34 protein-coding genes and 1 tRNA gene are annotated in these 41112 nt (G+C 70.2%); 13 read left to right on the top strand and 22 right to left on the bottom strand.

Features of this window, described 5'->3' with window-relative positions:
* Positions 1-56: 56 nt before the first annotated feature.
* On the bottom strand, positions 57-1556 hold the full coding sequence (rpsA, locus tag ABZ805_RS22305; protein ID WP_358443470.1) for a 30S ribosomal protein S1: 1500 nt from the start codon (positions 1554-1556) through the stop codon (positions 57-59).
* Positions 1557-2203: 647 nt separating this feature from the next.
* On the opposite strand from rpsA, the gene ABZ805_RS22300 reads away from it, so the two are divergent.
* From ABZ805_RS22300 to ABZ805_RS22285, 4 genes are all read left to right on the top strand, one after another.
* Positions 2204-2986 (top strand): class I SAM-dependent methyltransferase, encoded by a 783-nt coding sequence (locus tag ABZ805_RS22300; protein ID WP_358443467.1) that lies wholly within the window; start codon positions 2204-2206, stop codon positions 2984-2986.
* A 94-nt stretch (positions 2987-3080) separates the two neighbouring features.
* Complete coding sequence (locus tag ABZ805_RS22295; RefSeq protein WP_358443464.1) at positions 3081-4031, top strand: GNAT family N-acetyltransferase; 951 nt, start codon at positions 3081-3083, stop codon at positions 4029-4031.
* A 32-nt stretch (positions 4032-4063) separates the two neighbouring features.
* Positions 4064-4702, top strand: a complete 639-nt coding sequence (locus ABZ805_RS22290) for an ATP-binding cassette domain-containing protein (RefSeq protein WP_358443462.1) — start codon at positions 4064-4066, stop codon at positions 4700-4702.
* Positions 4699-6765 carry a YhgE/Pip domain-containing protein gene (locus tag ABZ805_RS22285; RefSeq protein ID WP_358443460.1) on the top strand — a complete coding sequence of 689 codons (2067 nt, stop codon included), beginning with the start codon at positions 4699-4701 and terminating at the stop codon, positions 6763-6765. Before ABZ805_RS22290 ends, ABZ805_RS22285 begins: the two co-directional genes overlap by 4 nt.
* Positions 6766-6828: 63 nt before the next feature.
* On the opposite strand, the gene ABZ805_RS22280 is transcribed toward ABZ805_RS22285, so the two are convergent.
* Together ABZ805_RS22280 and polA are read right to left on the bottom strand one after the other, a co-directional pair.
* Positions 6829-7242 carry a VOC family protein gene (locus tag ABZ805_RS22280; RefSeq protein WP_358443458.1) on the bottom strand — a complete coding sequence of 138 codons (414 nt, stop codon included), beginning with the start codon at positions 7240-7242 and terminating at the stop codon, positions 6829-6831.
* A 293-nt stretch (positions 7243-7535) separates the two neighbouring features.
* Complete coding sequence (polA, locus tag ABZ805_RS22275) at positions 7536-10226, bottom strand: DNA polymerase I (protein WP_358443478.1); 2691 nt, start codon at positions 10224-10226, stop codon at positions 7536-7538.
* 105 nt (positions 10227-10331) lie between these two features.
* Between polA and ABZ805_RS22270 the strand changes: the two genes are divergently transcribed.
* Complete coding sequence (locus tag ABZ805_RS22270) at positions 10332-10730, top strand: hotdog fold thioesterase (RefSeq protein ID WP_358443475.1); 399 nt, start codon at positions 10332-10334, stop codon at positions 10728-10730.
* 1 nt (position 10731) lies between these two features.
* On the opposite strand, the gene ABZ805_RS22265 is transcribed toward ABZ805_RS22270, so the two are convergent.
* Both ABZ805_RS22265 and ABZ805_RS22260 read right to left on the bottom strand, forming a co-directional pair.
* Entirely contained in the window at positions 10732-11343 is a 612-nt protein-coding gene (locus tag ABZ805_RS22265) for a response regulator (RefSeq protein ID WP_224962936.1), read from the bottom strand.
* A 199-nt stretch (positions 11344-11542) separates the two neighbouring features.
* On the bottom strand, positions 11543-12013 hold the full coding sequence (locus tag ABZ805_RS22260; RefSeq protein WP_358443456.1) for an SRPBCC family protein: 471 nt from the start codon (positions 12011-12013) through the stop codon (positions 11543-11545).
* Between the two features lie 125 nt (positions 12014-12138).
* Here ABZ805_RS22260 and ABZ805_RS22255 point away from each other — a divergent pair.
* The 3 genes from ABZ805_RS22255 to ABZ805_RS22245 all read left to right on the top strand — a co-directional run bounded on the left by ABZ805_RS22255 (position 12139) and on the right by ABZ805_RS22245 (position 13757).
* A tRNA-Leu gene (locus ABZ805_RS22255) sits at positions 12139-12212 on the top strand.
* A 153-nt stretch (positions 12213-12365) separates the two neighbouring features.
* A complete protein-coding gene (locus tag ABZ805_RS22250) occupies positions 12366-12875 on the top strand; it encodes an N-terminal phage integrase SAM-like domain-containing protein (RefSeq protein WP_358443454.1) in 510 nt (169 codons plus the stop codon).
* 228 nt (positions 12876-13103) lie between these two features.
* Complete coding sequence (locus ABZ805_RS22245; RefSeq protein ID WP_358443452.1) at positions 13104-13757, top strand: DedA family protein; 654 nt, start codon at positions 13104-13106, stop codon at positions 13755-13757.
* 2 nt (positions 13758-13759) lie between these two features.
* Here ABZ805_RS22245 and ABZ805_RS22240 read toward each other — a convergent pair whose 3' ends face one another.
* Positions 13760-14407: a response regulator transcription factor gene (locus ABZ805_RS22240; RefSeq protein WP_224955878.1), complete on the bottom strand. Its 648-nt coding sequence runs from the start codon at positions 14405-14407 to the stop codon at positions 13760-13762.
* A gap of 176 nt (positions 14408-14583) precedes the next feature.
* On the opposite strand from ABZ805_RS22240, the gene ABZ805_RS22235 reads away from it, so the two are divergent.
* Both ABZ805_RS22235 and ABZ805_RS22230 read left to right on the top strand, forming a co-directional pair.
* Positions 14584-15522 carry an ATP-binding cassette domain-containing protein gene (locus ABZ805_RS22235; RefSeq protein ID WP_358443449.1) on the top strand — a complete coding sequence of 313 codons (939 nt, stop codon included), beginning with the start codon at positions 14584-14586 and terminating at the stop codon, positions 15520-15522.
* A gap of 2 nt (positions 15523-15524) precedes the next feature.
* Entirely contained in the window at positions 15525-16331 is an 807-nt protein-coding gene (locus tag ABZ805_RS22230) for an ABC transporter permease (protein ID WP_358443447.1), read from the top strand.
* Here the strand turns inward: ABZ805_RS22230 and ABZ805_RS22225 are convergent.
* From ABZ805_RS22225 to ABZ805_RS22200, 6 genes are read right to left on the bottom strand one after another with little or no spacing between them, the layout of a single operon-like run.
* A complete protein-coding gene (locus ABZ805_RS22225; RefSeq protein WP_358443444.1) occupies positions 16301-17716 on the bottom strand; it encodes a nucleotide pyrophosphatase/phosphodiesterase family protein in 1416 nt (471 codons plus the stop codon). The two genes, ABZ805_RS22230 and ABZ805_RS22225, sit on opposite strands and share 31 nt — an antisense overlap.
* On the bottom strand, positions 17713-18861 hold the full coding sequence (gene eboE, locus ABZ805_RS22220; protein WP_358443441.1) for a metabolite traffic protein EboE: 1149 nt from the start codon (positions 18859-18861) through the stop codon (positions 17713-17715). Before eboE ends, ABZ805_RS22225 begins: the two co-directional genes overlap by 4 nt.
* Entirely contained in the window at positions 18858-19748 is an 891-nt protein-coding gene (locus ABZ805_RS22215; protein ID WP_358443438.1) for a TatD family hydrolase, read from the bottom strand. Before ABZ805_RS22215 ends, eboE begins: the two co-directional genes overlap by 4 nt.
* 55 nt (positions 19749-19803) lie before the next feature.
* Positions 19804-21255, bottom strand: a complete 1452-nt coding sequence (locus ABZ805_RS22210; RefSeq protein ID WP_358443435.1) for an EboA domain-containing protein — start codon at positions 21253-21255, stop codon at positions 19804-19806.
* A complete protein-coding gene (locus ABZ805_RS22205) occupies positions 21252-22106 on the bottom strand; it encodes an SCO3242 family prenyltransferase (protein WP_358443432.1) in 855 nt (284 codons plus the stop codon). The genes ABZ805_RS22210 and ABZ805_RS22205 overlap by 4 nt, the downstream gene beginning before the upstream one ends.
* On the bottom strand, positions 22103-23248 hold the full coding sequence (locus ABZ805_RS22200) for an inositol-3-phosphate synthase (RefSeq protein WP_358443472.1): 1146 nt from the start codon (positions 23246-23248) through the stop codon (positions 22103-22105). Before ABZ805_RS22200 ends, ABZ805_RS22205 begins: the two co-directional genes overlap by 4 nt.
* A 1280-nt stretch (positions 23249-24528) precedes the next feature.
* Between ABZ805_RS22200 and ABZ805_RS22195 the strand changes: the two genes are divergently transcribed.
* The 3 genes from ABZ805_RS22195 to ABZ805_RS22185 all read left to right on the top strand — a co-directional run bounded on the left by ABZ805_RS22195 (position 24529) and on the right by ABZ805_RS22185 (position 26994).
* Positions 24529-25164 carry a winged helix-turn-helix domain-containing protein gene (locus tag ABZ805_RS22195; RefSeq protein WP_358443429.1) on the top strand — a complete coding sequence of 212 codons (636 nt, stop codon included), beginning with the start codon at positions 24529-24531 and terminating at the stop codon, positions 25162-25164.
* 61 nt (positions 25165-25225) lie between these two features.
* On the top strand, positions 25226-26188 hold the full coding sequence (locus ABZ805_RS22190; protein ID WP_358443426.1) for an ATP-binding cassette domain-containing protein: 963 nt from the start codon (positions 25226-25228) through the stop codon (positions 26186-26188).
* Positions 26185-26994, top strand: coding sequence for an ABC transporter permease (locus ABZ805_RS22185; protein WP_358443423.1), 810 nt, complete (start codon positions 26185-26187; stop codon positions 26992-26994). Before ABZ805_RS22190 ends, ABZ805_RS22185 begins: the two co-directional genes overlap by 4 nt.
* Here ABZ805_RS22185 and ABZ805_RS22180 read toward each other — a convergent pair.
* The 10 genes from ABZ805_RS22180 to ABZ805_RS22135 form a co-directional block, all read right to left on the bottom strand.
* Positions 26989-29781, bottom strand: a complete 2793-nt coding sequence (locus tag ABZ805_RS22180) for a non-ribosomal peptide synthetase (protein WP_358443420.1) — start codon at positions 29779-29781, stop codon at positions 26989-26991. The two genes, ABZ805_RS22185 and ABZ805_RS22180, sit on opposite strands and share 6 nt — an antisense overlap.
* Positions 29782-29833: 52 nt before the next feature.
* Positions 29834-30652, bottom strand: coding sequence for an SDR family oxidoreductase (locus ABZ805_RS22175; protein WP_358443418.1), 819 nt, complete (start codon positions 30650-30652; stop codon positions 29834-29836).
* Between the two features lie 31 nt (positions 30653-30683).
* Positions 30684-31421: an alpha/beta fold hydrolase gene (locus tag ABZ805_RS22170; RefSeq protein ID WP_358443415.1), complete on the bottom strand. Its 738-nt coding sequence runs from the start codon at positions 31419-31421 to the stop codon at positions 30684-30686.
* A gap of 34 nt (positions 31422-31455) precedes the next feature.
* Positions 31456-33387 (bottom strand): hypothetical protein, encoded by a 1932-nt coding sequence (locus ABZ805_RS22165; RefSeq protein WP_358443413.1) that lies wholly within the window; start codon positions 33385-33387, stop codon positions 31456-31458.
* Positions 33387-34616, bottom strand: a complete 1230-nt coding sequence (locus ABZ805_RS22160) for a nucleotide disphospho-sugar-binding domain-containing protein (RefSeq protein ID WP_358443410.1) — start codon at positions 34614-34616, stop codon at positions 33387-33389. Before ABZ805_RS22160 ends, ABZ805_RS22165 begins: the two co-directional genes overlap by 1 nt.
* Positions 34613-35722 carry a nucleotide disphospho-sugar-binding domain-containing protein gene (locus tag ABZ805_RS22155; protein WP_358443407.1) on the bottom strand — a complete coding sequence of 370 codons (1110 nt, stop codon included), beginning with the start codon at positions 35720-35722 and terminating at the stop codon, positions 34613-34615. The genes ABZ805_RS22160 and ABZ805_RS22155 overlap by 4 nt, the downstream gene beginning before the upstream one ends.
* A gap of 56 nt (positions 35723-35778) precedes the next feature.
* The gene (locus tag ABZ805_RS22150) at positions 35779-36642 is read right to left on the bottom strand and encodes a hypothetical protein (RefSeq protein WP_358443404.1); all 864 of its coding nucleotides are present in this window, start codon (positions 36640-36642) and stop codon (positions 35779-35781) included.
* Between the two features lie 54 nt (positions 36643-36696).
* A complete protein-coding gene (locus ABZ805_RS22145) occupies positions 36697-37524 on the bottom strand; it encodes an aspartyl/asparaginyl beta-hydroxylase domain-containing protein (RefSeq protein WP_358443401.1) in 828 nt (275 codons plus the stop codon).
* A 221-nt stretch (positions 37525-37745) separates the two neighbouring features.
* Positions 37746-38552 (bottom strand): alpha/beta fold hydrolase, encoded by an 807-nt coding sequence (locus tag ABZ805_RS22140; RefSeq protein WP_358443399.1) that lies wholly within the window; start codon positions 38550-38552, stop codon positions 37746-37748.
* Positions 38553-38588: 36 nt separating this feature from the next.
* On the bottom strand, positions 38589-40889 hold the full coding sequence (locus ABZ805_RS22135) for a penicillin acylase family protein (RefSeq protein ID WP_358443396.1): 2301 nt from the start codon (positions 40887-40889) through the stop codon (positions 38589-38591).
* Positions 40890-41112 lie beyond the last annotated feature (223 nt).

Genomic DNA, 41112 nt, shown 5'->3' with positions numbered 1-41112 from the left:
GAACAAGTGCGGGGCCGTCGTGCCTATCCGTTCCGGATCAGACGGAGACCGTCAGATCACGCACCGCCGGAGAGCTTCTCCCGCAGCGCGGCCAGCTGGGCGTCGCTGGCCAGGGAGCCCGCGTCCTCCTGCTGCTCGGACGAGCCGGAGGACGAGTAGTTCCCGCCGCCCTGCTCGGAACCCGCACCGGAAGCACCCGCGGCAGCGGCCTCGGCGTCGGCCTCGGCGGCCTTCGCGACCTGCTTCATGTGCTGCTCGTAGCGGGACAGCGCGTCGGCGTACTGGCGCTCCCACTCCTCGCGCTGGGTGTCGTAGCCTTCCTGCCACTCCTGGGTCTCCGGGTCGAAGCCCTCGGGGTAGATGTAGTCGCCGTTGTTGTCGTACTCGGCGGCCATACCGTACTGAGTGGGGTCGAACTCGGAGTCCGGCGTGAAGCCCTCGTTCGCCTGCTTCAGCGACAGCGAGATCCGGCGGCGCTCCAGGTCGATGTCGATGACCTTGATCATCACGTCGTCGCCGACCTGGACGACCTGCTCCGGGATCTCCACGTGGCGCTCGGCCAGCTCGGAGATGTGCACCAGGCCCTCGATGCCCTCGTCGACGCGGACGAACGCACCGAACGGAACCAGCTTGGTGACCTTGCCCGGCACGATCTGACCGATCGCGTGGGTGCGGGCGAACTGGCGCCACGGGTCTTCCTGCGTCGCCTTCAGCGACAGCGAGACGCGCTCGCGGTCCATCTCGACGTTGAGGACCTCGACCGTGACCTCCTGGCCGACCTCGACGACCTCGCTCGGGTGGTCGATGTGCTTCCAGGACAGCTCGGAGACGTGCACCAGACCGTCGACGCCACCCAGGTCCACGAACGCACCGAAGTTGACGATCGAGGAGACGACACCCTTGCGGACCTGGCCGTTCTGCAGCTGGTTGAGGAACTCGCTGCGGACCTCGGACTGGGTCTGCTCCAGCCAGGCGCGACGGGACAGGACCACGTTGTTGCGGTTCTTGTCCAGCTCGATGATCTTGGCTTCGAGCTCGCGGCCGACGTAGGGCTGCAGGTCGCGCACGCGGCGCATCTCGACCAGCGACGCGGGCAGGAAGCCGCGCAGGCCGATGTCGAGGATGAGGCCGCCCTTGACGACCTCGATGACGGTGCCCTTGACGGGCTCGTCCTTGTCCTTGAGCTCCTCGATGGTGCCCCAGGCGCGCTCGTACTGGGCGCGCTTCTTGGACAGGATCAGCCGGCCTTCCTTGTCCTCCTTCTGGAGGACGAGGGCCTCGACGAAGTCGCCGACGGTGACGACCTCGGCCGGGTCGACATCGTGCTTGATGGACAGCTCCCGGGACGGGATGACGCCCTCGGTCTTGTAACCGATGTCAAGCAGCACCTCGTCGCGGTCGACCTTGACGATGGTGCCCTCAACGATGTCGCCGTCGTTGAAGTACTTGATGGTTAGGTCGACGGCGGCGAGGAAGTCCTCCTCCGTCCCGACGTCGTTGACCGCGACCTGCGGCTTGGTGGCGGTGGTCGGAACGGTGGTGGTGTCGGTGGACATCAGGTGGGTTGCTCCGGTACGGATAGTTTGTCGGTTGCCTGCGGTTGTCCCCCGCATCGGCCGGCGCGGGACCCGGGCTGGCAGACCTACCAGCACGCATCCGCGCTACGACCCGCTGGGGGTTGCACCTTGGATCTTAGCCTCCGGGACCGACACCTCTGCGGGCGGAACCGGCGGAACTGGTCCGTTCGCGCTCGGCCCGGTGGTGTTCGACTCCCGGATCCGGTTCGAGCGGTCACCCGCTGCTTCCCCGGCCTGCGCGGCCTGCCACGTCCTCGGACCCGGCGGAACCGCACCACAGTCGAACGCCGGGCCTCCCGTCGTTAATCCCGATCGGGGTGCGCAACCTGCCGGGAAGCTCGGCTCCGGCGACGGCGGTCGGCGGAGCCGACCGGCGGAGCCGGTCCCGGGCGTCTTTCCCCAGCCTGCATGCACGGACACGTTAAGACCCACGGCGCGGGCGGTATCGTACGCGTTCGCGCGATCGCGGAGCAAACCACTTGTCGGCGAAACACCGAACCACAGGACTTCTCATGCCGCACGACGATTCGGCCGCCCCCGAAATTTCACCTGACCCAGCGACAGAAGACCAGCCGGACGGCGGTTTCGCGCACGCCTCCGCCGAGCTGGCGCTGGGCACTCTGGGTGTGAGCAAGCGCACTGCCGACGCCGCAGAGTCCCGCCGGGCGAGCCGGCTGTGGTGGGACGCCGACGCCGACGACTACGCGGCCGAGCACGGCGAGTTTCTCGGCACCAGCGACTTCGTCTGGTGCCCCGAGCGGGTGCGGGAGGCCGACGCCCGGCTGCTCGGCGACGTCACCGGCAAGCGGGTGCTGGAGGTCGGGGCGGGTTCCGCGCCCTGCTCGCGCTGGCTGGCCGCGCAGGGCGCGCACCCGGTGGCGCTGGACATCTCCGCCGGGATGCTGCGGCACGCGCGGCGCGGCGCCGCCGACAGCGGCATCGAGGTGCCACTGGTGCAGGCGAGCGCCGACGCGCTGCCGTTCGCCGCGGACAGCTTCGACCTGGCGTGCTCCGCGTTCGGCGGCGTGCCGTTCGTGGCCGACGTCGGCGCGGTCTTCCGCGAGGTCGTGCGCGTGGTGCGCCCCGGTGGGCGCTGGGTGTTCTCGGTGACGCACCCGATGCGCTGGATCTTCCCGGACGACCCCGGCCCGGGCGGGCTCACCGTCGCGCAGTCCTACTTCGACCGGACGCCGTACGTGGAGATCGACGGGGACGGGCGCGCCACCTACGTGGAGCACCACCGGACGCTCGGCGACTACGTGCGAGAGCTGAACGCGGCGGGCCTGCGGCTGCTGGACGTCATCGAGCCGGAGTGGCCCGCGGGCGCCACGCACACCTGGGGGCAGTGGAGCGGCCTGCGCGGCAAGCTCTTCCCCGGCACCTCGATCTTCTGCTGCGAACTGGCCTGAACCCCGCAGGCGGTGCGCCGTTCGGGCGCGGTGATCGTCGCGAGCTGCCAGAATCCTGATCACCCGGCGGCTAGGCGAAGGGGTGACGGCGCACATGGGTGACGCGCAGGACCTGCTCGACCGGCAGTGCGCGCGGTTCGCCGCGCTGGACCACCGGCTGCCGGAGCGGTACCTGCTGCCGAAGGGCGATCCGCTGCTGGCGCGGCTGCCGGACGGGACGGCGGTCGCCGGGCTGGTCGCGCACACCCGGAACCCGCCGGGTTCGGCGCAGAGCCTGTGGCAGGCCACCGATTCCTTCGAGCTGTTCCCGCTGCTCGGCGAGCACCCCGGTGCGGGCATGGCCGCGCTGCTGGCGGAGTGGCGGCGCTGGCTGGCCGCGCACGGAGCTCCGGCCGAGGACTCGTCGTGCGTGGTGACCTGGCCGAGCCGGGATGCGGAGGCGTCCCGCGCACTGCTGGACCACGGCTTCGTCCCGCTGTCCTGCCTGGCGATCCGACCGCCCGCGCCGCCCGCGGCACTAGATACGAAACTCTCTGGTACCGTAAACCTGCGCCGCGCCGAACCGGCCGATCTGGACTCCGTGGTCGAGCTCGCCATCGCCGAGCACGCCTACGCCGCCCTCGTCGGCGCCTCGGTGCACCGCCCTCGGACCGCCGAGCTCAAGCGCAACGCCGCGCGCCTGCGGCTCGCCGCGGGCAACGGTCCCGGCGGCGACCCGGTGTGGCTGGCCGAACAGGACGGCACACCGGTCGCACTCGCCGAGTGCGGCTGGATCGACCCCGACCGCCACTCCGGCGGCCACCGGCTCCGATCCGGCAGGTGGGCCTACGTGAACTGCGTGTCGGTGCACGAACGGGCCCGCGGCGGCGGCGTGGGACAGCGGCTGATGGCCGAAGCGCACGCGGAGTTCGCGCGCGCCGGGGTCGTCGGCAGCTTCCTGTACTACAACCCGCCCAACCCGCTGTCGTCGGTGTTCTGGCCCCGCCAGGGCTACCGGCCGCTGTGGACGATGTGGGAGGTGCGCCCGGCAACGGCGCTGCGCTGACCCCCACCGCTGTGAAGGAGTCGAGACGACGCGTGGAGATCGTCGCTGACGCAGTCGAGGTCACCGGGGCGCACAGCACGCTGCTCGCCCCCACCTCGCTGCACGTGAACAGCGGAGACCTGCTGGTGGTCACCGGAGAACCCCACTCCGGCCACACCGCCCTGGCCCTCGCCCTGTCCGGCCGGCTCAAGCCGAGCCGGGGCCGCGTCCTCGTCGACGGCGCCGACGACCCGAAGGCGCTGCGCCGCCGGGTCGCCATCGTCGACGGCCCGGAGATCACCGAACCCGAACCGAGCGTTCCCGTGCGCACCGCGGTCGCCGAAGGCCTCAGCATCGCGGGCCGCCGCTCCGGCCGCGCCGCCGTCCGGACCTGGCTCGCCGCGCACGACCTCGCCGAGCACGCCGACACCCGCGTGGAGAACCTGCCCGCCACCGAGCGGACCCGGCTGCTCGTCGACCTCGCGTGCGCGGCGAAGCACACCGACGCGCTGGTGCTCGACACGCCCGACCGGCACGGCGGCGACCCGAGTTCCTGGTTCGCGCTGGCGAAGCGGGAGGCCCGCAGGCAGCGCGCGGTCGTCGTGCTCTGCTCGCCGCACACCGCCGACCGGCTCGCCGTCCCCCATGCCCGAGTGGGCGCGGACAACCGCGCCGAAGAAGGTGCCCGATGACCACGTTCCGCCTCGCCCTCACCGAACTGCGCAGGCTCACCTCCGGCAAGCTGCCGCGGCTCGCGCTGGTCGCCATCACGCTGGTGCCGCTGCTGTACGGGGCGATGTACCTGTACGCGAACTGGGACCCGTACAACCGGCTCGGCGACGTCCCCGCGGCCGTCGTCATCGACGACGCGGGCGCCACCCGCGAGGACGGCAGCAGGCTGGACGCCGGGGACAAGGTCTACGACGAGCTGGCCGACTCCGGCTCGTTCGACTGGCAGCGCACCGGGGCCGAGGACGCCGAGCAGGGCGTCGCCCAGGGCCGCTACACGTTCGCGCTCGTCGTGCCGCGCGACTTCTCCGCGGCGCTGATGTCGCCCGGCGACTTCGAGCCCCGGCAGGCGCAGCTGCGGCTGGTCACCAACGACACCAACAACTACTTGATCTCCACGATCGCCGACAAGGTCGCAGGCGAGGTGCGCAAGGCCGTCGCCGCCGACGCGGGCACCGAGGCCGCCGACCAGCTGCTGCTCGGTTACGGCACGGTGCACGACAAGACGCTGGAGGCCGCTGACGGCGCGGGGAAGCTCGCGGACGGCGCCGGACGGCTGCAGGACGGGCTCGGCACCGCCGAGGAAGGCACCGGGCAGCTGTCCTCCGGCGCGCACCAGCTCCTCGACGGGCAGCGACAGCTGCTGGACGGCTCCGGCAGGCTCGCCGACGGGACCGGGCGGCTCGCCGACGGCGCCCAGCAGCTGCGCGGCGGGCTCCAGCAGCTGCAGGAGCGCACCGCACCGCTGCCCGAGCAGTCCGCGAAGCTCGCCGACGGCGCCGAGCAGGTGGCCCAGGGCAACGAGAAGCTCGCCGACACCGCGGGCAGGCTCGGCGACGTCTCGCAGGGCTTCGTCGACGACCTGGACCAGACCAAGAGCCGCATCGCCGAACAGCTGCGCGCCACCGGCGCCGACGAGGAGACCGTGCAGCGGGTGCTCGCCCACCTCGACGAGCTGAACCAGCCCATCACCGACGCCAACGACAAGGTGCAGGCCCAGATCGGGCAGATCGACAAGCTCGCCGACGGCTCGCGGCAGGTCGCCGACGGCAACCGGCAGCTGGCCGACTCCACGCCCGCGCTGACCGGTGCGATCGGGCAGCTCAACGACGGCGCAGGCACCCTCGTCGGCGGCATCGGCGAACTCGACTCCGGCGCCCGGCAGCTGCACCAGGGCGAGCAGCAGGCCGTCGCCGGCACCGAGAAGCTCACCGACGGCGCCGACCGGCTCGCCGACGGATCGCACCAGCTCGCCGACGGCTCCGGGCAGCTCGTCGACGGCTCGCACACGCTCGCCGACTCGCTCGGCAAGGGTGCCCAGGACATCCCCGACCTGGACGACGCCACCCGGGAGAACACCGCTCGCACCATCGGTGACCCGGTCGCGGTGAACAACGACGCCCAGGTCAAGGCCGCCACCTACGGCGCGGGGCTCGCCCCGTTCTTCATGGGCCTGGCGCTGTGGATCGGCGGGTTTGTGCTGTTCCTGATCATGCGGCCGCTGTCGCAGCGCGCGCTGGCCTCCGGGGTGGCGCCGTGGAAGATCGCGGTCGGCGGGTGGCTGCCCGCCGGGATCGTCGGCATCGCGCAGGCGGTGCTGCTGTACCTGGTCGTGGTGTTCGGGGTCGGGGTGAGCCCGGCGCACCCGTGGCTGACGCTCGGGTTCCTGGTGCTGACCTCGTTCGCGTTCACCGCCGTGGTGCACGCGCTGAACGCGGCGTTCGGACCGAAGGGCAAGTTCATCGCGCTGATCGTGCTGGTGCTGCAGCTGGTCACCGCGGGCGGCACGTTCCCGTGGCAGACCATTCCGGCACCGCTGCACCCGCTGCACCAGGTGCTGCCGCTGAGCTACGTGGTCACCGCGCTGCGGCACCTGCTCTACGGCGGGCCGGGGCTGGAGGCCGCGGGCACGTCCGCGCTGGTGCTGATCGCCTACCTGGTGGCGGGGCTGCTGCTGAGCACGATCGCGGCCTCGCGCCAGCGGGTGTGGACGCCGGGTCGGTTGAAGCCGGAGCTGTCGTTGTGACCCGAGGATGAGCGGAGGGGCCGTCGAGCGGTGTGCTCGACGGCCCCTCCGACGTTCCGGTGCTCACTCCGCGTCGGGAGCGGCCTCCGCTTCTTCGTCGTACCGGGCGACCTCGATCAGATTGCCGTCGGGGTCGCGCAGGTACAGCGAGGTGATCGGCCCGAACGTACCGGTGCGGCCGACCGGCCCCTCCTCGATGCGCACGTCGTTGGCCCGCAGGTGCTCCTGCACTTCGCTGATGGGCTGCTCGGTGACGAAGCACAGGTTGGCCGAGCCGGGCACCGGGTGCGTCGCGGTGGGCTCGACCAGCTCGCTGGCGGCGTGCAGCTTGATGGTCTGCTGCCCGAAGCTCACCGCGCGCCGGTCACCGGGGAAGGTCACCGTGCGCATCCCGAGGATGCGCTCGTAGAACTCTGCCGCCCGATCGACATCGGCCACGGTGAGCACCAAGTGGTCCACTCTGTCGATGTTGATCATTTTCCTCCTCCGGGACCTCCGCCCCGGGTCCGCCGTGCGCACCGCGCGCCGGCTCGTCGGCATCCGCTTTCCGCGAAGTAGGCAGGCTATCCCGGCTATCACCCGAAAGGTCCAACAGGGGGCCCGCCGCGTTCACGTTCCGGCCATCTCAGTGGCTGGGACTACCGCGGCGCCGGAGAACGCAGGTTTCGTGATCGAGCCGCAATCTCCGCAGCTCGGAGACCATGTCCTCGGCATATGCCAACCTCGAGTGTGCCGTCCGCCATACGACGAACGGTGCACCCGCCGTGTACTCAGTGTGCCGCCGAATCCCAGGAACGGCCCGCGCCGACCGACACTTCCAGCGGCACCTCGAGCGGGTAGGCCGCGCCCATCTGCTCGCGCACGATCCGCTCCACCTCGGCGCGTTCCCCGTCGACCAGCTCGATGATCAGTTCGTCGTGCACCTGCAGCAGCATCCGCGACCGCAGGCCCGCCTCCGCGAGGGAGCGGTGCACGCCCAGCATCGCCACCTTGATGATGTCGGCGGCGCTGCCCTGGATGGGCGCGTTCAACGCCATCCGCTCCGCCATCTCGCGGCGCTGCCGGTTGTCGCTGAGCAGGTCCGGCAGGTAGCGGCGGCGACCGAGGATCGTCGAGGTGTAGCCGTCCTCCCGCGCCTGCGACACCACCTCGTGCAGGTAGTCCCGCACCCGGCCGAAGCGGGCGAAGTAGGCGTCCATCTGCGCCTTCGCGTCCTCCGCGGAGATCCGCAGCTGCTGGGCCAGCCCGAACGCGGACAGCCCGTACGCCAGCCCGTAGGACATGGCCTTCACCCGGCGCCGCAGCTCCTGGTCCACCTCGCCGATCGGCACCCCGAACGCCTGCGAGGCCACGAAGTTGTGCAGGTCCTCACCGGAGCGGAACGCCTCGATGAGCCCTTCGTCGCCGGACAGGTGCGCCATGATGCGCATCTCGATCTGGCTGTAGTCGGCGGTCAGCAGCTCCGAATAGCCGGAGCCGACGACGAACACCTCGCGGATCCGGCGCCCTTCCTCGGTGCGGATCGGGATGTTCTGCAGGTTCGGATCGGTGGAGGACAACCGGCCGGTGGCGGCGATGGTCTGGTTCAGCGTGGTGTGGATGCGCCCGTCGTCGGCGACGGACTTCACCAGGCCTTCCACCGTGGTCTTGAGCCGGGTGGCGTCGCGGTGCTCCAGCAGGTGCTGCAGGAACGGGTGCTGGGTCTTCTCGAACAGGCCCTGCAGCGCGTCGGCGTCGGTGGTGTAGCCGGTCTTGGTGCGCTTCGTCTTCGGCATGCCCAGCTCGTCGAACAGCACCACCTGCAGCTGCTTCGGCGACCCGAGGTTGATCTCCTTGCCGATGACGTCGTAGGCCTCCTGCGCGGCCTGCTTGACGCGGCCCGCGAAGTGCGCGCCGAGCTCGTCGAGCAGGTCGGAGTCGACGGCGATGCCCGCGGCCTCCAGCTCGTCGATGACGGCCAGCAGCGGCAGCTCCAGGTCGGTGAGCAGGCCGCGGCTGTCGATGCGCCCCAGCTCGGCGTCCAGCGCGTCCGCGAGCTCGCCGACCGCGCGGGCCTTCACGAGTTCGGCGTTGGCGGCGTCGGCCTTGTCCTGCTCCTCGTCGGCGAGCAGCGACAGCTGGCCGTCGCCGCCCTCGTCCTCGGCGCGCAGCTCCCGCTGCAGGTAGCGCACCACCAGGTCGGGCAGGTCGAAGGAGCGCTGCCCCGGGCGCACCAGGTAGGCGGCGAGCGCGGTGTCGCTGGTCAGCCCGGCGAGCGCCCAGCCGCGGCCGCGCAGCGCGTGCAGCGGGCCCTTCACGTCGTGGGCGGCCTTCGGCAGCGCCGGGTCGGCCAGCCACTCCCCCAGCGCCTTGTCGTCGTCCGCGTTGAGCTCGGTGACGTCCACGTACGCCCCGGCGCCGTCGGCGTCGACCAGCGCGATGCCCGCCAGGTCACCGGCACCGGTCGTCCAAGTCCCGCTGAACGCGAGCCCGACGCGGCGGCCGTCCCGGGCGTGCTCGTCGAGCCAGCCGGCGAGCGCACCGGTCTCCAGCGCGCCGCCGGTCACCTCGAACCCGTCCTCCACCTCGGGTTCCGCGGCGGACAGCGTGGCGAACAGCCGTTCCCGCAGCACCCGGAACTCGAGGTCGTCGAACAGCTTGTGCACCGCGTCCCGGTCCCACTGCGCGACCACCAGGTCGGCCGGGGTGACGCCCAGCGGCACGTCGTGCTCCAGCTGCGTCAGCTCCCGGTTCAGCTGCACCGAGGCCAGGTTCGCCCGCAGCGCCTCGCCCGCCTTGCCCTTCACCTCGTCGGCGCGGTCGATGAGCCCCGCCAGCGACCCGAACTGCTGGATCCACTTGGTGACGGTCTTCTCGCCGACGCCCGGGATCTTCGGCAGGTTGTCCGAGGGGTCGCCGCGCAGCGCCGCGAAGTCCGGGTACTGCTCGGGCGAGAGGCCGTACTTGTCCTCGACGGCCTGCGGCGTGAACCGGGTGAGCTCGGAAACGCCCTTCGTCGGGTACAGCACGGTGACCGCGTCGGTGACCAGCTGCAGCGCATCGCGGTCGCCGGTGCAGATGGCGACCGAGAAGCCTTCGCCGGTGGCCTGCGTGGTGAGCGTCGCGATGACGTCGTCGGCCTCGTAGTTGTCCTTGCTCAGCACCGGCACCGACAGCGCGCCCAGCACGTCCTGGATCAGGCTGACCTGGCCCTTGAACTCGTCGGGGCTGGCGCTGCGGTTCGCCTTGTACTCGGCGAACTTCTCGCTGCGGAAGGTCTTGCGGGACACGTCGAACGCGACCGCGAAGTGGGTCGGCTGCTCGTCGCGCAGCAGGTTGATCAGCATCGAGGTGAAGCCGTAGACCGCGTTCGTGTGCTGGCCCGTGCCGGTCTGGAAGTTCTCCTTCGGCAGGGCGTAGAACGCTCGGTAGGCCATCGAATGGCCGTCGATCAACAGCAGGCGTCGGTCTTCGGGAGCCATCACGTCGCGGGAGTCTAGGCTGACCCACCGACAGCACGTGCGGCGAGGCACGAGGAGGGGTGGACCGTGACGGCGACCGAGAACGAGCAGCCCGCGAAGGATTCGATGGCAGCGGTGCTGAACCCGGAGCCGGGCCAGTTGCAGCACCGGATGGGCATCGAATACCTCGAATACTCACCTGAACGTGTGGTCGCGACGATGCCGGTCGAGGGCAACAAGCAGCCCTACGGACTGCTGCACGGGGGCGCGAACGCGGTGCTGGCCGAATCGGTCGGTTCCATCGCCTCGGCGCTGCACGCGGGAGAAGGCCGGATCGCGGTGGGGCTGGAGCTGTCCTGCACGCACCACCGCTCGGCCACGGAAGGCCGCGTCACCGGCGTCGCCACCCCGCTGCACCGGGGTCGCAGCACGGCGACCTACGAGATCGTCATCACCGATGAGCAGGACAGGCGCACCTGCACGGCACGCCTGACCTGCGTCATCCGCGATCAGCCCGCGGGCTGAGTCACTCCAGGTTCTCGAGCACCGCTTGGGCCACGGCCTTCATCGTGGTCCGGCGGTCCATGGCGGTCCGCTGCAGCCAGCGGAACGACTCGGGTTCGGAGAGGTTGTGCTTGCTCATCAGCAGGCCCTTGGCGCGCTCGATCGTCTTGCGCGCCTCGAGGCGCTCGCTGAGGTCGGCGACCTCGGCCTCCAGCGCCTGCACCTCGGTGAAGCGGGACACGGCCAGCTCGACCGCGGGCACCAGGTCGCGCTTCGCGAACGGCTTGACCAGGTAGGCCATCGCCCCCGCGTCGCGCGCCCGCTCCACCAGGTCGCGCTGGCTGAACGCGGTCAGGATCACCACGGGCGCGATGCGCTCGCCCGCGATGTTCGACGCCGCCTCGATGCCGTCCATCTTCGGCATCTTGATGTCCAGGATCACCAGATCGGGCCGCAGTTCCTCGGCCAGCCGCACGGCCTCTTGCCCGTCCCCGGCCTCACCGACGACCTGGTACCCCTCTTCTTTGAGCATCTCCACCAGGTCGAGCCTGATCAACGCCTCGTCCTCGGCCACGAGTACGCGACGTTCGACGGGCTTGGCCTCGCTTGGGTCCTCGGCAGCCGGCGTGGTCACCGGGTCCTCCTGGGGTAGTTCTGACACGGTCCAGTGCGGTCCCGCACCGGGAAAAACCAGCTTACCGGCCAGGCCCTCCAGCTGAGATGACCAGGGAGGGTGACCATCCCGACACCCGTTTCCGGCAGGTCACATCGGCGCGACGCCCAGGTGGCCGACAGGGCCGCGAGCCGGGCGGCACCGGCGAACGGGACCGACCTCAGCCGGCGGCGGATTCCAGGTGTTCGGCGAGGTTCGCCAGCGACGACTCCAGCCCCGCCACGTGGTCCGCCGCGGAGATGCCCTCCGGCACGCCCTCCGCCCGGACCTCCACCCGAGTGCCGCCACCGACCGCGGCGACCGACCAGGTCATCGTCATCGTCCCCGCGAACGCCGGATCGTCCGAGTCGAACTCGACCTCCTGCACCACGCGCTCCCCCGGCACCAGCGCCGCGAACCGGGCCTCCACCACGTCGGAGTCCGCAGTCGCCTTCCCCGGCGAGCCGGTCGCGTCGACGTAGCTCAACACCATCCGGTACGACCCACCCGGACGGGCGTCGAACCGCTCGAACCGTCCGCACATCCCCGCCGGCGGCAGCCACGCGGCGAGCGCCACCGGATCCACCAGCGCCGCGTACACCCGCCACACCTCGGCGGCGACCACCCGCCCAGCCACATCGACCCGCACCATCCCTGGAGGGTAGGCAGGCGCCACGACAGCCGCGCAGAGCTCGTCCGGCCGAGTCCACACCGAACCCCGCCGAGCACCCCTTCCCAGCCCGGTGATCACCCGTCCGGTAAGCTCGACCCCGCTCGGCCCCCGTAGCCCAATCGGCAGAGGCGGCGGACTCAAAATCCGTACAGTGTCAGTTCGACTCTGACCGGGGGCACTACCGCTCACCAGCGGAAACACTCCGAACTCTGGATCATGGTTCGGTCTGCTGAAGTGTGACCTCGGGGACGAGCGCGCTCAACGCCACGATGCTGCGCGCTCAGAGTCCCGCGAGCGCGGCCGGATCGAGGAGCGAGCCACTGGCTTCCGGGTGGTCGTGTACGCGGGCGTCGATCCGGTCACCGGCAAGCGGGTCCACCTACGCGAGACGATCAAGGGCACGACCGACGCCGCGCGCAAGCGCGCCGAGAAGGCCCTGACGAAGTTGCTCAACCAGGTCAACGAGCAGAACTCAGCACCGTCGACCGTCGCGCTCTCCTACGCGCTGAGCGAGTGGCTGCGCGCCAGCGAACTGGAAGAGAGCACGCGCCACACGTACGAGGGCTACATCCGGCGCACCATCCTCCCCGTGCTCGGCGAGACAGCGGTCAACAAGATCAGTGCGCGGATGCTGGAGAGCTTCTACAGCGAACTCCGGCACTGCCGCGCCCGCGGCTCTCGGAGCGGCCCGCTGCCGGCCGCCGAGGTCACCGACGCGCTGCTCGACCTCGACGCCGCCGTGTTCCGCACCGACAGCACACCAGGGCACCGGCTCGCGGCCCGACGCGGTGCCGGACCGACGAGGCGGATCCGAGTCGCGGGTCGACGTGGCGAGTGCTGAACCGGAGCGGTGGACAGCACATGGCGGCTCGGGCCTGCACGTCACCCGGTGACGTACACGATGCTGTCAGTTGACGTTTCCAAAGTAGGGGTCAACAGGATCCTTTCGGCTAATGCGTCGGCGGCCTGTCCTCCGCAGACTTCGGGAAACACGTTGCACCACCGGAAGGTTTCCCATCATGAACGGTCGCGCCCGTCGTGACGTTGCCACCACGACATCGAGCACCGCATGAAGGAAGCGATACTCGACGTCCTGACCACGTTCCTCGGCTCGCCGTGGTTGTACGTCGCCCTGTTCTCCCTCTCGGCGATCGACGGCTTCTTCCCCGTGGTACCCAGCGAGAGCCTCGTCATCACGGCTGGCGTGTTCGCCGCGAACGGGACGACGAACCTCGCCCTGGTCATCGCCGTGTCGGCGGCGGGTGCCGTCCTCGGCGACCACGTCTCGTACTTCGTCGGGCGGTTCGCCGGGGCCAAGCTGCTCACGCACCTCCGGACCGCCCCCCGACGCCAAGCCGCGTTCGACTGGGCCAGCGGCACGCTCGCGGAGCGCGGCGGGTTGATCCTCGTCATCGCCCGGTACATCCCCGGCGGCCGCACCGTCACCACGCTGACCGTCGGGATGGTCGGTTATCCGCTGTGCCGCTTCACCTGCTTCGACCTGCTCGCGGGCGCGAGCTGGGGTGTCTATTCAGGACTGATCGGTTACTTGGGCGGCATCGCCTTCGAGCGCAACCCGATCCTGGGTCTGCTGTTCGGCTTGGGGCTCGCCCTGTCGGTCACGGTCCTGGCCGAGGCAGGACGGTGGCTCTACCGGCGCCGCGGCCCCGAGTCGGACGAAGCGGCACCCGAGAACTCCGACCCGGTCACGTCCTCCCGGTGAAATCAGTCCAAACCCGCGTCGTGCACCAGGATCGCCGCCTGGACCCGGTTGCGGAAGCCGAGCTTGGACAGCGACCGACTCACGTGCGCCTTCACGGTCGCCTCGCTCATGAACAGCTCCCGGGCGATCTCGGCGTTCGACAGCCCTCGCGCCACAGCGCGGATCACGTCGTGTTCACGGGCCGTGAGCACGTCCAGTCGCCGGCGGAACTTCTCGACCTCCGACTGTTCGGTTTCGGCGAAGGTCGTCAGCAGCCTCTTGGTCACCGTGGGCGAGAGCATCGCGCTCCCGGCCGCGACGGTGCGCACCGCACCGAGCAGGTCCCGAGGCTCGGTGTCCTTGAGCAGGAATCCGACAGCGCCCGCGCGCAGGGCCCGGTGCACGTAGTCGTCCAGGGCGAAGGTCGTGAGCATGATGATCTTGGGCGGATCGGCGCGCCGCTGGAGTTCCTCCGACGCGGCGAGTCCGTCCATGGTCGGCATGCGGACGTCCATGAGCACGACGTCCGGCCGGTGCCTGGCGACGGCATCCACGGCTTCCCTGCCGTCACCGGCCTCGCCGACCACCTCGACGTCCTCGGCCGGATTGAGGATCAAGCGCAGGCCGGTACGCACCAGCGTCTCGTCGTCGACGAGCAGGACCCGAATCACGCAACCCCCTCAGCCACTTCGCCCCGCGCGGAATTCCGAACACCGAGGGTAGCCCGTCGCGTGCGCAGCGAGGCCACCTCGGCATCATCCCATCCACGCCCCGAACCCGATCCTTCCATCTGACGCCATCCGCTCGCCCAGCCCTGGCCGATCCGACGACACAGCACGGAGATTCCATGATCACGGTGCACGACGTGACGAAGCGTTACGGGAGCACGACCGCTGTCCGAGACCTGACCTTCGAGGTGAGTCCAGGGCAGGTCACCGGGTTCCTCGGCCCGAACGGGGCCGGTAAGTCAACCACCATGCGGATGATCCTCGGCTTGGACCGGCCGACTTCCGGCGAGACTCGGATCAACGGCAGCACCTACGCGGCGCTACGCGATCCGCTGCGCGAGGTGGGAGCGCTGCTCGACGCACGCGCGTTGCACCCGCGCCGGTCCGCACGCGACCACCTGCTCGCGATGGCGCGGAGCAACGCCATCCCGGCCGGTCGCGTCGACGAGGTGCTCGACACCGTCGGCCTCACCGGGGTGGCCTCCCGGCACGCCGGGACGTTCTCACTCGGCATGGGCCAGCGGCTGGGGATCGCCGCGGCACTGCTGGGCGACCCGCACACCGTGCTGTTCGACGAACCCGTCAACGGGCTCGACCCCGACGGCGTGCGCTGGGTGCGCGGCCTCGCGCGCTCGCTGGCCGCCGAAGGGCGCACCGTGTTCGTCTCCAGCCACCTCATGAGCGAGATGCAACTGACAGCGGATCAACTGATCATCATCGGCCGGGGCCGGTTGATCGCGAACGCACCGATCGACGAGGTCATCAGCTCCACCGAGGAGGAAGCCGCGTTCGTCCGGACCGGAGACGGCGCGGACCGCACCGTCCTGCGCGAGCACCTCGACGCCGCCGGGTTCACGTGCGAGGACGAGGACGACGGGGTGCTCGTGCGCGGTGCCACCACCGGTGACGTCGGCGACCTGGCGCACGAACTCGGAGTGCGGCTGCACGAGCTGCGGTCGGTCACTCCGTCCCTTGAGGACGCGTACATGCGTCTGACCGAAGGCGACGTCGAGTACAACGCGCCGGAATCCGGCCTTGACGCGGAAGTGCGGAGCTGACCATGACCGACACCACCTCGCCTCGCTCGGCCGCCCCCGGCCGCCGCAGCGCGCTCGCTGGTCCCGCGTCGGAGTGGACCAAGCTCCGCTCGGTGCGCTCGACCTGGATCTCCCTCGGCACCTCGCTGGCCCTGGTCGTGTTCTACAGCGTCGTGCTCGGCCTGTCGGTGCGGTCGCTCGCGTCCGCCGGAGGCGCCGAGAACGGCGCGACGTCCGCATTGGACAACGCGACCGTCGGCGTGCTCTACGGTGGACAGTTCGCCCTGCTCACCCTGGCCGCGATGACGATCACTTCGGAGTACGCCACCGGCAGCATTCTCACGACGTTGCAGTGCCAGCCCCGCCGCGGACGGATGCTGATGGCCAAATGCGCCGTGCTGGCACCGGTGTTGCTGGTGTGGGGCATCGTGCTCGGGCTTGCCGGAACGGCGGTCGCGACGCTCGCGCTCGGTGAGTTCGCCGACGCCGCCGGTGCTGCCGAGTGGCTGACGCGCAGCGTCGCCGTCGGGGTCTACCTCGCCATGGCCGGTGTCCTCGTCACCGGCATCGGCGCAGCCGTCCGCAGCGTGGCGGGGACGCTCGCCGTGTCGGTGCTCGTGCTGCTGATCCTTCCGATGGGTTTGCAGGCCACGCCGATCCCCTGGCTGGCGAAGGCCGCCGAGTACATGCCGGGGCCGGCGGGCATGGTGCTCATGGGCGTCGCCGAGTTCGACGGGTACGCGCCGTCGATCGCCGTGGCGGTCCTGGCCGGATGGGCCGCGCTCGGTTGGTGGGTCGGTTACTCGGTGCTGCGCTTGCGGGATGCCTGACCTGTCAGACCTTGCAGGCCGAGCACCAGATCGCGCACCCGGGTGGCCGGAATCCGGTCGCCCGGACCGACGATGCCGTCCGGGAACGGGTCCGTGGACAGCAGGACCGGGCCGTGCTCGGCCGAGTCGGGGAGCCTGCCGTGCGAGCCTCGCACCCATCGCGGGTCGGTGGGCACCACGTTCATGGCATAGCGCAAACCGACGCGTTTGCGAGCCAGTCCCGTGAGCGCGCGGACCTTCGCCCACCGATCCGCGGGATCGAAGAACAGTTCCGCGGGATCGAACCCCGGCTTCCGGTGGATCTCCACGCCGCGGGCGAAGTCCGGGGCCCGGTCCTCGTCCAGCCAGTAGTAGTACGTGAACCAGGCATCGGGTTCGGCGACGGCGACGAAGTCGCCGGCGCGGTGGTGGTCCAGGCCGTACCGCTGTTGCGCCGAACGGTCGAGCACCTCGTCCACGCCTCCGAGCGCGCGGACGAGGTCACGCACCTTCGGTTGGTCCGACTCGTCGGCGACGTGGACGTGCGCGACCTGGTGGTCGGCGACGGCGAACGCCCGGGATGCCCACGGATCCAGGTACTCCATGCCCTCCTGGGTGTAGACCTCCAGCAGCCCTTCCGCACGCAGGGCGCGGTTGATGTCGACGGGCTGCTGGACCGGGGTGATGCCGTACTCGCTCAACGCCACCACCGTCACCCCGGATTCCTGCGCTTCGCGCAGCAACGGCGCCAGTTCGACGTCCACGTCCCGGGCCGCCGCGACCGCTTCCGGCGAGTCGGGGCCGAACCGCTGAAGGTCGTAGTCCAAGTGCGGCACGTACACCAGTTGCAGATCGGGCCGATGGTGCGCCAGCACGTGGCGGGCCGCGCCCACGATCCACCGGGTCGAGCGCAGGGACGCCGTCGGCCCCCAGTAGTGGAACAGCGGGAAGGGGCCGAACCGCTCGGTCAGCTCGTCGTGCAGGCTCGGCGGGCGCGTGTAGCAGTCCGGTGACTTGCGCCCGTCGGCGTGGTAGACCGGGCGCGGGGTCACCGTGAGGTCCGTGGACGCGCCCATCGCGTACCACCAGCACAGGTTGGCGGCCCGGTAGTCCGGCTGGACCGCCCTCGCCGACTCCCAGAGCTTCTCCCCCGCTACGAGCTTGTTGTGCTGCCGCCACAGATGGATCTCGCCGAGGTCGCCGAAGTACCAGCCGTTGCCGACGATGCCGTGTTCGGCCGGCATCCGCCCCGTCAGGAAGGTCGACTGCGCGCTGCACGTCACGGCGGGAAGCACGGTGCCGAGTTCGGCGCGCGCGCCACGGTTCCCGAGCGCCGCGACGGACGGCATGTGGCGGAGCTGGGCAGGGGTCATCCCCACGATGTCCAGCAGCAGCACGGGTTTCATCGAATCTCCTGTCCACGCGGGAGGACCGGGCCAGGCCGGTGAGCGAGGTTCCGCTCGGACCAGCGCAGTTCAGCGGCTATGCCGTCCACCAGGTCCTGTCGATGACGCTCGGGAAGCACGTTCCAGGTGTACGTCTCGATCTCCCGATGCGGCGTCACACTCCCCGCGCAGGCCATCACGGCATCGAGCGCCTCCTCGATCACCCAGGTCGTCGCGCGCAGCGGCTCGACCGGCTGGCAATGCAGCGGTACGTGGTAGTGCACGCGCCACGGCCCCAGCCCCGGAAGGGTGTCCACCGCGGCGTCGAGGTCATCCTCCTTGGACACCGCGCCGTCCGGCCCGCGCTCTCGGGTCTGGTGCAGGTAGCGCGGTTCCGCGAACTCCGCCAACGACTTCCGCGCCCGCGGGTCAGCAGGGTCCGGGACTTCGAGAGCGGCCGAGACCTGCACCTTGAACACCTGCAAGCCGGCGTCGTAGACCTGGCGCACGGCGCTCTCCGGGTCGGCGTGGGAGACCGCGAGGTGGCAGGTGTCCAAGCACAGCCCCACGACGTCGGGGTCCACGCGGTCCCACATCCACCGCACTGCGTCCGAAACCTCGTCCAGGACGCATCCGGGCTCGGGTTCGATCGCGAGCCGCACCGGACGTCCGCATCGTGACGTTTCCTCCCGGAGCGCGTCCTGGACACGGTCCAACGCCATGCGCGCCCGCTCGCCGTCGGTGTCGGTCCATCCGTCGCGCCAACCCAACGGGAGCGTCGACATACTGCCGTACTCCGCGTCCTCGTCCAACAGTCCACCGAGGACGCGGGCGCAATCGACGGTGTACCGGGTACGACGAGGATCGCCCCAGCACGGCCGGTACACCGAGTGCTTGACCACCGGATCGTGAAAGCCCCGGTACGGGAACGCGTTGAGCGTCTCGACGAACAGCCCGCGCTCGCGCGATGCCCGCTTCAGCCGCGACACGCTGCCGGGATCGGCGGCCAGCGCGGCGGCCACGTCCGCCGAGAGCCACAGCCCGAGCCCGAGCCGATCCAGCCTGGCCCGTTCCCGGATCGGGACCGCGTAGCGATCAAGCTGGTCGAGCAGCCCCGCCAGGTCTTCGGCAGGGTGGACATTGGTGCAGTACGAGAACTCCGTCATGACCGCCCTCCTGCCTCCGCGGTCGCCGCGCGCGCCCCGCGCAGCACCGAGTTGCCCGCGAACTCGACGGGCGTACCGGTGAACGCGGGAAGTTCGTCCAGCAGCAGACGGCCGCTCCGACCGTAGAAGTCGACGGGGTTCGACCACAGCAGCTTGTCCACATCGGACTCGGTGAAACCGGCTTCGAGCATGGCCAGTCCGGCTCGGTACGTCGTCAACGGGTCCGACCGGCCCCAGTCGGCGGCGGAGTTGACCAGCACCCGATCAGTGCCGTACTCCCGGAGCAGCGCCACCAACCGGTGCTCGTCCATCTTCGTGTCCGGGTACAGCGAGAAGCCCATCCAGCACCCCGACTCGGCCACCGGCGCGACGGTCACCTCGTTGAGGTGGTCGACCACGACCTTCTCGGGCGCGATGCCGGACTCCCGTACGACGTCGAGGGTGCGACGTGTCCCCTCCACCTTGTCGCGGTGCGGGGTGTGCACCAGGGCGGGCAGGTCGTGCGCGACCGCCATGCCGAGTTGACGGGCGAACGCCTCGTCCTCCTGCGGCGTCATCGAGTCGTACCCGATCTCCCCGACAGCGACCACCCCGTCCTTCGCGAGGTACCGGGGCAGGACGTCCAGTACCGGCAGGCACCGCGCGTCGTTGGCTTCCTTCGGGTTGAGCGCGATCGTGCAGTGGTGGCGGATCCCGAACTGCGCGGCGCGGAAGCGCTCCCACCCAAGGAGTCCGTCGAAGTAGTCGGTGAAGGACCCGACCGAGGTGCGGGGCTGACCGAGCCAGAACGCGGGCTCGACCAGAGCACGGACGCCGTGGGCGTACATCTCCTCGTAGTCCCGCGTCGTGCGCGAGGTCATGTGGATGTGCGGATCGAAGATGCGCATGAATCGTCCTCGGGTCGTTCGTCGGTCGGTGTGCTGGGAACTCATGGCGTAGGCGTCAGTTCCGGGCGGCCAGCAGCCGGTCGGCGTCCCGGGGAACCGGCCGACCCGCCGCGCGGCGCTCGCGGGCGAAGTCGGTCACCATCCGAGCCAACTCGTCGTCGCGCCTGCGTTCCAGGTCCACCACGGCCGCCAGCGGAATCCCGAGGAACAGGCACTTGAGAACGCCGTGACGCCATGCGGGCTGGTCGAGGTGCCGCGCGGCGAACGAGCCCATCGAGGCCGCGATCAGCGTGCTGTCGTTGGTGCGCAGCGCATCTTCGACGAGCGCGAGCCCCGCGCCGGCGGCCCCGGCCGGGATCACGTGCAAAGCACGGAGGACTCCGCGCCGTTCCGCGCCGTCCCCGTACCGGTACAGCTCGCCGAGTTCGGCGGCGAGAACCTCGGGGGACACGACCGCGGCGAGGGTGGTCAGCATCGCGGTGCGTGCCCGGTCGTCCTCCGTCCCGTGCACCAGTCCCGCCGCGTCGACGTCGGCGCGGATCGGCGCCCGCCCGGCGTGCCGGCCTGCGGCGGGAAAGAGCGCTCGGATCGCCGTGGGATCGGCCCGGATCCGCGCCCGCGCCTGCTCTACCCACGCTCCTGCTCCGGAAGGCTCCCACCTAGGTATGGCCGGTTCCCCGCGCGCTCGGCGCAGCGCCGTGATGGCCCGCCGTGCGACCGCCGGGGCGGCATGGCTGTGCCGTGGCAACTCGACCGCCGCCACCCCGCGGTAGCCGACCTCGTCCAGGGCGGCGAGGGTGCCGGGCAGGTCGAGGTCACCGTCGCCGAATTCGAGGTGCTCGTGCACGCCCGGCAGCATGTCGTCGAGTTGGACGTTGACGAGCAACCCGGCGGCCTGGCGGACGCACGTCGCGGCGTCGACGGGTTCGACCGCGACGCAGTGGCCGACGTCGAGCGTGATGCCCAGGCACTCCGGTGAACCGAGCGCTTCGCGCACGTCGAGCGCCTCGCTCAGCTGCTGGACGAACATCCCCGGCTCGGGTTCGAGCCCCAACGGGACCTCGTTGCGCTCGGCTTCGTCGAGGACCTCGGCGATACCCGCGAGCAGTCGCTCCCGCGCCGGCTCCGGGTCGACGTGCGCTTCCCGGACGCCGGACCAGAACGACACGCTGTCGGCTCCCAGCTCGGCACCGATCCGCACCGCTCGTCGCAGGAACTCCACCCGCGGCTCCGGTTCCGCGCACAGCAGGGTCGGATGGTGCTTGCGGCGGGGGTCCAGCAAGTACCGCGCTCCGGTCTCCACCACGCAGCGCAGGCCCAGTTCCCGCAACCGGGACGCGACCCGAGCCACGTCCCCGGGCAACGTCGGTGCCCACGGGTCCAAGTGGTCGTGGTCGAGGGTGAGCGCCACAGCCGTGTAACCGAGTTCCGCGATCAGCGTCAGCGCATCGTCGAGCCGATGGTTGCTGAAGCCGTTGGTTCCGTAGCCGAGCGCGAACCCGCTCATGTCGGGCTCACCTTCTTGCCGAGCCGCCGTGCGAGCGGCAGCGCCGCCGCGATGACGACGGCGACCGCACCCGCACCACGGCGAGCGACCAGCGCGGACTGCAACGCGATCATGCCGTGGATCCCCGCCGCGGTCGCCGATCGGACTGCGGGAGCGACGGGGCTGCGCACCGCACGCAGTTGGTGACTCCCCACGAAACCGGCATAGACCAGACCCGCTGCCGACGCCTGGACCCGGTGCCGGGCGAACGGTGCGGGCGACGCCACCACGGCCGTTCCCACGGCTACGGTGCCGCCGAGCGCCGCGACGGCGATTCCCCGTGCCGCTCCGTGGACCTCGCCGCGGGACAGCGCGGTGATGCCCACCGTGTGCGCGGCGACGAGTCCGGCCTCGAACGCCGCCGCGCGCGTGCCGGACCAGCCCGCGCCCAGCAGCACGTTCAGCGCGCGACAGGCACCCATGCCGACGGGTGCGGCAGGAGTGTTCTTGAGCACGAGGTCGTATGCGCACACCGTCGCCCCCAACAGCACCGCGACGTGCACCGCGTCCCTGCCTCCGCCGAGCGCCGCGAGCCCGACCCCCGCCGTCAGCAATCCGGTCGCCGCCGCGATCGCGTGCTCTGCGGCGATCTCGCCGGACGGAATCGGGCGTTCGGGCCGTTCCACCGCGTCCTCGTCGCGGTCGGCCCAGTCGTTCAGGACCATCCCCGCCCAGTAGAACGCGGCCGCCGACGCGGGAAGGAGCCAGCGGCGCCCCTGAAAGGACCGCCCGGCGGCCACGGAGCCCACCACCGGATCCGCCCACGCCGTCAACGCCGCGGGCGCCCGGAGCAGCCGTATCCAGCGGCTCACGCGTCCGCCCCCAGCTCCGCGACCCACCGTTCGAACGTGCGCACCTGGTCGGCGAAACCGTGTTCCTCGCCTGCCACCGGATCCTTGAAGAAGCACGCCAGTTCCGCGACGGGGCCGCTGAGTCCGGCGGCGTGCGCGCCCGCGAGCAGGCGGGTCAGATCCAGGACCAGCGGTGCGGCGAGGGCCGAGTCGTAACCGGACCAGGTGAGTTGGAGGCTCATCTCAGCACCGAGGAAACCCTCGAACTGCACGTGGTCCCACGCCACCTTGCGGTCGCCGAGTTCGGGCACGTTGTCGATGTGCAACGGGGCCGTCACGTCCTGCCCCAGCGACGCGCCCAGTCCACGGGACTTGGACGCGAGTTTGGCGGACGCGCGGTCGCTCTCGGCGAGCGTCGCGCCGTCGCCGCCGCCGAGCAGGTTCGTTCCCGACCAGGACCGCACCGCGAGCGCACGCGCGGTGAACATCGGAGCGAGCACCGTGCGCAGCAACGTCTGCCCGGTCTTGCCGTCCGAGCCCGCGTACGGGAGCGCGCGCTGACGCGCGTACTGCTCCAGCGCCGGGAGCCGGATGCCCGGGGACGGCGTGAAGTCCACGTAGGAACACCCGGCGGACAGGGCCGCGTAGGCGTAGAGGGAACTGGGCGGCAACACCGCCCGCCCAGGAGCGGCGAGTGCGTCCCCGAGCGCGGCGAGATCCTCGTGCCCCGGTTCCGGCGACAGCGGTGCCTCCGTCGCGGCCACGTTCACGACCACGACCCGAGCCAGGCCGTGGCGGTCCCGAAACCGGCTGATGTCCGCGGCAAGGCGACGCACTATGTCCTTCTGCGGCTGCGTCGACCGACCCGAGGTGCAGCCGATCGCGATATCTTCGTCCACTTCGGACAGATCGTCCGCGATCAGCGGAACGAGTCGCCCGGGCAGCGATCCGGCGGCGGTGAGCTGCTCGGCGCGCTTGCGCAGCGGCGTGTCGACGACATCGTGTCCGCCGATCGCGATGTCGTTCCACTCCGGCACGTCGGCGGCACCGAAGGTCATACCGTCGGTGACCGATCCGATCGGCGGCACCGCTTGCCGTTGCATCGCGAGCAGACCGCAGATCGCGGTCGTCCCGACCGACCCGCGGGCGCCCACGAGCCACATTCCCACATTCCCGGATCCCCCAGAACCCTGCAACGCCGTTTCCTCCCATGAACCCATTCGCAGCGTCCGCTCCGAACCGCCCGCGGACGCGTCACGGCGATATGTTCGCCTTTCCAGCACAGCAATCAGCTGCGCGCCGCACCACCGCGGCAGATCTGACGATCCTGCCGCATAAAGAAGATCATCCCAGTACCGCACGATTCCCGAGAAGGCGCGCGACACCCACCGGTACCGCGATTCGTGCCAAACCCAACCCTGCCCGGTCGCCCACAACCACGACATCCGCCGAATGCGAGTCAAAATACTCCGAGTGAGGCATCAAGCGCAGATCAGGAGAGCTTGACCTGGCATTTGCAGCGAGCACTTAAAAACCTTGCTCAGGCGGCACGCCGATCGGCTAGTCTCACCCGTGACCTTGATCAAGGCGAGATCGGGGTGCGTTAGGCGCACGGTCGAGCGTCGTGCGCCTGTCCAGCGGACTGGACGAAGATCCTGGGGGGATCAGACTTTCGCATGCATTCGACAGCTTCTTTCGGCGGACCATGGGGAGACGCCGTGAACGGCCCGGGCGACGTTCCAGGGGAACCCTTCTTGGGAATGATCGTCAGCCTGCCGCCCGACAACAGCCGGGAGCGAACTCGTTGCTGCGATCCTGATCAGTCGCGCGCTCGGCGGGACCGGGCCGGCCCGCGCGTTCCGTCGCGCCGCGCGGGGTCGTGCATTCGCGATCGCGGACGTTCCGCCGCGTCCGGTCTTCACCTCCCCGGGAGCGAGACCTGCCGGATCGAGCGGGAAGGAATCATGAGCAGCACCGATCCGTGACACGAGCACATCGTGACCATCACGGAGAATTGGAGGGCAGGCCGGCGTCCGATGCTTCGATCGGGCCTCTGGGGGAGGCCCGCCACGCGCGGAGCGCTGCTTCCAGGACCAAGGGTGGATCAGCTCGTGGAAACCGTTCCACCGACGCCACGAGTGGTCACCGCACGTGAACGACGACCTGGGGGTCATCCATGCTTCGTATCCATTTCTCGGCGGACGATCTCCTCAGAACGAGGATCGCCGTCCCGCGTTCTCCAGTTGCCGAAATCCTCTTCGCCGCCGATCTGCTGTGGCAGCGTCGAGGCGCCGCCGCGTTCGATCCCTGGCGTTACGCGGTTCGCTCCCGGCTGGGGCCGCGAGCACGTCACCTCACCGAGTTGGTGCGTGCCGTGCGGCCGACCTCGGAACTGTTCACCGAACCACAGCCGGATCTCGGACGGGCCGGATGCGTACGCCCCGTGCAGGACGTCCACAAGACCACCGCCGCCGTCCACGAGTTCGGCAGGACCGCCGTGCAGCCTTACTGGCAGCGCCTGTCCGTGCTCCTGGAGATCGAACGCTCGGCTCGCGGGCAGGCCGTTCTCGACGACGGCATCGAAGGACTGCTCCGCAGCCTGCACGCCACGGCGACCTGGGAGCCCCCGTTCCTCCAGATCGCGGGCCGCCCGGCGCGCAAGATCTTCCTCGACTCGGCCGGGCTCGTCATCACGCCGTCGGTCTTCCTGTTCGACCGCCCGACCCTGCTGTTCAGCAGCACCGATCCGCACAGCACCCCCGTCCTGGTGTATCCGGCCCCGCTGGACGTGAACACCAAGCGGTTGTGGGCGCGCAGCACGTCCGGAGGCAAGACGCTCGGCGCCTTGCTCGGGCGCACTCGCGCCGAAGCGCTGCACGCGCTGCTCGACAGCTACACCACCGGCGGGCTCGGGCAACGGCTCGGCATCTCCGCCGCCGCCGCAAGCCAGCACACCTCGGTGCTCCGCAACGCGGGGCTGATCACGACGCGCAGGCAGAAGAACGCGGTGTCGCACTCACTCACACCGCTCGGACTCGCACTGCTGAACGGGGACGGCTTCGCCGAGCAGCAGACGTGACCGCGGTGGGGAACGAGCCGCCCACGATGACCACCACGACAGGCAGCCCAGGAGTTCAACCGTGTCCCAGCCCGCCATCGAGGCCCACCACCTCACCAAGACGTTCGGTGCCGTCACCGCGCTCGACGACGTGTGCCTGTCGGTCGACCAAGGCACCGTTCTCGGCATGCTCGGCCACAACGGTGCGGGAAAGACCACTCTGGTCAACATCCTGAGCACCCTGCTCCCGCCGAGCAGCGGGACCGCGCGGGTCGCCGGGTTCGACGTCACCCGGTACCGGGCGAAGGTCTGCGCCCGCATCGGATTGACCGGCCAGTTCGCCTCCGTCGACGAGCAGCTGTCGGGCGTGGACAATCTCGTGCTCATCGGCAGGCTGCTCGGTGCCCGCAAGGCCGAGGCCCGTCGACGCGCCGCCGAACTCCTCGACGTCTTCGACCTGACCGGGGCCGCCACCCGCCTCGCGAGCACCTATTCCGGTGGGATGCGGCGACGGCTCGACCTCGCGGCGAGCCTGGTCGGCGATCCGGACGTCATCTTCCTCGACGAACCCACCACTGGCCTCGACCCGACCAGTCGGCTGGGGATGTGGGAGATCGTCGAGGCGTTGGTGGAACGGGGTACGACCGTGCTGCTGACCACCCAGTACCTCAACGAGGCCGATCGCCTCGCGGACTCGATCGCCGTGCTGTCCCAGGGCAGGGTCGTCGCGGCGGGCACGCCCAGCGAGCTCAAGGCGGAAGTCGGTCAACGCAGCGTCACCACGACGCTGTCCGACCCCGCCGACGCCGACACCGCGTTGCGTGCGCTCACGTCGGCCGGGCTTCCTTCGGACTACGACGCGGAACGGCACCAGATCACGACCTCCGTCACCACTTCCCGCGAACTCGGGGCGGTCGTGCGGGCGCTGGACGAAGCCCAGGTCGAGGTCGCCGCGCTCGGGCTCGGGGAACCGACCCTCGACGACGTATACCTCGCGCACCACCGTGCGACCGAACGGGTACAGCCAGTGGGAGTCCCCTCATGACCACGACCACCGACACCCCCACGCGCCAGTGGCGCGGAGCCGCGATGCCCGCCCAGGTCTACCTGCTCAGCAGCAGATCGCTGCGCGCCCTGCTCGTCGACCCGCGCATGCTGCTGTTCAGCATGTTGCAGCCGCTGATCATGCTCGTCCTGTTCAGCCAGGTCTTCGGCAAAGCGATCACGGTGATCGACCCGCCGGGCGGGAACTACATCAACTACCTGATGCCCGCGATCCTCATCACCACCAGTATCGGCGCCGGCCTCCAGTCCGGGATCGGCCTGATCTCGGACATGCACAACGGAGTCGTCGCCCGCCTGCGCGCGCTACCGATCCACCTCAGCTCGGTGCTGCTGGCGCGCAGTGTCGCCGATCTCGTCCGCAGCGCGGTGCAGCTGATCGTCCTGCTGGCGACGGCCGCCGCCCTCTTCGGCTTCTCCCCGCAGGGCGGTTTCTGGGGCGTGGTCGCGTCGCTGGTGCTGGCGCTGGTCGTGAGCTGGTCGCTGACCTGGGTCTTCCTGGCCATCGCCACCTGGGTGCGCAAGGCCGAGGTGATGCAGAGCATCGGCTTCCTGGCGATGTTCCCGCTGATGTTCGTCTCCAGCGCGTTCGTACCGCTGGAGGCACTGCCGAACTGGCTGCGGGTCCTCGCCGTCGTGAATCCGCTGACCTACGCGGTGGACGCCTCCCGCAACCTCGCCCTCGCGCTGCCGACCGGCAACGGCGTGTTCCTCGCCTTGGGCACCAGCGCAGCCCTGGGAGCGATCAGCGCCGTGTTCGCCGTGCGGGGATTCCGAAAGCCGCTATGAGGCGCCGCCGCTCGCACGCAGAGCGCTGAGCTGCCGGATCGTCGGGTAGCGGTAGAGATCGCGCAGCGGGACGGCAGGCACGCCCCGCTCCCGCAGCGCGGTCGCGATCCGCACCGCGAACAGCGAGTTGCCGCCGAGTTCGAAGAAGTCGTCGTCCAAGGTGACCTCGACCCCGAGCACCTCGCTCCACACCACCCGTAGTGCGTCCGCCATCGTCGCCGATCCGCCGCTGTCGGGTGCGGTCGTCGTCGGCCGTGCCGGGTGGGGTGCGGGCAGCCTCTGCTGGTCGAGTTTTCCGTTCGCCGTCAACGGCATCGCGGGGATCGCGGAGACCGTCGCGGGAACCATGTGCTCCGGCAGGAGTCGTGCGGCGCGACCTCGGACGTCCGAAGTGGACGTCTCGGTCACGACGTAGGCGTCCAGCCTGGCCGACGCGGCGTCGTCCGGGTCGGTCCGGTTGACGACCACGGCCGCCGCACTCACCGCCGGGTCCTCCAACAGGACCGAACGGATCTCGTCGAGTTCGATGCGGAATCCACGGATCTTCACCTGGTGGTCGAGGCGGCCCAGGTGTTCCAGCACGCCGTCCGGCCGCAGGCGCCCCCGGTCGCCGCTGCGGTAGACGCGCTGCCCGGTGTGCTGATCCAGGACGAACCGATGGTCGGTGAGGTCGGGGCGGTTGAGGTAATGGGCGGCGACACCGGCGCCGCCGACGTAGATCTCGCCCGGGACTCCGGGCGGCGACACCCGTCCTTCTTCATCGCGCACCGACACCGACCATCCCGGCAGCGGCCGTCCCACCGCGCGTGACTCCTCCAGCGCGATCCGCCGCGTCACGGTCTGCACCGTCACGTGCACGGTGGTCTCGGTGATGCCGAACATGTTCACCACGCGGCACCGGGACTCGGGGTGGCGGTCGAACCAGCCGACCAGCATCCGGGCGTCCAGCGGCTCACCACCGAAGACGACCAGGCGCAGCGCGACGCCGGCCGTGCCCTGGTCGACGGCGAGCGGTGCGAACGCCGACGGCGTCTGGCTGAGCACCGTGACCCGCTCCCGGCCGAGGAGTTCGAGAAAGCGCTCCGGGTCGCGCGACACCCAGTACGGGACGACGACGAGACTGCCTCCCGTCGCCAGGCATCCCCAGATCTCCCAGACCGAGAAGTCGAACGCGCAGGAATGGAACCACGTCCACACGTCCTGTCCGCCGAGCCCGAAGTCGGCACTCGTCGCGTCGAGCAGTGCGCAGACGTTGCCGTGCGGCACCACCACGCCCTTGGGCCGGCCGGTCGAACCGGAGGTGTAGATCACGTAGGCGGGATCGGCGGGCTCCCCGTCCTCCGGGAGGTGGTCGACGGGGGGCGTCGCGGAGAGCGCTTCCGGCGAGACCGCCTCCCTGCCCGCACCGGTGGGGAACTCGCCGTCGCGGGTCACCACCAGCGTCAGCTCCGCGTCCTCGGCGATGAAGGCGAGGCGTTCGCGGGGATACGCGGGCTCCATCGGAACGTAGACGCCGCCCGCCTTGAGCACGGCCAGCAGCAGCACGGGGATCTCCGCCGAGCGGTCCAGGCACACGCCCACCCGAACGCCGCGCCGCACCCCGAGCGCCCGGAGCGCGCGGGCCCACCGCTCGGACCGATCGTCGAGTTCGTGGTAGGTGATCCGCCGCGGATCCTCGGCGATCGCGATGGCTCCCGGTGTCTCCGCCGCCCTGATCCTGACCCGCTCGTGCAGGAGCCGTGGTTCGGCGCGGTCGAGCGAGGGGCCGGTCCCCAGCGCCAGCACCCGTGCCGTCTCGGCGCCGAGAATCTCCGGTTCCCGCACCGCACTCGACGGGTGCGCGATGATCTGGTCGTGCACGCGCACGACGTGCCGGGCCAACTGGTGCGCGATCTCCGGGGAAACCCAGCGCGGATCGTGGTCGCAGCGAAGCACTCCGCCGTCCGCGCGCCCCGCTGCGAACGAGAGCGTCACCGGGAACGCAGGGGCCAGGCACGGTTCGTAGTCGACGGTCCCGTCGGGCTCCGGCTCGAGCCGGTCCACGATGAAACCCACCGGCGCGACCTTCGTCGTCACCGGGGCTTCCGGTGCGTCAAGCCCGGATCGGATGCCGTCGAGCAGCGAGGTGACCTGGGTGGACCCGGACAGCTCCGTCGACACCGCGACCAGCCGGCACCCGCCACCTGCCTGCCGCGGCGCCACGACCGGAAGCGACGTCGCCTCCTGCCCGTACCGATCCAGCACGATCGACAGCGCGGCGATCCACGTCTCCGCGGACCCGGATTCCCGCACCGGGAGTTCACACCGCCCGGGGCGGTCCTCGGCACGCGTGCCGAGGGCCCAGGCGGCGGGTTCGAAGGACAGCTCCTCGTCCAGACCGGCGATGGGCGACGCGGCACCCACCGGTGCGGACTCTCCGGCAAGCGAGCGAGCGGTGTCGCGCAGGTGGCCGGCCGTGTACCGCGCCCGGTGGGCGACCAGCACCAGTTCGGCCGCGTCCGAGCACTGGAGGAGGACGACTCGAAGCCCGTCGGCGCGGGACACGCCCCGAGTCGTCTCACCGCGTCGGATCCGCTCAGCGACCGGATCGTCGACGGAGCCTGCGATCCGCTGCACCCACAACTCGTGCGCCGGACGGCGCGCATCCTGTTGGCGGACCGCCGCCAGCCTCGCGGCGATCGTCGCGCGCTCCACCGAGGGGGCCAGCCGAACGGACAGGGCGTGGCTGCGTGCGGCGTCGGGTCGAGCCTCCGCTCCCCCGTCACCGGCCGCTGAGAAGTCGGTCATGGCGTCGCCCCTCCTGTGGTTCCCGGTTCCGCCGGGAGCGCGGTCTTCCACGTCATCGCGCGGTGAACCCGCCGTCGACGGTCAGCACGGAACCGGTCACCTGACGCGCGTCGTCGGAAGCCAGGAACACCGCCGCTCCCGCGACGTCCTCCGGCTCGATCAACTGGTTCATCGGCTGGGCCTGCACGAAGGTCTCCTCGTGCTCGTCCACGGGAACCTCCAGGCAACGAGCGATCTCGGACAACATCCGCCCCTCGGCCCACTTGTCGTCCCGCACCGAACCGGGGCACACCGCGTTCACCCTGACCTTCTTCGGTGCGAAGTCCAGTGCCACGGCCTTGGTCAGTCCCACCAGACCGTGCTTGGCCGCGACGTAGCCCGCGAAATGGCGGTAGCCGACCACACCCGCGGTGGAGGCGATGTTGACGATGCTCCCGCTCCTGCGGTCCAACATGGACGGAGCGATCTCACGGATCATCCGCCACGCGCCGGAAAGATCCACGTCGAGCATGAGATTCCACTCGTCCTCGCTGATGTCGTGCGCGGCGCGGCCTGAGGGTGCGGCGATTCCGGCGTTGTTGACGAGCACGTCCACCGCCCCGAACCGCCCGAGAGCGGTGTCCACGAGCGCAGCCACGTCGCCAGCCCTGCGAACGTCGAGTTCGGAGGTCATCGTGGCCACACCGCGTTCCGCGCACAGCTCGGCCGTGTGCGCCAGTTGGCTCGCCGAGCCCAGCGGGTAGGGAACATCGCTCAGGTCCTGCCCGATGTCGGTCAGGACCACGCTCGCCCCCTCACGGGCGAACGCGACCGCGCAGGCACGTCCGAGCCCACGCGCCGCTCCGGTGATGACCGCGGTCTTTCCCCTCAAGCGCAACGGAGTTCCTTCCGGGCGATCGTGCTCAGGTCGCCGACGTGCCGATAGTCCAGGAGTTGCCGTCCGCCTCGGACAGCGCTGCGGTGATGAGTTCCGCGACCGTGCCCACCGAGTCGGTGAGGTACATGTGCCCGCCGGGAAGCTCGACCAGGTCGAAGTCCCCGGTGGTGGCCTTCGACCACTGCCCCGCGTGTTCGGTGTCCACGAGTTCGTCGTCGCGTCCCCGCAGCGAGGTGATCGGCACCGGCAGCGGCTCGGTTCGACTCGGCCGGTAGTTCTCGTGCATCTCGACGTCCGCACGCAGCGCGGGCAGGATTAGCTCCCGCATCTCGGGGAATCGCAAGGCCGGATGGTCGTAACCGGCGAATTCCCGCACCTGGTCGAGGAACTCCGCGTCCGCGAGCCCGGTCGCCCGCTGCCGCCGGGTGCTCCACGGACCCGGCGATCCGCTGACGACCAGGCGTCGAAGGTCGATGCCCGGAACGTCGGCCAACCGGTGCGCCAGCTCGTAGGCCAGGACTGCTCCGAGACTGTGTCCGAACAGGACGATCTCGCCTGTACCCACCCGCTCGATCACCGCGTCCCGAAGGAAATCGGCCGCCACCGAGGCGTCCCGGAACGGTTCGGCGCCGATCTCCCGCTCTCTGCCTGGAAGCGGGAGCGGTACCAGGTCGAACGCGGGTTCCACGTGCTCCGCCCACGGCCGGAAGTACGACGCGCCCGCTCCCGCGAACGGCACACACACCAACGAAGGTCGCGACATGTCCCTCACCCCTCCACTAGGTCGACTGCACGGTTCAGATCAGTTCTCGCCGGGATGTCGCGGGCGAGCCCCATCGCCTCCCGCTGCCGCTGGCGGTCACGTCCCGGGGTTCGGTGCCACCGTCGTATCCCGTGCGCTCGACCACCACGACCGCGCCGCGTGCCCGGGGTGCGACGCTCACCTCCGCCGGCCCCCGACCACCGCCGTGGATCCGGCGTCCCCGCTCGTCCCGCACGGTCACCGGGCCGTTGATCCCGTGTCGCAACGTCCAGGCCCGGTCGGTTCCGCTGTGCACGCGCACCCACTCGGTTCGGCCGCCGCTCCGCCCGGCGTCGACCCGGATGCCGTGCCGCACTTCCAGGCCGGACACCGAGACGTCGGCCCATCCTGCGGGCACCGCGGGGAAGAGGTCCACGACGTCACCGCGCCACCGGATCATCATGTCGCGCAGGATGCGGCTGACCGCGTAACCCACGTCGGGCGGTGCCGCGCCTCCCGCGCGGTAGAGGGTGTTCGGCAGGAACTCCGAGTCCCCGACGCGTTCCGCGAGAACGTGCTCCAGCTCGGCGCGCGCCGCGTCGCCGTCGTCCAGCGCGCTCGACATCGCGGCCGCCGCCAGGTGGGAATGTCCCTGCCAGTCACCCCGCAGCGCCGACCAGCACTCGAAACCCCGCTTCCAGACGGCGCGATCGGGCGAGTCCGCGAGGTCGTCCAGCTGGTGCAGCGCGACGAGGTGCGACGGGTGCCGATGCGACTCGCCGAGGGCCACGCCCGCACCGACCATCGGTCCCCCACCGACGTCCCGATGAGCCCGGACCAACCGCTCGCCGATGTCGTTCCACCGGTCGCCACGAGGGTCCCGCACCCCCAGCAGCGCGGCGGACCGCACCAAGGCTCGCGCTGCCCAGCGGAGCAGTTCGAGATCGTAGGTGCTGTCGTGCACGTCGGCGTAGGTCGGCGAGTGCGTCAGCGGAAGGTGAAGCCGCCCCCCGGCGTCTTCGACGAGGAACTGGCCGTAGAAGCCGACCGCACGCCGCAGCGCCGGTCGCACCGTCTCCCTCAGCAGCTCGTCGTCGCCGCTGTGGACGCAGTGCCGCCACAGCGCGGGCAGACCCGCCGCAGCGATCATGTTCCCGGTGAATCCTTCCTTGGACCCGGTACCGGGAATCGTCGCCCGTACGTGCGTCGGGGTCGAGGGAGCCGCCCGGTCACCGTGCCCGTACCCGTCGAGCATCGCCGTCGCGTGCTCGCCGCCAGGACGTGTCGCGGCGGCCCGGTAGAGCTGCGCCCAGTGGAACCGCTGCACGGTCTTGTCCGGAATCGACAGGAAACCGCGGCGGTAGAAGCTGTTCCACCACGCCCGGTGCGCCTCGACGAGCTCCGAGCTGTCCACGTCCCGCGGGGGGCCGGCGTCGAGCGAAGCCGTCATGAGCCGCCGACTCCCCTGGCGGCGCTCACACCAGGACACCTGTGCGTTCTCGTCCGGAACCCAAACCGCGCGGCTCTCGCCTTCCGACGGGGTGAGCGAGATCATCAACCTGTTCTCGGAACGCGGCACGAGTGCGGCGAAGCGCACCGAGCCACGCGTGGTCGTCAGCGTTCCGGTGAGTTCCGCGTTCCACAGGTCCAGTTCCCACCGGGCTTCCGTCGGAGTCCCGGCCAGCACCAGCGCGAGTCGGGCGGCCGGTGCCTCCCAGGGCGTGCTCGCGCCGCCGAGCGCCACGGTCAGCCCCCTGCCGTCCGCGCTCCGGTGGACCTGTCCCCACAGAACACCGTTGCCGAGCAACGGCGCACTCCGCCAGTCCCGAGGGACCGAGTCCCAGTGCAGGTGCGCGTCCCTGACGATCGCCTCGTGCGGCTCGGTCGATGCCGCGAAGAGGGGTGCGGCCGCCCAGCCACCTCCGACAGCGACAGCACTGACCGCCGTCGAGCCGTACAGGAAGGTGCGGCGTCGCAGCGTGGTCATCACGAACCTCCCGCAGGCGACGACGAGTCCTTCGTGGCCGGCGCGCGGGAGGTGCCCGTGGAGGAGAGGGCGAACTCCGACAGCAGGTCCGCCGCCATGCCCGCACCACCCGCTCGACGGACACGTCGTGCGTGCGACGCCAGCGCCGCCGCGACGGACTCGTCGTCACGCACCGCGTCAACCGCGGCGCGGAACTGTGCGGGGGAGGCGTTCGCGTCCACTTCCACGCCGACCCCGAGATCCCGCAGTCGGCGAGCGGTCGTGAGTTGATCGCCCGCGCGTGGGACGAGGACCATCGGGATGCCCAGCGCCAGACCCTCCATCGCCGAGTTCATCCCCGCATGCGTCACGAACACATCACTGTGCGCCAACACCTCGGACTGCGGAACATACCGACGCGCGACCACGTTCTCCGGCAACACACCCAACTCGGCCGGATCCGTATGCGACGTCGCCAGCACCACGCACCACCCAGAACCCGCGAAACCCTCCGCCACCCGCCGGAAGTACTCCGCACCACGGGAGAACACGGTTCCCGACGAGACGTACACGGTCGGGCCGCTGCGGATCCGATCCCACGGCAGATCCCCACCGCCATACCCCACCGAGGACCCCCGCTGAAGCGGCCCCACGAAACGAAAACGCTCGTCGAACGACCACCGCATCGGCTGCAACTCCGCGACCACGTTCACCAGCACCAGCGGTGCTCGTGCACCCGGCATCCGCAATGCCGGGTGGACGCGGGTGAGTCCGGTGCGACGCGCGCACGATTCGGCGATCGGCCCGGTGCGCGCCCGCAACTCGGCCAGGACGACCTCGTCGTTGAGCGCATAGGTGACGCTCAGCGCGACCCAGGGCGTGCCTTCGGCACGGGCTGCCGTTGCTCCCCAGCCCGCCACGTAATCGGTGACCACCACATCGGGATTCCACGACGTCCAGCACCCGCGGATCCGACGGACCATCCTCTTCCGAGTCCGCCGACGCGACAGAGCTGCGACCACTCGGCGGGGCAGCACGGTGCGGCGCGGCTTCCGCTCGGGTACGTGGGCGTTGCCGACCGTCGCGGCGAACTCGGTGACCTCGCAGCCGGCGTCGCGGAACTCGGCCGCGAACTCGGGGGGCACGGCGACCGTGACGTGGTCGCCGCGCCGCACCAGCTCGGCGGCCAGCGCCGACATCGGCCTCACGTGGCCATGCTGCGGGTACGGGAACACGAGGTAGCGGGTCATCGGTTCGCCGCGAGCTTCTGCAAGGCATCCGCCGCGGCCCCGGCTCCGCCCGCGCCCCGCACGCTGGCGGACAGCTCGTCGAGGGCGGCTCGCATCCGTTCGTCGCCATGCACTCGGTCCGCCGCCTCGCGGAACTCCGATGCCGCCGCCGTGGCCGCCACGACCTCCCCTGCCCCGAGGGAGGCGAGCTGCCGCGCGATGCCGCGCTGATCGTAGGCACGTGGTACCAGGACCATCGGGATGCCCAGCGCCAGACCCTCCATCGCCGAGTTCATCCCCGCATGCGTCACGAACACATCACTGTGCGCCAACACCTCGGACTGCGGAACATACCGGCGCGCGACCACGTTCTCCGGCAACACACCCAACTCGGCCGGATCCGTATGCGACGTCGCCAGCACCACGCACCACCCAGAACCCGCGAAACCCTCCGCCACCCGCCGGAAGTACTCCGCACCACGGGTGAACAACGTCCCGGTCGAGACGTACACGGTCGGGCCGCTGCGGATCCGATCCCACGGCAGATCTCCACCGTCATACCCCACCGAGGACCCCCGCTGAAGCGGCCCCACGAAACGAAAACGCCCGTCGAACGACCACCGCATCGGCTGCAACTCCGCGACCACGTTCACCAGCGCCATGGCCGCGTTCGCGGTGACGCGACGGCGGAGTCCGGGCTGGACGCGGGCGATACCGGACCACCTGGCGAGGGTCTTCACCCGGGGGCCGAACTTGCGGTCCACATCGGACAGGAGGATTTCCTCGCTCAGGGCGTAGGTCACGTAGAACGACACGAACGGGACGTCGTTGGCCTCAGCCGCCTTGATCCCCCAGATCGCCATGATGTCGGTGACCACGGCGTCCGGATTCAAGTCCTCGACCACGCGGCCGAGGACTTCGGTGAGCCGGAACCGCTCCGCGACGATGTCCCACGCCCTGCGCAACCCGCCGAGTTTGTAGCGCAGATCCTGCTGTTCGGGGATCCGTTCACGGGCCCGGATGTCCAGCTCCACGATCGCACAACCGGCCGCGGCGAAAGGTTCGGCGAAGCCGGCGCTCACCGCGACGGTGACCGGCTCGCCCCGACGCACGAGCTCCTCCGCCACGGCGACCATCGGGTTGACGTGGCCGTGCAGCGGGAACGGGACGAGCAGGTAGCCGCTCATGCCGCGTCCATGTAGTGCCGGTACGAGTCGAGGGTGCCGCCCCACTCGGCGGCCAGCGCCGGGTCGGCCACGGCCACCAGGTCCAGACACGTCCGCACCATCGCCGCCACGTCGGTCGGCGTTCCCGGCACCGGTGCCGCGACGAGGTCGTGCAGAGCGGTGCGGCACGCCCGCCCCAACGGGGTGACCGCGAGTTCGCCGTCGAGATCCGCCCACCGCCTGCGGGACTCGGGCAGGCCGAGCACTGCGGCGACCAGTTCGGCCAGCGCCTCCCGCACCTCGACCACACGTCCGTAGCCACGCAGGTAGCCGCTGACGCCGAGTTCGTCGCGGAGGGTGTGCAGGCGCACGAGCAACTCGCAGAGCAGACCTGCCGCCGTCGACGGTCGATCCGCGGGCGCCTCGGCCGTCAACCCGGGTGCGGAGTCGACCCCCGCCGCGACTTGATCCGCCACGTACAGCGGGCAGCTCGGCTCCTGCGAGTCGACCGTTTCGGCCGGTCCGCCGCCGACGAGGCGCACCCGCAATCGGTGCAGCCGCCCGGCGTGCGGGGCCAGGTAAAGCGAATCGACGCTGGTAGCCGCACCTTCCGCGTTCTCCCGCCAACCCGGCAACAGCGTCCCGACCCCGTGCATCATCAGGTCGTCGAGCACGAGCGCGAAGATGTCGAGGCAGTCGTCGTCCACCACCACGACGAGCTCGATCTCGCCCGCCCGGTGCAGGTCGGCCAACCGCCCGCCGGTGAGCGCAACGCGGCGGACGCGAGGACTGCTCGACAACGCGTCCACCACCGCTTCCAGCAGTGGTCGGATCGTCGGCGGGCTGGACTCCGCGAGGTCGCTGATCAACGAGGTGCTCACGCCTACTCCTTGCGAGGATCTGACGGGGAACGATCGGTTGCCGTGGTGGGACGATCAGTCGAGGCCGAGCATGACCTTCTTCGTGTCCTGCCAGGCCGCGACCTGGGACTCGTCGCCGAACCGCCGGTAGGCTTCGAGAATCAGGTCGTACACGGTGCCTTCCGGCATGGCGTAGCTGTAGAACAGGCGCAGCAGGGATTGCTCGGCCACCCGCCCGTATCCCAAGGTCAGCAGTTGCACCGCGCGGTCCAGGTGTCCTTCCAGCACGTCGTCTTCCGGCTCCGGCAGCACCTGGACGTCCTGCCGCGTGAGGTGGATGTTCTCGGTGAAGCGGCGGAACGCGTCGTCGGCGTAGCAGTCCATGATCAAGTGCACCCGGTCCGGTCCGGTCAGGTTGCACGCACCGTGCGCATGGGTCGGGACGAGTCGCCAGATGCCGCCGTGGCCGAGATGCACCTTCGCCCCGCCGGTCACGAGTGCCGACGAGCGGTTGGTGCGCAGCGGGATGTGCAGCCGATGACGCTCTACATCGGACAGCTCCTCGTAGTCTCGGTGTTCCCACAGGAACGAGTTGGACGACAGCCGCGCGATCCGCACCCACATGTAGCTGAGCCCGAAGGACCGCAGGAGCTCCCGAGTGGCGGGCATCCGCTTCAACAGCGTGGTTTCCTGCGGCTCGCAGTCACGGATGGTGAGATCGTTCGGATCACCGCTCTCGTTGTACAACGACAGCGTCAGCCACCCACCGCTCTGGTACTCGCCGTATTCCAGCCCCCACTCGTCGGGCACGCTCACCCCTTCACGGCTGGCGCGCTGGAGCAATGACGGGTCGAGGTCACCGATCCTGCCGACCTGTCTGGTCAATGCGGCTACGTCCATCATCGAAAAACGTCTTCCCTCCACGCGGCGTCGGGCAACGCGCCCATCAAGGCGGTGAGTCGGATCACCGCGAGGAAGGCGGAATTCGCCCCCCAGCGTCCCTAAAATCCCTGGCGCAGCGGGATTTTGACGCCTGCACGACCTCACTGGATCGCACGTTAGCACTGTCCGCGACCGTAGTCGCCGCCATTAAGTCCGGGCGAAATTCCCCTTGTTCGGCGCGATCAACGGGCCGACCGAAAGAACTCCAGAATAGACTTGTTCACTGTTTCGGGAACCTCCAGATAACCGTAGTGACCCGCGTCCGCCACGCATTCGTAAGTCGCTCCAGGAATGATCTCGGCGAGTTCTCTGCCGTGCCGCGCCGGCGTCAGGAGGTCGTCGGAGAACGACACGACGTGGCACCGGACCTCGATCGCGCGGTATGCCTCCAACCGGTCCGGCATCGGTTCCAGTGCCAGCTGAGCCAACTCGCCGGGGCCCGGCGGTGGCGCCAGTTCCAGCAGGTCGAGCCAGTCCGCCGCGTCCTGGTCCCGGGCCAGGGTCGCCGGTGACAGGACTTGCATCGCTTGCGTCACGGCCGAGTAGGACGACGGGACGACCGCGCCCGAGCGGTGCAGCTCACGAGTCGCGGCCGACAACGCGGCCCGAAACCTGTCGGTACGCCCCCTGGTCGCCATCAGAACCGCCTGCCGGACCAGATCCGGCCGCGCGAGCACGAGCTCCTGTGCGATGTAGGAACCCATCGACGTGCCGACCACGCGCACCGATTCCAGGCCCAGATGCTCGATGAGTCCGACGACGTCACCCACCATGTCCCGCACCGTGAAACCGTCGGCGCACAGGTCGCTGGGAGCGATGCCCCGGTTGTCGAACGTCACGACGCGGTAGCCCGCGGCGCGCAGGGCGGGCACCTGGTGCAAGTGCCAGGCGCGGCCCCGCCCGCCGCTTCCCATGATGAGCAGCACCGGTTCGCCCGCGCCGAACTCGTCGTAATGCAGGCGCACGCCGTTGACCGACGCGAAAGGCATCCGCTCTCCTCACTCGTCACCCGGCGGTCCGGGTCGTCACCGCTGCCGGTCGAGGACCTCGACCCGCAATACCGGGGAGTCGGCGATCTCCTGCTCGCTGAACCGGTCGGTCACCCACTGGCCGGCGGAGTACAACTCGGTCTGGTCCGCGTAGTGGGGCGAGGTCGGATCGGTCGACTGCGAGTAGGTCATCAGAGTGGAAGCCTCCGGGCTCTCGGCACTCCCGAACTCCACCACCTGGACAAAGCTCGATCCGTGGGCGACCTCGGTGTTGCCCCGCTCTGGATCCCACTCGGGTGTGATGACGTTGAGGACGCCCAACTCCCCCGGCCCGCCGTGGATCCCGATCTCCGCACCGTCGCGGGTCACCTGCTGGTGTTCACCGAGCGGAGCGTCCAACGGGATGCCGGCGTCCCGGAGCTCGACCGCCGCGTCGCCGAACGCACGGTGCACGGCGGGATCGCCGGTCTTGAGCGTGTTCGGGGTGTGCACCGGATCGGCGGGGTCGAACCCGACCTTCCACGGCCCGCCCTCGACCGACCCCAGGGCGCGGACGAAGCGTTCGAACAGCAGCGAACCCCGGCTGTCGAGCCGGTACGTGTGGTCCCACTTCGCCACCGCATCGCAGGCGGCCGATACGTCGACCGGCCCTGAGCTGGACGGTGCTCGCCCACCCGGGAACGACTCGCACATGTCGGCGGTATCCGCTGCCGCCAGCACCGCCACCCTGCTGCGGTCGGCGAACAGCATGTCCTTCATCGTCTCGTGCGAGAATCCCTCGCCCGGCAACCCGTCTTCGCCCGCACGGCGTTCCCGCACCGACTCGATCGCCTCCCTGGTCCGAGCCGAGCGCTCGGTCCCGACATCACCGATGGTGCGCGGGTAGTCCTCCAGCGGCTGCTCCAGGTTCGTCAGCCACGGGCTGTCGTTGGCATTGAGCACGTAGTCCCGACGCGTCATCTCGGGAAGCGCGTCGGGGCCGAAGATGCCGGGCTGCACGGCATCTTCGTCGCTGCCCCAGGCACAGTCACCCCGCCCTCCGTCGAGAATCGAGATGCCGCTGACCGCGAAGATCTGTGCGCCCAGCGGAGTGCTGCACTTCTCCGCCAATTCGTCGGTGACGTGCGGAGCCACCTGGACGTCGGAGTAGAGCACGTCTCCCCTCCGGTCGGAGGCGATCGTGTTCAACCACGGAAGGCTCTGGTTGTCGGCAAGGGCTCTCGACATGTCCGCCGTGCTCTCCGCCGCACCGAAGTCGAGCCACGTGTTGAGCGTGCGGAGGTTGGTGACGTTGGGGTCACGCACCGCGTGCGCGGTCGTCTCCCACGGCAGCGGGGAACCACCCGCACCCTCGATCACCGGGCCGTAACGGGTCGACCACAGCGTCCGCTCGACGGTGTCGGTACCACCGTCGGCGTTGCGCACCTCGACCCGGACGGTGCGGCTGGTCATCTCCTCCCGCTTCCCGTCCACCTGGTACGCGGTGGGTTCGCCCGGAACCAGCGGAACCTCGTAGAGCCCCATCGTCGCCGCCGTGGAGACCGTGTGGCTCCACGCGATGTCGTTGTTGTGTCCGATGAGGACACTGGGAATCCCGAGCAGGGAGGCGCCGGATACGTTGAGTTCACCGGGAATGGTGAGGTGCGCCTGCCAGAAGCGGTTCGGTCCGTGCCAGGGGTAGTGCGGATTGCCCAGCAGCACGCTCTGCCCGGACCGGGTGGCGTCCTTGCCCGCCGCGATCGCGTTGCTCGCTTTGGGCCGCACTCCGTCTCCAGCACCGAGCCCCTTGAGCACGGCACCTACGTCGTGCGCCACGTCCCCCGACCGCCCGCGCGTCCCCGGGGGCTGCGCGTTGACGATGTCTCCCGCCAGCCTGCCCAGCCCGGACGAGGTGCTCACGTCGTAGACGTGCCGGTACACGTCGAGTTCGGAGATCGGGCGCACCCAGGCCGCACCCGCGCACGCGGGGTCGGTGATGCCGTCGGCACCCGCCTCCTCCAGGTACCGGTTGAACCCGCTGACGTATCCGCGCACCATCTCCACGACTTCGGGTTTCGGGCCGAGCGGCGGCTGCCGGCCGGACGCCTTCTCCACGACCCCGCTGTCGTTCACGCTCTGGTAGTAGAGGTCGCTGTCGAGGCTGTTGTCGACGCCGGCGAGACCCTCGTTCGGCGGCGCGTCCGGGCCGAGGTGCCGGGACCGCTCGGCCCGGAGGGTCATGTACACGTCGGACAGGGCGCAGAGGTTGTCCTTCGCCGACGCGTAGCCGTAGCCGTGGCCGAGTCCGGTGTAGTCCTCGGCGAGGATGTGCGGAATCCCGTGCTCGGTGTAGCGCACGACAGCCTCGGCACCGGCGGGTACGACTGCGGCCGAGGCCGACATGCCACCCGCCCCCACCGTCATGAGCAAGGCCGTTGCGGCGGCCGCGAGTGCGCGCGCACCGCGACGGAGGCGGGTGCGGGTCATGTCAGGCGTCATGATCGTCGCATCCCTCGGGATGATGGTCTTCATGCTTCAGCGGGCCAAGGACAACCCGATGATGATGATGATGCCGATGATG

This window comes from Saccharopolyspora sp. NPDC047091 (assembly GCF_040643635.1).
Lineage (GTDB): Bacteria > Actinomycetota > Actinomycetes > Mycobacteriales > Pseudonocardiaceae > Saccharopolyspora_C.
The sequence above is the reverse complement of the archived record's forward strand: the minus strand, read 5'-3'. Positions and strand labels throughout refer to the sequence as shown.

What these genes read in the sequence shown, in the direction of transcription:
- ABZ805_RS22260 (WP_358443456.1), bottom strand. Translation starts at nt 12,013, where the DNA reads ATGGTGCGGGTCGATGTGGCTGGGCGGGTGGTCGCCGCCGAGGTGTGG.
- ABZ805_RS22295 (WP_358443464.1), top strand. Translation starts at nt 3,081, where the DNA reads ATGGGTGACGCGCAGGACCTGCTCGACCGGCAGTGCGCGCGGTTCGCC.
- ABZ805_RS22145 (WP_358443401.1), bottom strand. Translation starts at nt 37,524, where the DNA reads ATGATGGACGTAGCCGCATTGACCAGACAGGTCGGCAGGATCGGTGAC.
- eboE (WP_358443441.1), bottom strand. Translation starts at nt 18,861, where the DNA reads ATGACGGAGTTCTCGTACTGCACCAATGTCCACCCTGCCGAAGACCTG.
- ABZ805_RS22280 (WP_358443458.1), bottom strand. Translation starts at nt 7,242, where the DNA reads ATGATCAACATCGACAGAGTGGACCACTTGGTGCTCACCGTGGCCGAT.
- ABZ805_RS22235 (WP_358443449.1), top strand. Translation starts at nt 14,584, where the DNA reads ATGATCACGGTGCACGACGTGACGAAGCGTTACGGGAGCACGACCGCT.
- ABZ805_RS22285 (WP_358443460.1), top strand. Translation starts at nt 4,699, where the DNA reads ATGACCACGTTCCGCCTCGCCCTCACCGAACTGCGCAGGCTCACCTCC.
- polA (WP_358443478.1), bottom strand. Translation starts at nt 10,226, where the DNA reads ATGGCTCCCGAAGACCGACGCCTGCTGTTGATCGACGGCCATTCGATG.
- rpsA (WP_358443470.1), bottom strand. Translation starts at nt 1,556, where the DNA reads ATGTCCACCGACACCACCACCGTTCCGACCACCGCCACCAAGCCGCAG.
- ABZ805_RS22200 (WP_358443472.1), bottom strand. Translation starts at nt 23,248, where the DNA reads ATGTGGCTCGTGGGCGCCCGCGGGTCGGTCGGGACGACCGCGATCTGC.
- ABZ805_RS22230 (WP_358443447.1), top strand. Translation starts at nt 15,525, where the DNA reads ATGACCGACACCACCTCGCCTCGCTCGGCCGCCCCCGGCCGCCGCAGC.
- ABZ805_RS22160 (WP_358443410.1), bottom strand. Translation starts at nt 34,616, where the DNA reads ATGACCCGCTACCTCGTGTTCCCGTACCCGCAGCATGGCCACGTGAGG.
- ABZ805_RS22210 (WP_358443435.1), bottom strand. Translation starts at nt 21,255, where the DNA reads ATGAGCGGGTTCGCGCTCGGCTACGGAACCAACGGCTTCAGCAACCAT.
- ABZ805_RS22185 (WP_358443423.1), top strand. Translation starts at nt 26,185, where the DNA reads ATGACCACGACCACCGACACCCCCACGCGCCAGTGGCGCGGAGCCGCG.
- ABZ805_RS22170 (WP_358443415.1), bottom strand. Translation starts at nt 31,421, where the DNA reads ATGTCGCGACCTTCGTTGGTGTGTGTGCCGTTCGCGGGAGCGGGCGCG.
- ABZ805_RS22165 (WP_358443413.1), bottom strand. Translation starts at nt 33,387, where the DNA reads ATGACCACGCTGCGACGCCGCACCTTCCTGTACGGCTCGACGGCGGTC.
- ABZ805_RS22140 (WP_358443399.1), bottom strand. Translation starts at nt 38,552, where the DNA reads ATGCCTTTCGCGTCGGTCAACGGCGTGCGCCTGCATTACGACGAGTTC.
- ABZ805_RS22225 (WP_358443444.1), bottom strand. Translation starts at nt 17,716, where the DNA reads ATGAAACCCGTGCTGCTGCTGGACATCGTGGGGATGACCCCTGCCCAG.
- ABZ805_RS22215 (WP_358443438.1), bottom strand. Translation starts at nt 19,748, where the DNA reads ATGCGCATCTTCGATCCGCACATCCACATGACCTCGCGCACGACGCGG.
- ABZ805_RS22270 (WP_358443475.1), top strand. Translation starts at nt 10,332, where the DNA reads ATGGCAGCGGTGCTGAACCCGGAGCCGGGCCAGTTGCAGCACCGGATG.
- ABZ805_RS22245 (WP_358443452.1), top strand. Translation starts at nt 13,104, where the DNA reads ATGAAGGAAGCGATACTCGACGTCCTGACCACGTTCCTCGGCTCGCCG.
- ABZ805_RS22180 (WP_358443420.1), bottom strand. Translation starts at nt 29,781, where the DNA reads ATGACCGACTTCTCAGCGGCCGGTGACGGGGGAGCGGAGGCTCGACCC.